Raw genomic sequence first — 56,237 nt, forward strand, 5'->3', positions numbered from 1 at the left:
CGAGATCGGCGCCCCAGTGGAGGATGCGCGGGATCGGCGCGGCGAGCTGGATGACGAGGGAGGCGCCTGCGGCGCGGAGTGCGACGACGGCGTCGACACGGGAAGTCATGGGATGAGACCCTCCGGTAGTTACTTGACATCGTCAATAAACCACGTCCGCGAAGCGGGCGCAAGCGCGCCGGCGAAATCGGTCGATGGGAAAATCGTCGTTGCGATTTGCCGGAGGTCGTGATTTTATTACGACGTAAAGTAATCCTGCCCCGGGAGGGCGAACATGAAGCTCAGTGCTGAGCACGCACCACCGACGGCGGTCGCCCCGACCGTCCGACGAACCTCGATACGCGCACGATTCCGCCGCAGCCTGCGCCGCTACTGGCAGCTCTACCTGCTGCTCCTCGTGCCCGTCGTCTGGTTCATCGTCTTCCGCTATGTGCCGATGGCCAACGCGGTCATCGCGTTCAAGAACTACAACCCGATCGACGGCGTGTGGGGGAGCCCCTGGGTGGGCTTCGACAACTTCGCGAACCTGTTCCGCAACCCGGTCTTCCCCCGGCTCGTCGGCAACACGTTCCTCCTCGCCGGCTACACGCTGATCGCGAGCTTCCCGCTGCCGATCATCCTCGCCCTCGCGCTGAACGAGGTGCGGCTGAAGTTCTTCAGCCGCACGGTGCAGCTGGTCACCTACGCGCCCTACTTCATCTCCACGGTGGTCGTGGTGTCGATGACCATCCTGCTGCTCTCGCCCCGGGTCGGGCTGCTGGGGCGGACCTTCAGCTTCTTCGGCGCCGGTCAGGTCGATCTCCTCGCCGACGCCGACTTCTTCCGCCACATCTACGTCGCGACCGACATCTGGACGACGACCGGATACTCCGCCGTCATCTATCTCGCCGCCCTCGCCTCGGTCGACACCTCGCTCTACGAGGCGGCGAAGATCGACGGCGCCTCCCGGCTGCAGAAGATCTGGAACGTCGACATCCCGGCGCTGCTGCCCACGGCATCCATCATCCTGATCCTCGGAGTGGGCAACATCATGGCGATCGGCTTCGAGAAGGCGTTCCTCCTGCAGAACGCGCTCAACCTCTCGACATCCGAGATCATCCCGACGTACGTGTACAAGACGGGCATCCTCAATGCGAACTTCAGCCTCGGGGCGACGATCGGACTCTTCAACGCCGTCATCAGTCTCGTGCTGCTGCTCGTGGTGAACACGGTGTCCAAGCGAGTGACGGGAAACGGGCTGTGGTGACCACGATCAACACCGAGGCGCTCCTCACCGAGGAGATCGTCGTCGCCGAGAACAGGAAGCGTCGCCCGAAGCGCGACCCGCTCTCGCGAGGCGTCAAGGTCAAGGAGACGAGAGCGGACCGCGTCTTCGTGGTCGCCGCGTACATCCTGCTGTCCGTGTTCCTGCTCGTGGTCCTGCTCCCGCTGCTGAACATCGTCGCCAGCTCGCTGTCGAGCCCGCAGGCCGTGTCCTCGGGTCGGGTGCTGTTCTGGCCCGTCGACTTCACCTTCCGCGGCTATGCGGAGGCCCTGGGCAACCCGGCCATCCTGCGCGGCTTCGGCAACTCCGTCTTCTACACGGTCGTCGGCACGCTCATCAGCGTGGTGGGCACGGTCGCCATCGCGTACCCGCTCTCCCGCGCCCAGCTGTTCGGCCGGAAGGTCATCACCGGCGGCGTCGTCTTCACGATGCTCTTCACCGGCGGCGTCATCCCGATGTACCTCGTCGTGCAGTCCCTCGGCCTGCTCGACACCCGCTGGTCGATGCTGCTTCCCAACGCCATCGGCGTCTGGCAGGTCATCATCGCGATCGTCTACTTCCGCTCCTCCGTCCCCGACGAGGTGTACGAGGCCGCACAGCTCGACGGGGCATCCGAGCTCCGCATCCTGTGGACGATCGTCGTGCCGCTCGCCAAACCCCTGCTCGCCGTGATCGCCCTCATGTACGCGATCATGCAGTGGAACTCGTACTTCGACGCCCTGCTCTACCTGCGCGACGCCGACCTGCAGCCGCTCCAACTCGTGCTGCGCGGCCTGCTGATCCTCAACGACGCCGGCGGCGGCGGTGACGTCGCCGAGCAACTGCGGCGGCGCGAGCTCGCCGACCTGCTGCGGTACTCGACCGTCGTCATCGCGACCATCCCGATGCTCGTCGCCTACCCCTTCGTCGCCAAGTACTTCAGCAAGGGCATCATGATCGGCGCCGTCAAGGGCTGACGCCGCCCCCTCGAACCCACCACACACACCCGCACCTGGAACCGGTCAAAGGAGATTCCGGAAATGACACACCGCATCACACGGGGCGCGATCGCCGCCGTCACCGTCGTCGCGACGGGACTGGCGCTCGCCGCCTGCACGTCGCCCAGCGACGACGACGGCGCCCTCGTCGCGTTCGGCCCGCAGGGAGACAACGGCTCGCTCGAGGACAACGAGTTCACCCAGCTGCTCGAGAAGAAGTTCGACATCGACTTCGACTGGCAGACCACGACCTACGACGGCAGCGTCGCGGGCGAGAAGCGCCAGGTCTCGCTCGCGAGCGGCGACTACCCCGACGCGTACTTCCTCGTGCCGTGGGTCGATGCGTTCTCCCGCAGCGAAGTGCTCAAGTACGGCCAGCAGGGCGTGCTCGTGCCGCTCGAGGACCTCATCGACGAGTACGCGCCGAACCTCAAGGAGCGCTTCGAGGAGAAGCCCGACTGGGAGCAGTCGGTCACCGCGCCCGACGGTCACATCTACGCGATCACCCAGTTCACCGAGTGCTTCCACTGCAGCTACCCCTCGAAGCTGTGGATGAACACCACCTGGCTCGACAAGCTCGGACTCGAGCAGCCGACGACCACGGAAGAGCTCCGCGAGGTGCTTCGGGCCTTCAAGAACGACGACCCGAACGGCAACGGCAAGGCCGACGAGATCGCGCTCAGCGCCTCGTCGGGTGAGCCCGTCATCAACTACTTCATGAACGCGTTCGCGTACGCGCCGTACGGCAGCCCGTCGAGCCCGCCGCCGATGGTGATGGACGGCGGCAAGGTCGAGCTCTCGGCGACCTCCGACGGCTGGCGTGCCGGACTGCAGTACATCGCCTCGCTCGCTGACGAGGGCTTGGTCGACACGGCATCCTTCACGCAGAACGGCGAGGCGCTGCGCGCTCTCGGCGACAACGCGGATGCCGAGATCCTCGGCGCCGCCGCCGTGCTGCACCCGTACGAGATCGTCACGGCGGACTCGCCCGACGGACGCGACACGCACTACGACGCCGTCGCGCCGGTGAAGGGTCCGGACGGCACGCAGTTCGCCACCTACCGGTCACAGGTCAGCCCGCTCGGCATGTTCGCCCTCACGAACAAGTCGACTGAGGAAGAGCGCATCAAGGCGATCAAGGTCATCGACTACCTGGTGACCGACGAGGGAGACCGCCTCGGCGCGATGGGACCCGAGGGCGAGGCCTGGGTCCCGGCGGAAGAGGGCGACGTCGCTCTGGACCCGGAGCTCGAGCCCACCTTCAAGCCGCTCACCTACGACGAGACGTCGAACGCGGCCTGGCGCTCGATGGGGCAGTACTGGGACTCGCTCGAGTACCGCAACTCGCAGGTCGTGCCGGAGGACATCTACTCTCCCGACGGCTACGAGCGGCGTCTTCTCGAGGCCACCCAGCTGTATGAGCCGTACGCGCCCGATGAGGACCTGCTGTTCCCCGACAACAAGCTGTGGCCCGACCCCGACACCTCAGCGGAGATCGCCGAGCTGCAGACGAACATCGCGACCTACATCACGCAGGCCCAGGCGGAGTTCGTGACCGGCCAGCGCGACATCGACGACGACGGGGCCTGGCAGTCGTACCTCGACGACCTGTCGGGGCTGGGCGTCGACCGCTATCTGGAACTTCAGCAGAAGCTGTACGACGCGCTCTGAGCGCGGAGGGGATGCGCGGGACGGGATCATCCGTCCCGCGCATCCTGCTGTGCGGGTTCGGTCCGCCGATGCGCGACGAGCCCGACCGTCGACGGGCGACGGGGTCAGCGCACGAGTGACTGGATGGCGGCGGCAGCGGCGCCGCGGGCCCAGTCCTCGAAGGTGTGCGGCCGCGTGACGATGCGGCAGCGCACGGCGGCGCCGAACGCGTGCGCCTCGAAGGCGTCGCGCAGCGTCTTCTCGAAGAGGTCGAAGTCCGACACGCCCTCGCCGCCGATGATGACCACCTCGGGGCCGGTGAGGTTCACCAGCGTGGCGATGGCGGTGCCGATCAGGCGTGCGGCCTCGCGGAAGGCGGCATCCGCCTCCGGCTCACCGGCGTGGGCGAGCGCGACGGCCTCGGCGATCGAGACGGGACGACCGAGCGCCGCGGAGACGGCCGCCTCGATCGCGGGCGTCGACGCGGCGGCCTCGACGCAGCCACGTCGGCCGCACGGGCATACGAGACCAGGGTCGGCGAGCGGCAGGTGTCCGATCTCGCCGGCGACGCCGAACGCGCCGCTGACCACTTCGCCGTTCAGATGCAGTCCGCTGCCGATGCCGCGACCGATCGTGACGATGGCGAAGGAAGCCGTGCCGAGGCCCACCCCGAACCAGTGCTCGCCGATCGTGAGAGCGTGCACGTCGTTCTCGAGGGTGACGGGCCAGGGCAGTCTCTGAGCGAGGAGGTCGGCGAAGGGCACGTCGGCCCAGCCCATGATGTTCGACTCCCGCACCATTCCGGTCGCGGTGTCGACGTCGCCGGACACCGAGACGCCGATACCGGCGATCGCGGAGACGCTGTCGCCCAGCTCGCGCTCGAGGGCGGCGACGACCTCGACGATGGCGTCGAGCACGGTATGGGGGTCGTCGTCGGGGAGCGCGCGACGCTCGCTCGCGAGGATCGTCGTGGCGAGGTCGGTGGCCACGGCGATGACCTCGTCGACGTTGACCTTCACGCCGATCATGACCATCGATTCGACCACGATCGACACGGGGCTCACCGGGCGCCCAGGGGTGCCGTCTCGATGCGAGGCCGGGGGAGAGTCGACGAGCCCGGCCGCGACCAGCGGCGCGACGGCCTTGGTCACGGCGGCCTGGGAGAGGCCCGTCTGCCGGGCGATGTCGATGCGGCTGATGGGGCTGCGCGTGAGGATCGTCTCGAAGACCCGCGAACCGGCATCGGACGCCGAGCGGATAAGAGTGGTGCGCGCGGCGGTGTCGTGATCCATCAGATCCTTCGGTTCGTGTCGGCTATCGTAGCGAATCCGCAGCGGCAGGCAGAGGAGCGCCGACGGCGAGGTGCTGAGCCGCGAAGTCGAGCGCGTTCTCCTCGTCGAGGTCGCCACCGGCCTCGTGGCCGTTGTACGGCCACAGCACCACGGTCTTCTCGCCCCCGTACGCGCTGAACGCGGGGAGGACCGTCTCGGGTGGGGCGATGCCGTCGAGCATCCCCGTGCTGAGCAGCGCCGGAGCGTTGGCGCGCTTGGCGTGATTGACGCCGTCGAAGTACCGCAGGGTGTCGAGCGCGGTCGCTGCGTCACCGCGCCGATCGGCGAGGTACTGCGTCAGCAGGGAGTACGGGTGCTCCCGACTGAGCGTGGCAGCACGGTCGAGCTCGCAGATGAAGGGCGCCTGAATGACGGCGACGGCGAGATCGGGAACCAGGCCGGCCATCGCCAGCGCGATCCCTCCGCCCTGACTCGCCCCGACGACGCCGACGCGCGCGGGGTCGACGAGGTCGAGGGAGCGCAGTGCCTCCACGGCGCGCACCGCATCCGCGTACACCCGGCGGTAGTAGTACTCCTGCGGAGACCGGAGACCCCGGGTGAGGAAGCCGCCGGCCGACGGTCCGCCGTCGGCGTGATCGTCGTCGGTGTCGCCGTGGCCCTGTCCTCGCGCGTCGACGACGAGGTGCGCGTAGCCCGCGGCCGCCCAGCGCAGGTCGCGCAGGGCATGGCCTCGGCCGTTGCCGTAGCCGAAGAACTGCACCATGCCCGGCAGTGGCCCGGCGGCGCCGTGCGGCACGCGCAGCCACGCGCGGATCGGTGTGCCGGCGAACCCCCGGAAGCGCACCTCGTACACGTCGATCTGCGTGAGCCGGGTCGGGTGCGGGGTCACGGTCACGTCGAGGGGCAGGCTTCGGGTCTCCGCGATCGTGTCGGCCCAGAAGGCGTCGAAGTCGTCGGGCTCGGTCTGCGTGGTCGGCGCGTCGAGCGTCGTGATCTCACCGTGCATGCGCGTCCTCCGTGCGCTCCATATCGGCCGCGGGGGCGAGCGGGACGGCGGTCGTCTCTCCCACCGGCACGGACAGCAGCATCGATCGATCGCCGATGCGCACCCGGGCCGTCCGGTGCTCGGTTCCGGCGTTGCGGAGGGCGGCCGCCGTGACGCGTCCGCCCGACCAGGCGAGGTCGAGCACGAGTCCGGAGCGGACGGCGATGCCCTGCACGTCACCGTCGGGCCAGGCCGCCGGCAGCGCGGGCAGCAGGTGCACCTCGCCCGCGTGGCTCTGCACGAGCATCTCGACGACGCCGGCGGGGAAGCCCAGGTTGCCGTCGATCTGGAAGGGCGGATGCGTGCTGAAGAGGTTCGGCAGCAGCCCGCCCCACTCGGAGCCGTCGACAGGGCCGTGCCGCGAGGAGTCCCCGTCGAACGGGGTCAGTGCCTCTTCGAGGAGGGATGCTGCGACGTCGCCCTGACCCGCACGTGCCCGCAGCGCGATCTTCCACGCCCATGACCATCCCATGGCGCCGGGTCCGCGGGCGTCGAGGAACCGCACGGCGGCATCGAACAGCTCCGGGGTCGCCTCGGGGGTGATGTCGTCGAGCGGATAGAGCCCGACGACGGGGGAGAGGTGGCGGTGCAGCGGCTCGTGCTCCCGCACCTCGGCACCCCATTCGAGCAGTCGCCCGTCGGTGCCGACAGAGAGAGGGGCGAGGCGGTCGAGCGCGTCGCGGATCTCGGCCTCCAGCGCGTCGTCCAGATCGAGATCGCCGATCGCGCGGAGGGCCCGTGCGAACAGGGCGCCGATGAGAGCGAGGTCGCAGGCGGCGGTGAGCCCGAGGGGCGTGGGCGCACCGTCTTCGCCGACATAGGAGTTCTCGGGGGACGTCGACGGCGCGGTACGCAGCATCCCGTCATCGCCCTCGACGAGCCAGTCGAGGCAGAACTCCGTCGCCCCGCGCAGAACCGGCCAGATCCGCGTCCGCAGCAGGTCGCGGTCGCCGCTGAATTCGTACGCGTCCCAGAGGTTGTGGGTGAGCCAGACGCCGCCCATCATCCAGATCGCCCAGCTCGCCGCTCCGCGGCCGTTGCCGACGGGGAGCGTCCATCCCCAGACATCGCTGTTGTGGTGCGCGACCCATCCGCGGGCGCCGTACAGGCGGCGGGCGACGTCTCCGCCCGTGTCCGCCAGGTGCTCGATGAGCGCGATCAGCGGTTCGAAGACGTCGCGGGCGTGCAGCACGGGCGCCGCCCAGTAGTTCATCTCGGTGTTGATGTTGATCGTGTAGTTCGACGACCACGCGGGGCGCAGCTCGGCGTTCCAGATGCCCTGGAGGTTCGCGGCCGGGTTGCCGGCGCGCGAGCTCGAGGCGAGCAGATACATGCCGTACTCGGCCGCGACGGTCGCGCGCAGCCGAGGGTCGTCGCCGCGCAGCACGTCGCGGTCCACGCTCCAGGTCCCCTCACGCCGACTGCCGATCGCGAATCGCGCCCTGGTCGCCCGCCGCCGATCGGCGACGTGCTCGGCGAGCAGGTCTGACGCGGCTCGGCGAACCGCGGCATCCGCTCGCCCCCTGGCGCGATCCCGGATCGCCTCGCGTGAGGCGGTCCGCCAGTCCCCGTCGGCGTCGGCCCACCACGACTCGGCGCGCGACGAAGTGGACAGGGCGATCAGCAGTCGACGGGCTCTGCGCACGGCGAGGCGCCCGGGGGCGCCGTCGATCTCGCCGTCGGAGTCGATGGCCGCGACCACCGCGGCGTAGGCGTCGTAGGCCTCGGAATCCGTGCTGTCGTCCGCGTAGCGGTGGCCCGGTTCGACGGAGACCTCGTGCAGCGGTGCGCCGTCCACCGGTATCTGCACATCGAGGGCGAGAGCGCCGGGCAGCTCGACAGCCTGTCCGCGCAGCGGCGTCGACAGCTCCAGGTCGACGTCGAACGCGTCGTCCGACGTCAACTCGATGAGCAGTGCCTGAGCGGGCGCCGACGCCCACGACCGCCGATGCACTTTCGCGTGCGGAGTGGACAGTGTCTCGAGCAGGCACGCCTCGTCGACGTCGAGCACTCGGGCGGGCGTGACGGGTTCCGCGCCGAGCACGTCGACGCGGAGGTCGGCGAGGGGGAGGAACTCCTGCGAGTACGGCCCCTCGAAGGCCATGAGGAGCTCCTCGGCCAGCCGGACGTCGCCGGCGTCGAGCGCGGCGCGCACCTCGGCCAGGCGCTCGGGTCCGGCCCCGCGAGCGATGACGTCGTCGAGCGCGCGAGCCGGCCCGTCCGGCGTGCCCGACCAGATCGTCGAGTCGTTGAGGCGGTAGAGGCCCGATCCTCCGTAGGCCATGGCGCCGATGCGCCCGTTGCCGAGGGGTGTCGCCTCGTCCCAGCGCGAGGCGGGGGCATCCCAGGTGAGGCGCAGGGTGTCGCTCATCGCACTCCGGTGTGGTCGATCGAATCGGGCAGCACCGTCAGCGTAGGGCGTATTAATTACCAGTGTCAAGTAATTGCGTGCGCCTCACCGGGGATCGGGTTCAGAAGCGCAGCAGCACCTTGCCCACGCGCCCGGCCGAGGTGCTCGCACGCACGGCGTCGGCGATGTCGGCGGCGTCGAAGACACCGGCGACCGGGAGGGTGAGGGTGCAGTCGGTCACGCGCTGGATGAGCTCGCCGAACAGAGCGCTGCGGGTCGCGGCATCCATGGTCTGGATGACCTTGCTGCCCCAGAAGCCCTTCACGGTCGCCTGCTTGAAGATCACGTCGGAGGAGGCGATCTCCATGACCGGCGACTGCATCGCGCCGAACGCGACGAGAGTGCCGCCCTCGCCGACGAGCGAGAGCACGTCACCGGCGGCCGAGCCGCCCACCGAGTCGATGCCGAACGCGATGCGGGCTCCGCCCGTGATGCGCTCGACCTCGTCGCGCCAGTCCTCGGCGTCGGTGGCCACGATCCGCTCGATCCCCTGCTCGCGCAGCTCCTCGACGCCGGCCGTGCGGCGGACGAGGCCGATCACATTCACGCCGCGCGCGGCGCCCAGCTGCGCCAGCATGCGTCCGATCGCGCCGTTCGCGGCGTTCTGCACGATCCAGTCGCCCTCCCGCGCGCCGAGGAACTGCAGCAGACTGATGGTGCTGAAGGGCATCGACACCAGCTGCGACGCGCTCTCGTCGCTCAGGGCCTCCGGCACGGGGATGAGTCCGGCGGCGTTCGCGACCACGTACTCCGCCCAGGCGCCGAACGTGCCGCCGGTCGCGACGCGCTGCCCGACGGTGAGGTGCTCCACGCCCTCGCCCAGTGCGTCGACGACGCCGAGTGCCTCGGTGCCGGATGCTGCGGGTAGGTCGGGCACGAACCCGTACGTGCCGCGCACGGTCCACAGGTCGTGGTTGTGGATCGGCGAGAGCACGATGCGGAGCCGCACCTGCCCCGGGCCGGGGTCGGGGATCGGTCGCTCCTCGACCGCGAGGACGTCTTCGGGCTCGCCGAAGGTCTGGTGGATGAGTGCGCGCATGGGTTTCTCCTCGTGGGGTGGGTGTGGAGCGGGCGACGGGGTCAGTCGTCCGACACGGTGATCGCGACGTCGATGTTGCCGCGGGTCGCGTTCGAATAGGGGCAGACCTGGTGGGCGGCGTCGGCGAGGGCCTGCGCCTGCTCGTGGGGGAGCCCGGGGATGACGACCTCCAGTTCGACCGCGAGGCCGAATCCGCCCTGGCCGTTCGATCCGATGTGCACGCGCGCGCCGACCGAGGAGTCCGTGATCGCGACCTTCTGGCTGCGGGCCACGGACTGCAGTGCGGAGTGGAAGCAGGCTGCGTAGCCGGCGGCGAACAGCTGCTCGGGGTTGGCGCCCGCGCCGCTGCCTCCCATCGCCTTCGGGATGGCGAGGTCGAGGGCGAGCGCGCCCTCCTGCGTCACGACGCGACCGTCGCGTCCTGCTCCGGTGGCGAGTGCCTCGGCGGTGTAGAGAGCGTCCATCGTGTGGACTCCTTCCTGTTGTGGGGTCTTGCGGGGGCTGACGGCCGTGGGCGTCAGCCGCGTGCCGCTGCGCGTGCGTCTTCGCGATCGTTCATGCCCTGGAGGAGGGCCGTGAGCTCGCGGAGCTCCCCGATGAGGCGCTGGCGGTGCTCCGCGTCCGCCATGCCGGCGAGCTCGGCGACCGTCGCGCGGGCGGGCGCGACCTCGGTGCGCAGGGCGAGTCCGGCGTCGGTGAGGCGAACGAGCACGACGCGCTCGTCGTTCGTGCTGCGGGCGCGAGTGACGTAGCCGGCCTGCTCGAGTCGACGGACGAGGGGCGACAGCGTGCCGGAGTCCAGCTGCATCGCCTCTCCCAGCGCGCCGATGCTCTGCTCGCCCTCATGCCAGAGGATCGCGAGCACGAGGTACTGCGGGTAGGTGAGACCCCACGGTGCCAGCAGTGCTCGATACGCCTGCGTCGTCGCGCGGGCGGCGGAGTAGAGCGAGAAGCACACCATCTCATCGGTCACGGCCATGGAACCACGGTACACAACCCAATTGTGCACAATCTATATTCGACGCCGACTCCCACCGGATTCACAACAGGATCAGCGGCGCACCCGCGCGCGCGTCTTCGCGACGCTGCTCAACGTGGCGCGCACCGGCGTGCCGAGATAGAGACCGAGCGAAGCACCGGATGCGAGCCCGATGCCGATCACGGCCGCGTCGATGAGCGATCCGCCCGCGCCCATCACCCCGGATGTCGTGCCGCCGGCGTGCACCATCTCCAGCAGCCCCTGGAACACCGCGACGCCGGGCACGAGCGGGACGATCGCCGCCGTGGTCACCGCGACCGACGGCACATGCAGGTTGTGGGCGATGAGCACGCCCACGAAGCTCGCCAGCAGTGCCCCGACCGCGCTCGCCGCGGCGGGGTGCACGTTGCCGGCGGTCGCGAGCGTGTAGCCCGCGATCGTGATCGCGCTGAGGAGCGCGCTCACGAGGATGATCCGCAGGCCGGCGCCGTTGAACACCGCCACAGCCACCGCGATGATGATCGCCCCCGCGAACACCGCCGGCAGAGGTCCGAAGGGGGCGGGGTCGTCCGGCAGGTCCATCGTGAAGCCGAGCAGGCCGCCCAGCTCGAGCCCGACGAGGATGCCGATCACCACGCCCAGCGTCTGCATGGTCAGGTCGAGGATGCGGCCGCCCGCAGTGAGCGCGAATCCGTCGATCGCATCCTGCGCCGCCCCCACCACGGTGAGGCCGGCGAGCATGAGCACGATGCCCGAGGCGACGATGATCGAGGGGCGGATGCCGACGAACGGCTCGATCCCCGCCGCACCCAGAGCCGACACGATCACCGCCACGACGGTCGTGACGAAGCCGCCGGCGATCTGGCTGAAGAACAGCGGGACGCGGATGCGGGCGAGTGCCGCCTGCGTGATCGCCGCGCACAGCGCGGCGATGAAGGTCAGACCGACGATGAGCGGCGATGCGCCGAGCAGGATGCTGACGCCCACGGCCAACATCGCCCGCGCGACGATCACGACCGCCTGCTGATAGCGGAACGGCAGCCGTCGGATGGCGCGGAACGTCGATCGCGCCGATTCCAGGTCGAGACCGTCGTCGATGTCGGCGACGAGCGCCTGCACTCGCTGCAGTTTCGCGTGGTCGGGAGCGGCGACCCGCACGACCCGGACCAGGGTCTCCGGCCAGACCTCGCCGCTCAGGTGGAACGACACGGTGATCGAGTTGTAGGTCACGTCGACCTGCACGCCCCGCAGCCCGTACGCCTCGCACACGCGGATGATCGCGAGCGTGACCTCATGCGCCGAAGCGCCGACCGCGAACATGGACTCGCCGATGCGGGTCGCGAGGTCGAGGACGCGCGGCACCGTGCGCTCGTCGATCACGGGCATGGCCTCCGTGTATGTCACGGACGACGGATCGGTGTGCAGGATCCGGCGCATCGAGGCCAGTAGTCGTCGGCGCGGGTTCGAGGACATGGTCTCCATTGTCGCGGCTGCCGCCGGAGAGTCCGCCTCGGCGCGGGCGCGTCGGGTCAGGCGGGCGTGTCGCCTCCCCGCGTCGTCTCCGTCGCGGTGGTCGCTTCGGCGGCCGCCGTGGTGTCGCGCGGGGCGAAGCCCGCCGAGCTCGGCCACCCCTCGGGCCCATCCGTCCCCGCCGCGTACTCCTGCAGCGGGACCTCGCCCGCTGCCCAGGCGTCACGGATCGGCTGCAGGATGCGCCAGCACTCCTCGGCCTCGTCGTCGCGGACCGACAGGGTCACGTCGCCGTCGAGCAGCTCGTCGAGGACCTCCTCGTACGACCGCTGCTGGCCCTGTCCGAGCTCGGCCACGAGATCCTCCTCGCGCAGATCGAACGGCTCGTCGCCGCTCGTCACGTGCACGCCCAGGGTCATGCGGTCGGGGCCGAGGGCGAAGGTGAGCCGGCCGCCGTCGCGCGGTGCGTTGCGGAGGCCCTCCGGCAGGTGCCGCACGGGCCGGAACGTGACCACGACCTCTGAGCGCTTCGCGGGCAGCGCCTTGCCCGAGCGCAGCACGAACGGCACGCCCGCCCAGCGTTCGTTCGCCACCTCGAAGACGACCTCGGCGAGGGTCTCGGTGCCGAGCGACGGGTCCACGCCCTCCTCGTCGGCGTACGACGGGATGTCGCGGTCGCCCACCCGCCCCGCGGTGTACCTGGCGCGGAACGAAGCGCTCGCCGGATCGTTGCGCCACACGTGCGTCGCACGCAGAGCGGCGGCCTTCGCGTCGCGCAGGTCTCGCTCGCCCAGCGTCGCCGGCGGCTCCATGGCCATGAGCCCGAGCACCTGCAGCAGATGGCTCTGGATCATGTCGATCATCGCGCCGGCGTGGTCGTAGTACCTGGCCCGGTTCTCGAGGGCGAGGCTCTCGTCGAAGCGGATGAGCACCGAGTCGATGTGCTCCGCCGACCACACCGGATCCCACATGCGGTTGGCGAGGCGCAGACCGAGCAGGTTCAGCAGCATCGAGCGGCCGAGGAAGTGATCGACGCGGAAGATGCGGTTCTCGGGGACGAGTGCGACGAGGGCCTCGTTCAGCGACCTGGCGCTCGCGGCATCGTCGCCGAACGGCTTCTCCATCGCGAGCACGGTGTCGTCGGGAAGCTCTGCGCCGTGCAGCGCGTCGATCGCTCTGCGCGTCACGGCCGGGGGCAGCGCGAAGTACAGCACCGTGCGGGGCGAGAGGGTCTTCACGAGGGCGCCGATCGCTGCCGGATCGGTGACATCGAGAGCGGTGTAGTCGCCTACGGTCACGGTGCCGTCGTCGACGGGCGAGCCCACGGCATCCTTCACCGTCGTCTGCCACCGGGCGGCGTCCCAGTCCTCGACCCCGGCACCGCGGACCGTCACGGTGCGACCGGGTTCCCGCGTGAGGAGGGATCCGAGGGAGGGGAGGAGCAGGCGCGAGGTGAGATCACCCGACGCGCCGAGGATGAGGAGGGTGCATGGCGAACCGGTCATGCCGACGAGGGTATGCATCCGCTGTGTCCCTGCGCCACCCCGTGGCCTCCCGGCCCGGAATCGTGACACACTACGGTCCGTGCCGGAACGGATCGAGGACTACGCCCTTCTCAGCAACTGTCGGACGACGGCCCTCGTCTCCAGCGGAGGGAGCATCGACTGGCTCTGCCTTCCGCGCCTCGACTCTGCCTCGGTGTTCGCCGCGCTGCTCGGCGACGAGACGCACGGGCGGTGGGAGCTGCGGCCGACGGACGCGGATGCCGTCAGCACCCGGCACTACGACGGCGACACGTTCGTCCTCGTGACGCGCTGGCAGAGCGGAGACGCTGTCGCCGAGGTACACGACTTCATGCCGGTCGGGCCCGATCCGGAGGCGGAGATCCTGCGCACCGATCTCGTGCGCCGTGTGGTCGGCATCGCGGGGGAGATGTCGTTCACACAGCACCTGACCCTGAGGTTCGACTACGCCAGGGCGATGCCGTGGCTGCGCCAGACCGGGACGCCGGAGGCTCCCTGTCTCGTCGCCATGGCGGGGCCGGACGCGGTGGCGGTGCGCGGAGCCGCGCTCGCATCGGTCGACCACGAGCACCGCGGCGAGGTCGCCGTGCGGGCGGGCGAGACGCGCGATCTGCACCTCACCTGGTTCCCCTCCTACCGCGAGGTGCCCGGCCCGCTCGACGTCGAGCGGGCGCACGCGGAGACCGTCGAGTGGTGGCGGGAGTGGGCGCAACAGATCACTCACGACGGCCCGCATCGCGACGAGGTCGTGCGGTCGCTGCTGATCCTCCGCGCGCTGTCGAACCACGAGACCGGCGGCATCGCGGCTGCGGCGACGATGGGACTCCCCGAGGAGATCGGCGGCGAGCGCAACTGGGACTACCGCTACGTGTGGTTGCGCGATGCGGCTCTCACGCTGGAGGCCCTCGTCGGGCACGGGTTCCTGCACCTGGCCGACGCCTGGCGCACCTGGCTGCTCCGCGCCGTCGCCGGCGACCCGGGCGACCTGCAGATCATGTACGGACCGGCGGGCGAGCGGGACATCACCGAGCGCGAGCTCGATCACCTTCCGGGGTTCGAGGGGTCGCGCCCCGTGCGTCTCGGCAACGGCGCATCCACTCAGTACCAGGCGGATGTCGTGGGCGAGGTGATCGTGACGCTGTCGGCGGCGCGCGCCGCGGGCGTTCCGGAATCGTCGTTCTCGTGGGCGCTCGAGCGGCAGCTGCTGCGGTTCGCCTCGGAGCAGATCGAGCGTCGGGACCAGGGGCTGTGGGAGATCAGGGGTGAGCCGCGCTTCTTCACCCACTCGCGCGTCATGATCTGGGCCGCGTTCGATCGGGCGGTCCGCGCGGTCGAGGAGGACGGGCTCGACGGCCCCGTCGAGCGCTGGCGCGAACTGCGCGACCGCATGCGCGACGAGATCGACGCCCGGGGCGTCGTGGACGGACACTTCGTGCAGCACTACGAGACCGACGAGGTCGACGCCTCGCTGCTGCTGCTCCCGCAGGTGGGCTTCTGCGCGCCGGACGACCCCCGCATGCGCGAGACCGTCGCGCGCATCGAGCAGACGCTGATGCACGACGGCCTCGTCCATCGCTACCGCACCACGACAGGGGTCGACGGGCTCTCCGGCACCGAGGGGGCGTTCCTCGCGTGCTCGTTCTGGCTCGTCGAGCAGTACGCGTGCACGGGGCGCATCGACGAGGCGGAGGCGCTCATGCAGCGCCTGTGCGGGCTCGCGAACGACGTCGGGATGCTGTCGGAGGAGTACGACGCGGCGGCAGGGCGCCAGCTGGGAAACACGCCCCAGGCGTTCTCTCACCTCGCGCTCGTGCGGGCGGCCGACGCCCTCGCCCGTCGCGCCCACCGCCCTCGCGGCTGAGCTCGACGGACGATTGCTCGGTCAGCGTCGGATCAGGCGTCGGAGGACGGAGAACGTCAGCGCTGCCGCCGCGATCCACGGGCCGACGACGAGGATCGGATCCATCCACGTGTGCCGGAGGTCGAGGCGTCCGCGGCCGAACCGGGAGCGCACCGGGTGATGCGCAGGCTCCGCGGTGACACCCGTCTGCGTCACCGGGTCGTCGGGATGCCGTGAGGCGAACGACCGGAGGTGCGCCGTGACGGCATCCACCCGGTCACCGAGAACCAGCAGCATCCATCGGGTGTTCTTCGTCTCGCTGAAGCGGTCGTACGCGACGCGACGGATGGCGCCGGCGAGTCCGTGCAGCGGTTGAGCCGTGCCGTAGACCGGTGGCAGCATGCCGTGCTCGATCGAGCGCTCGCGGCGAGGGTCGTCTCCCTGCCGTTCCGGGAAGGTCCAGTGCGCTCCCGTGTCGCCGATGTCCTCCCGCTCCTGCCAGGTGCGGCGGTGCTCGGGAGCGAGGTCGGCACCCCAGCCGGGGATGCGGGCGCGGAGCTCCTCCTCGGACGGGATGGCCAGGGGGCGGGATGCTTCGTAGGGCATGATCATTCCTCTCCGACGACGACGAGCGGTTTGATGCAGTCGTCGAGCTTGGACGAGAACACGTGATACGCCTCGGCGATGTGTTCGAGGGGGAAACGGTGCGTGAGGAGTTCGCTCGGTGAGACGAGGCCCTGCTGGATGTGGTCGAGCAGCCGTGGCCACTGACGCTTGACAGGGGCCTGGTTCGCGCGGACCGTGAGCCCCTTGTTCATGATGTCGCCGAGCCGCACGGCCGAGACCAGCGGACCGTAGGCGCCGATCACCGAGACCGTCCCGCCCTTGCGCACCGAGTCGATGGCCCAGTTCACGGCCACCGGCGAGCCGCCCTGCAGCTTGAGCTTGGCGCTCGTGACGTGCTGCAGCACATTGCCGTCGGACTCGGCGCCGACCGCGTCGATGACCACGTCCGCTCCGAGGTACCCGGTCGTCTTCTTGAGTGCGAGCACGATGTCGGCGACCTCCGAGAGGTGGATCGTCTCGGCGAACGCGAACGTGCGCGCCTTCTCCAGGCGGTAGTCGATGTGGTCGACCACGATCACGCGCCCCGCACCGAGGAACCACGCCGACCGGGCGGCCGCGAGACCGACGGGTCCGGCGCCGAACACGACGACCGTGTCCCCGGCGGCGATGTCGCCGAGCTGGGCACCGAAGTATCCTGTCGAGAACGCGTCGGTGAGCATGAGGGCGTCTTCCGAGCTGAGCCACTCGGGGATGACCGAGGGTCCGACGTCGGCGAACGGGACACGCACGAACTCGGCCTGACCGCCGTCGTATCCGCCGGTGGTGTGCGAGTAGCCGTAGATGCCGCCCACTGCCGTGGCGTTCGGGTTCACGTTGTGGCAGTTCGAGAAGAGGCCGCGGCTGCAGAAGAAGCACGAACCGCAGTAGATGTTGAACGGCACCATGACGCGATCGCCGCGCGTGAGCGTCTCGACCGACGGTCCCACCTCCTCGACGATCCCCACGATCTCGTGGCCGAAGGTGTGGCCGATGCGGGTGTCGGGCATCATGCCGTGGAACAGGTGGAGATCGGAACCGCACACCGCGGCACGCGTGACGCGGACGATCGCGTCGTTCGGATGCTGGATGCGCGGTTCCGGCTTCTCGTCGACGCGGATCTTGTACGGTCCGCGGTAGGTCATGGCTTTCATCGGTCTGCCTTTCTGCTGCGGGGGTCGGGGGCGGGGGTGCTGCGCGCCGCTCGGGACCCGAGCAGAGCGGCGACGGTGATGGTGGAGGCGGCGAGCAGGCGACGGCGAGCCCGCGGATGCAGCACGAACCAGGTGTAGATGCTCCAGCGCCGTCCGCGACGGGGGAGGGCGCCCGGGTCGTCCTGATGATCGGGCACGGAGAGGTTCCCCTGTCGCGGGGAGGACGCCTCGCGGGTGTGCATCATCCGCACTCCCCATCGTCCGAACACCGCATCGAGCAGGCCGGGGGTGACCGCCTGGGCCAGCGCGAGCATGCGCCCGCCTCCGCCCGCGTAGATCTCGTCGACGGGATGCTCGGCCGCGTAGGCGATGCACGCCGCGACCACTTCCGACCCGTAGAAGGGCGGCGGCCCTGCCGGGCGGTGGCGCAGATGCGAAGCGGCGCTGGCGTACAGCGGCGTGTCGATCACGGCGGGGCGCACGACCGTCACCGAGATCGGGTCCCGCTGGTCGATCAGTTCGCGCCGCAGCCCCTGCATCGCGCCGTCCACGGCACGCTTGCTCGCCGCATAGGCGCTGTGCAACGGCAGCGTCGTACGCCCCTCGACCGACGAGACGCTGATCAGCGTCCCTCCACCGGCCCGGCGGAGGGCCGGAAGCGCGGCCTGCGAGCCGTGGATCTGACCGAGGTAGTCGATCTTGATGATGCGGCGGAATTCGTCGGGGGTCGTCTCCTCGAAGCGGCCGTAGAGCAGCACTCCGGCGTTGTTGACCCAGGTGTCGATGCGTCCGAACCAGGCCTCGGCCTGATCGGCCGCCGCCTGGACGGCGGCGGCATCCGACACGTCGCACACGATGTGCCGGGCGGTTCCGCCGTCCGCGCTGATGAGGCCGACGGTTTCGGCGAGTCGCGCTTCGCCGCGGCCGATGACGACGACGGCGGCGCCCGCTTTCGCGACCCGGAGCGCGGTGGCGCGCCCGATCCCGCGGCCTCCACCGGTGATGACGACCACCTGCTGCGCGAGCGGACGTCGGGGGCGTCGGTCCGCATGCCTGCGGCGCTGACGCGGATGCGTTCCCATGGCGTCTCCTCTCTCTCGTCGCGAGACGCCAGTCCACGCTGTCGCGGAGCGCGCGCCGAGGGGGTTCACACATCGGCGGATGCCTGGGACAATCCCGGATCCTTGCGGGTCGTGCTGCTCGGCCCATCCGCGAAGGGGTCGAGGTCGACTCAGCGCAGCCCTCTCGGGCGATTCTCGCCCTGTCAACCCCCTGCGTGGTGCTGAGGCGCCGGGGGAGTGTGCAGTCATGAAGCACGTGACATACGCGGAGAAGTCTCACTTCCTGGGCGACGAGGCCGCTGACACGCTCATCGAATACGCCGCCGCGCTCGCGAACGCCGACATCGCCGACTCCGTGACGTTGACGGCGATCGACGAGCACGGCAACACCGTCGACGCGACGTTCCTCCTCACCCCGAGCGCTGCCCTGCTCGTGGAGACCTCATCGAGCGACATGGCTGAGCCGGACAACACCGCTGCTGTGGAGCAGATGCTGCAGCGCGTGTCAGCTCTGGTCGATCCGCCGAGCATTCGTCCCGAGGAGCACCCCGAACCGCGGAACGACGTTCACGACCTCACGATGCTGGGTTAGCCGCCCCGGCCTCGCGTGCGCGGATCAGCAGTCGTCGGACGCAGAGGAAAGCGAGAACCCCCGCCCGGGAGGGCGGGGGTTCTCGCGGTGTTCTGTGCCCCCGACAGGAGTCGAACCTGCGACCTACGGTACCGGAAACCGGCGCTCTATCCACTGAGCTACGGAGGCGTACCGAACGACGATATCACTGGTCGGCGGTGGGCTCCGACCCGGCCTCCGTCACGGGCGCGTCGCCGAGTTCCGCCAGCGCCGCGGCCACCTTCTCGGCGAGGTAGCGGTGCCCGTCGGTGGACGGATGCTTGCGCCCGACCTCGACGTCGATGACGGAGAGGTAGTTCTGGTCGGTGATCCAGTTCTGGGCGACGGGGGAGATGTACCACCAGCCACGGGCGGCGGCGAGGTTCGACAGGTCGGCGTCGATGCGCGCGGTGCCGGCGCCGACGGGCAGCTCGTGCGGAGCGGGGCCGAGGATCACGATGGTCGCCGCCGGGTACTTCGCCGCCATCGCGTCCCAGGCAGCGTTCACGGCATCCCGGTATCCGGCGGCGCCCTGCTCGCGGTCGTTGATCGACCCCTGCAGGATGACGAGGTCCGGGTCGAGTGCGGGATCGAGGGCGGCGATGCGCTCGCCGAAGGCCGGTCCGTCGATCCCGGGCTTGAGGTAGCCGCTCCCGCGCACGCCGTTGACGATCGTCTCGCCGTCGAGCAGGTCGGCGAGCACGTACGCGTACCCCTCGGTGGGGACGTTCGCGGCGGATCCGTAGGTCCAGGAGTCGCCGAAGACGAGCACGGTCGGGTGCTCGGGCAGCGCGAGCGGAGCGGGGGCGATCGCGACGACGTCGTCGCCCGCTGCGGCGGCGCCGACGGGCTCCGTCGAGGGGGTTCCCGTCCACGGCCGCCACACGCCGATCGCGACCGCCGCCACAGCCAGGATCACGGCGATGACGACCCCTGCGACAGGCAGGCGGCGACGGGCGGAGGCGGGTTGCATGGCATGACTGTAGATCACGTTCCCGCCAGCGCAAATTCGACGCCGCGACGCGCCGTAAACTGGGAGGTCTATGACTCCTGAAATGCTCGCCCAAGCCCTCCTCGCCGTCCTCGCTCCGATCGCCGAGGAACGACGCCCGGGCGAGCCGCTCCCGGTCTCCGCCGCCGACATCGTCTTCGAGCGCCCGCGCAACCGCGAGCACGGCGACTGGGCCTCCAACATCGCGATGCGCCTCGCCAAGCAGCTGGGGACGAACCCGCGCGAACTCGCGCAGCAGATCGCTGACGGACTGGGGCAGGTCGAAGGGGTCGACAGTGCCGAGGTCGCCGGTCCCGGCTTCATCAACATCCGCCTCGGTGCCGCCGCGGCCGGGGCGCTCGCAAAGGTCATCGTCGATGCCGGATCCGCGTACGGCACCAACGACTCGGCGGCGGGGCAGAGCATCAACATCGAGTTCGTCAGCGCGAACCCGACCGGCCCCCTGCACATCGGGCACACGCGGTGGGCCGCGCTCGGCGACGCGATCGCCCGCGTGCTGGAGGCCTCGGGTGCGAAGGTCGCCCGTGAGTACTACATCAACGACGCCGGCGTGCAGATGGAGCGCTTCGCGCACTCCGTGCTCGCTGCCGCGAAGGGCGAGCCGGCCCCGGAGGGCGGATACGCCGGGAGCTACATCGGCGACCTCGCCACGCGCGTGCTGGCGGCGCGCCCCGACCTGCTCGAGCTTCCCGACGACGAGCAGGTGCTCGTGACGCGGGAGCTCGCCTACGAGTTCCAGCTCGCCGAGCAGAAGGAGTCGCTCGCGAAGTTCAACGTCGAGTTCGACGTCTGGTTCTCCGAGCGCCGTCTGCACGCGAAGGACGCGAGCGGCGTCAGCCTCGTAGACCGGGCCGTCGACCGTCTGCGCGAGCAGGGGCACGTCTTCGATGAGGACGGCGCCGTCTGGGTGCGCACCACCGACTTCGGCGACGACAAGGATCGCGTGATCCGCCGCTCCAACGGCGAGTACACCTATTTCGCCGCCGACGCCGCCTATTACCTCGACAAGGGCGACCGGGGCTTCGAGTACAAGCTGTATCTTCTCGGCGCCGACCACCACGGCTACGTGCACCGTCTCAAGGCGATCGCCGGCGCGGCGGGGGAGGACCCCGAGAAGAACGTCGAGGTGCTCATCGGCCAGCTGGTCTCGATCGGGGGCGCCCGCCTCAGCAAGCGCGCCGGCAACATCATCGAGATGGACGACCTGCGCGAATGGCTCGGGACGAATGCCCTGCGCTATTCGCTCGAGCGCTCGCCCGCCGACTCGCCGCTGGCCCTCGACCCTGAGCTGCTGCAGAAGCGCAGTAACGACAACCCGGTGTTCTACGTGCAGTACGCGCATGCGCGCACCCACAACGTCGGTCGCAATGCGGCCGACTCGGGTGTCGACCGCTCGGAGTTCGCGCCGGAGACCCTCACGCACGAGACGGAGGCGGCGCTGCTCGGCGCCCTGCAGGAGTTCCCCCGCATCGTGGCGTTCGCCGCCGAGGTACGCGAACCGCACCGCGTCGCGCGCTACCTCGAGGAGCTCGCCGGCCTCTACCACCGCTGGTACGACAACTGCCGCGTGATCCCGCTCGGCGATGCGCCGATCGAGAGCGTGCACCGCACGCGTCTCTGGCTCAACGATGCGACCGGGCAGGTGCTCCGCAACGGTCTCCATCTGCTCGGGGTGTCGGCGCCAGAGCGTATGTGACGCCGCTGGGCGCCCGACCGATATACGGCAGGATGGCAGCATGAGCGACGACAACCGCACCCTGCCGTACCCGGACCCCGACGCGCAGCATCCGACGCTCGTGATCCCCGGCGGCACGGACGGGAGGGATGCGGTCGCCGCACCGCGCCGTCGGCGTCGCCGCTGGCCGTGGGTGCTGCTCATCGTCGTCGTGGTGCTCGCTCTGCTCGTCGTGGCGGCCGAGCTGCTGACCCGTGCCATCCTTCCGGGCGTGGTGCGCTCGATCGTCATCGAGCAGCTCGACCTCCCGGCCGACCAGCAGCTCGACGTCGAGGCCGAGGGCATCCTGCTCCCGCAGCTGATCGGCGGGCGTCTCGACACCCTGCACCTGTCGACCGACTCCGTCACGCTCGAGGGCATCACGGGCGCGGCAGACGTCACGGCATCCGGCGTCCCGCTGCGCGGCGGAGACCTCGCCGGAGCCGACGGGACGATCCGCATCGACGAGTCGCAGTTCACGGCGCTGATCGGCCGCACCGACCTGCCCGTCGACTCGGTGGCGTTCGATGCGCCGAACGCGACCGTGGCCGGCTCCGTCACCGTGCTCGGCGTCGCGATCCCGGTCTCGCTCACCGTGACGCCGGGAGTCGCCGAGGGGGATCTCGAGCTGACCCCCGTCGGCCTCTCGGTCGGCGGCCTGCAGGTCGATGCCGACCAGGTCGGCTCGTCCCTGGGCTCGCTGGGCGCCGACCTCACTCGCACGCAGCGCATCTGCATCGCCGATCAGCTCCCGGCGGGCATCACGCTCACCGGTCTCGAGATCGACGGCAGCGAAGCGGTCATCGATGTGGACGTCGATGGCGGCATCGCCACCGACCCGGCGCTGCTGGAGAAGGGCGTCTGCCCGCAGAACTGAGCGGCGACGGTCACCCGATCGGCCGGGCTAGCGGGCTTCGCGCTCGGCCTCCTGCGCGCTGCGCAGCTCGGCCGTGGCGATCGCCACGTCGACCTCGGCTCGCTGCACGCGGCGCTGCAGGAACGTCGTGGCGCCGAAGCGCGCGCGCACGCGGTCGTGCCGCTCCTCCTCCGAGGTCACGATGAAGGCGCTCGCGACGAGGATCACCTGCGTCGAGAGGTTCAGCCAGATGAGCAGCGCGAGCAGCGATGCGAACGACGCGAGCAGCGGGTTGCTCGTCGCGCCGCCCACGAACAGGCTGGAGAGCTCCTGCAGCACGACGAGGCCGATGCCGCCGATGATCGCACCCGTCCAGAGCGACTTCGCCGAGGCTTTCACTCCGGAGAGGATGCGGAAGACGCCGGCGATGAGCACCGTGTCGAGCGCGAAGACGATCAGCACGGAGGCGATCCTGATGCTCCAGGTCGCGGCGGCGGAGTCGTCGGCGATCCCGAGCAGTCCGCTGATCCACGAGATGCCGATGCGGCTGACGAACGTCACGGCGGCTGCCGCGGCGAAGAGGCCGCCGACGCCGATCGCGAGCAGCAGGTTGCGCAGCATCACCCAGATGAACAGCACGTCGTCGTGCGAGGTGCCCGCGATCACCCGGATCGCCGTGCGCAGGGATCCGACGGCGGCGAGTGCCGATCCCAGCAGGGCGACGGAGGAGATGATCCCCGCGACGGACAGCGAGATGGGTTCACGGAGGTCGGACGGGTCGATCACACCGCCCTCGCCGATGAGACCGGGCACGACCGACTGCACCGCATCGATGATGGCGCGCCAGGCGTCGGGGTTCCCCGCCAGCCACAGCGCTGCGATCGAGAATCCGAGCAGGACGGCCGCGAAGACGCTGAACAGGGCGCGGTAGGTCACGCTGTCGGCCAGCATCGGGCCCCGTCGCTCGGAGTACAGGAGGAACGACCGCACGGCGCGGCGCTGCAGCGCCCACCGGATCGCGGCCGTGCTCACGCGCTGGATGAACCCCGGTCGGGCGTCGTCTGAGGCGGAGGTCGCTGAACTCGTCACGCCTTCACCCTACGAGGCGCGGCGCGGGGCTCCCAAGGGGTTGACGCGGAGGGTCACCATGACGGATGCGGCATGGGCGGTGCCCTAGAATCGGGGTCAACTCGCCGTGCCCGCTCCGGCCCGAGACCCGCCCCACGATTGGTGATCCTTGCTTTCCCCTGCCGACTCGCCCGCTCCGGAATGGCTCGTCGTCCCTGACGACGTCAACGATCTCGCGACGGCGGTCTGGCCCGCATCCGCAGCGCGTGACGGCGACGGCGTCCTGAACCTCGCCGGCATCCCCGCGACCACCCTCGCCCAGACCTACGGCACCCCGCTGCTCGTGCTCGACGAGTACGAGGTGCGCGACCGCGCGCGTACGTTCCGCTCCGCGTTCGACAGGGCGGCGGCCGAGAACGGCACCACGGCACAGGTGTACTACGCAGGCAAGGCCTTCCTCTGCACCTCGGTGGCCCGCTGGGTGGTCGACGAGGGACTACGCATAGACGTCTGCACGGGGGGAGAGCTCGAGGTCGCTCTGGCGGCGGGGGTGGCCCCGGCCTCCCTCGGATTCCACGGCAACAACAAGTCGGTGGCTGAGCTGGAGCGCGCGGTCGAGGTCGGCATCGGCACGATCATCGTCGACAGCGCGATCGAGATCGAGCGGCTCGCGGCGATCGTCGCCCGCACGGGATCGACCCAGCGCGTGCTGGTCCGCGTCATCAGCGGCGTGCACGCCGAGACACACGAGTTCCTCGCGACGGCGCACGAGGATCAGAAGTTCGGGTTCCCCCTCGCCGAGGCCGAGGAGGCCGTCGCGCGCATCCGCGAGATCGAGGGTCTCGACTTCGCGGGGCTGCACTGCCACATCGGCTCGCAGATCTTCGGGGTCGCCGGATTCCGGGAATCCGCCTCGCGCGTGCTCGAACTCCACGCGTCGTTGCTCGAGGGCGGTCCGGTTCCGCTGCTCAACCTCGGCGGAGGCTTCGGCATCGCCTACACCCGTGTCGACGACCCGACGCCCATCGAGACCCTCGCCGCCGAGATCGTGGCAGCCGTGGCCGAGGGATGCGCCGCGCGCGGCATCCCCGTGCCCGCCCTGTCTTTCGAGCCGGGTCGCGCGATCGTCGGCACCGCCGGCGTCACCCTCTACGAGGTCGGCACCACGAAGGACGTCGAGCTCGGCTCCGGCGTCGTCCGGCGCTACCTCAGCGTCGACGGCGGGATGAGCGACAACGCGCGCCCCGCGCTCTACGGCGCGCAGTTCTCGGCGCGCCTGGCATCTCGTTCCGGCATCGGCGCCCCGCAGCTCAGCCGCGTGGTGGGCAAGCACTGCGAATCCGGCGACATCGTCGTCGACCACGAGTACCTGCCGGCAGACGTCGCACCGGGCGACCTCCTGGCCGTGCCGTCCACCGGTGCCTACTGCGCGTCGCTCGCGAGCAACTACAACCACGTGCCCCGGCCGCCGATCGTCGCCGTGCGCGACGGACGGTCGACGGTCATCGTGCGCGGCGAGACCGTCGCCGACCTCCTGTCCCGCGACGCCGGGATCCCCTCGGCGGACGCCGAGCGTCCGTGACCGGCCCCGCGCCGGACTTCACGCAGAGCATCACCGATCCACCCTCCGAAGGAGAAGCAATGACGACTGAGTACCGACGACTTCGGGTGGCGCTGCTGGGCGCCGGCGCGGTCGGCTCCCAGGTCGCCGCCCTTCTGCTGCGACACGGCGACGAGCTCGCCGACCGCGCGGGCGCCGCGCTCGAGCTGGCGGGCATCGCCGTGCGCGACGTCGACGCCCCGCGCGACGTCGAACTGCCGAAGGAGCTGTTCACGACCGACGCCGAGTCGCTGGTCGTCGGCGCCGACATCGTGATCGAGCTGATCGGCGGCATCGAGCCGGCGCGCACGAGCATCCTGCAGGCGATCGGATCCGGAGCAGACGTCGTCACGGCGAACAAGGCGCTGCTCGCGACGCATGGCCCCGAGCTCTTCGAGGCGGCCGACCGCGTCGGCGCCTCGGTCTACTACGAGGCCGCAGCGGCGGGCGCCATCCCGATCATCCGCCCGCTGCGCGATTCGCTCGCCGGCGACCGCGTCGTGCGCATCATGGGCATCGTCAACGGCACGACCAACTACATCCTCGACCGCATGGAGACCGAGGGCGCCGATTTCGCTGACGTCCTCGCCGACGCGCAGCGCCTCGGATACGCCGAGGCGGACCCGACGGCAGACGTGGAGGGCTACGACGCCGCGCAGAAGGCCGCGATCCTCGCGAGTCTCGCGTTCCACACCGCCGTCCCGCTCGACGCGGTGCACCGCGAGGGCATCACCTCGATCACCGCGTCGATGATCGAGGAGGCCCGCTCCGCCGGGTTCGTCATCAAGCTGCTCGCCGTGTGCGAGCGCCTCGAGGTCGAGGGCGCCGAGTCGATCTCGGTGCGCGTGTACCCGGCGCTCGTCCCGCAGTCGCACCCGCTCGCCTCGGTGCACGGCGCGAACAACGCCGTGTTCGTCGAGGCGGAGGCGGCCGGATCGCTCATGTTCTACGGCGCGGGCGCCGGCGGCGTGCAGACGGCCTCGGCCGTGCTCGGCGACGTCGTCTCCGCTGCCCGCCGCCACATCGCCGGCGGTGTCGGCGTGGGGGAGTCGACCCGCGCGAACCTCCCGATCGTCCCGATCGGCCACGTCACCACGCGCTACCAGATCACGCTCGAGGTCTCCGACGCGCCGGGCGTGCTCGCCACTGTCGCCGGGATCCTCAGCGACGGCGGCGTCTCCGTGGCCACGGTCGTGCAGACGGTCGAGGGAGAGGCCGAGCCCACGGCCCGCCTCGTCATCGGCACCCACCGCGCGACCGAGCAGGCGCTGAGCGCGACCGTCGACGCCCTCGCCGAGAGCGCCGTGGTCGAGCGCGTGGTGTCGGTGCTGCGCGTCGAGGGCGAGTGACGGTGGGCCTCGGTCGCACCGTCGAGGTGACGGTCCCCGCGACGAGCGCGAACCTCGGCCCGGGCTTCGACACCCTCGGTCTCGCTCTCAGCATCTACGACACCCTGCTGGTGACCGAGCTGCCGACGGGCGAGCTCGAGATCGAGGTATCGGGATCCGGAGCGGAGCACATCCCCCGCGACGCGTCGAATCTCATCGTGCGCACGATCGCCCACGTCTACGCCAACGTCCGTCGAGACATGCCCGGCCTCCGCATCGTCGCCGAGAACGGCGTACCGCACGGCCGAGGCCTCGGCTCGTCCGGAGCCGCCGTGACCGCGGGCATCCTCGCGGCCAAGGGCCTGCTCGAGGGCGACGTCGACCTCGAGGACGCCGACATGCTGCGCCTCGCGACCGAGATCGAGGGACACCCCGACAACGTCGCTCCCGCCCTGTTCGGCGGCCTCACGATCGCGTGGATGGGCGAGCGGGGACCCCAGCATAAGAAGCTGCTCGTGCACCGAGGCGTCTCGCCGCTCGTGCTCGTCCCGTCGTACACGATGTCGACGTCGAAGGCCCGGTCGCTGCAGCCGCCGCAGGTGTCGACGGCGGATGCCGTGTTCAACGTGTCGCGCTCGGCGCTGCTGATCGCGGCGCTCATGCAGAGTCCCGAGCTGCTGCTCGACGCCACGGCCGATCGCCTTCACCAGGACTATCGCGCCGAGGCGATGCCCGAGACGCAGCGGCTCGTGCGGGCGCTGCGCGCCGCGGGCTTCGCCGCCGTCGTGTCCGGTGCGGGGCCGAGCGTGCTCGTGCTCGCAGACGGCCCTGGCAGTCGTCAGGATGCCGCCGAACTCGCCGCGCGGACCACCGACACCCCGTGGGAGGCGCTGCTGCTCGCGGTCGACGTGCGTGGTGGTACAGTGGGGAACCGAGCGGAGGGCTCCACGTAGTTTCGTGAATCTGGCCCCATTGCAACTCTGCAAGACCCGCACGTGAACCCCTGATGCACTGATCTTCCCAGTACGCCGTCTCTCTCGAGAGGTCGTCGCTCCGGGAGCACAGTGCTGAGGTCGGCCGGCGCCGAGCGTCAGCCCGTGCGATCGCGCGCAGCACCCGTTGCGCGTGTACCGCTCATGTCTTCGAGACCAAAGAGGGAGCACTCGTGGAGAACTTCTCCGAGACCCAGAACGACCAGGCGGCCCCGGCCGCCGACGCCCCGGCGTCCGCCGCGGCATCCGACACCGCGGCCGAGGCGCCCGCGGCGCCTGCCCGCAAGCGCGCCCCGCGTCGGGCGACCACCGCCAGCGCGGCGGCGAAGGCCGAGAAGGCCGCCGAGAGCGTAGACGCGGCACCCGCCGCTGCGTCCGCCTCCGACGCTCCTGCCTCAGACGCCCCGGTCGCCGACGCGCCGGCCGCTGACGCTGACGCCCCGAAGGTGAAGGCTCCTCGCCGCAGCCGCGCGAAGAAGGCCGACGCCGAGTCTTCGGCGGAGCCGGCTGCGGAGGCCGGCGCCGAGCAGAAGTCCGGCGACGAGAAGCCCGCACGCGAGGCGAAGCCCGCCGGCGAGGAGAAGCCCGCCGGTGAGAACGCGGCCGAGTCCGCCGATTCCGCCGAGGAGCCGAAGAAGGGCCGCGGTCGCCGCATCGCCAAGAAGCCGGCCGCCGACACCGAGGCGGCCTCGGCCGACGAGAAGCCTGCGGAGTCCGCTCCGGCCGACGCTCAGCCGTCCGGCGACTCCGGCTCCGACAACGCCGAGGGCGGCGAAGAGCAGGGCGGCCGCAGCCGTAACCGCAACCGCAGCCGCAACCGCGGACGCGGCCAGAACGGCAACGGTCAGCAGGAGCAGCAGCAGAGCGCTCCGGCCGACGACGAGCAGGGCGGCAACGGCCGCAACCGCCAGCGCAACAAGCGCCGCGGCGGAGCGCCGACCGACGAGTTCGAGACCGAGATCGGCGAGGACGACGTCCTGATCCCGATCGCCGGCATCCTCGACGTGCTCGACAACTATGCCTTCGTGCGCACCACCGGCTACCTCGCCGGCCCGAGCGACGTCTACGTCTCGCTCGGCCAGGTGAAGAAGTACAACCTGCGCAAGGGCGACGCGATCGTCGGCTCCATCAAGCAGCCGCGCGAGGGCGAGCAGCAGGGCCGCCAGAAGTACAACGCCCTGGTCAAGGTCGACTCGATCAACGGCCTGTCGGTCGACGACGCCGCCACGCGCGTCGAGTTCGGCAAGCTCACCCCGCTGTACCCGCAGGAGCGTCTGCGCCTCGAGACGGCGCCCGAGAAGCTCACGCAGCGCATCATCGACCTCGTCGCGCCGATCGGAAAGGGCCAGCGCGGTCTCATCGTCGCGCCGCCGAAGGCCGGCAAGACGATCGTGCTGCAGCAGATCGCGAACGCGATCGCGCAGAACAACCCCGAGGTGCACCTCATGGTCGTGCTCGTCGACGAGCGGCCCGAAGAGGTCACCGACATGCAGCGCTCGGTCAAGGGCGAGGTCATCGCCTCGACCTTCGACCGCCCGGCCGAAGACCACACGACGGTCGCGGAGCTCGCGATCGAGCGCGCCAAGCGCCTCGTCGAGCTGGGCCGCGACGTCGTCGTGCTGCTCGACTCGATCACCCGCCTCGGCCGTGCCTACAACCTCGCCGCCCCGGCATCCGGTCGTGTGCTGACCGGCGGTGTCGACGCGTCGGCGCTGTACCCGCCCAAGCGCTTCTTCGGCGCTGCGCGCAACATCGAGAACGGCGGATCGCTCACGATCCTCGCCACGGCACTCGTCGAGACCGGATCCAAGATGGACGAGGTCATCTTCGAGGAGTTCAAGGGCACCGGCAACAGCGAGCTGCGCCTGTCGCGTCAGCTGGCCGACAAGCGGATCTTCCCTGCGGTCGACGTCAACGCGTCGAGCACCCGCCGCGAGGAGATGCTGCTCTCGGCCGACGAGGTCAAGATCACCTGGAAGCTGCGTCGCGCCCTCGCCGGCCTCGATCAGCAGCAGGCCCTCGAGGTCGTGCTCGGCAAGCTGAAGGAGACGCACTCGAACGTGGAGTTCCTCGTGCAGATGCAGAAGTCGATCCCGACGCTGCCCGCAGGCGGCCACGGGCACGACAACAACATCCGCTGAGCGGAACCGCCGTGTTCGAGTCCGTCCAGACTCTGATCGACGAGCACCGCCGGGTGCAGGAGGAGCTCTCCGACCCGGCGGTGCACGCCGACGCCGCACGCGCCAAGCGCGTGAACCGGCGCTACGCCGAGCTGTCGCGCATTGTCGCGGCGCATGAGGCGTGGGTCGCGGCATCCGACGATCTGGAGGCCGCGCGCGAGCTCGCGCGGGAGGACGAGGCGTTCGCCGACGAGGTCCCGGTGCTCGAGCAGGGGCTGCAGGCCGCGCAGGAGAGGCTGCGTCGTCTGCTGATCCCGCGCGATCCCGACGACGCCCGCGACGTGATCATGGAGATCAAGGCGGGGGAGGGCGGCGCAGAGTCGGCGCTGTTCGCCGCCGATCTGCTGCGCATGTACATGCAGTACGCCGCGTCGAAGGGGTGGAAGACCGAGCTCCTGGAGCGCAACGAGTCCGATCTCGGCGGCTACAAGGACGTGCAGGTCGCGATCAAGGGGTCGTCGTCCGACCCCGCGCAGGGCGTGTGGGCGCACCTCAAGTACGAGGGCGGCGTGCACCGCGTGCAGCGGGTGCCGGCGACCGAGTCGCAGGGCCGCATCCACACCTCGACCACCGGCGTGCTCGTCTTCCCAGAGGTCGACGAGCCCGACGAGATCGAGATCAACCAGAACGACCTCAAGATCGACGTGTTCCGGTCGTCGGGGCCGGGCGGCCAGTCGGTGAACACGACCGACTCCGCAGTGCGCATCACGCACGTGCCGACGGGGATCGTCGTCTCCATGCAGAACGAGAAGTCGCAGCTGCAGAACCGCGAGGCCGCCATGCGCGTGCTGCGCGCGCGCCTCCTCGCCAAGCAGCAGGAGGAGCTGGACGCCGCTGCCTCCGACGCGCGCAAGTCGCAGATCCGCGGCATGGACCGCTCGGAGCGCATCCGCACCTACAACTTCCCGGAGAACCGGATCGCCGACCACCGCACGGGATTCAAGGCGTACAACCTCGACCAGGTCATGGACGGCGCGCTCGAGCCGATCATCGAGAGCGCGATCCAGGCCGACGAAGAGGCCCGGCTCGCCGCGGTGGGCTCGGAGGGCTGACCTCGCGCGCATCGGACGCTAGGCTCGGGCCGTGATCGCGTTCCTGTTCCGTGCGGTGCTGTACCTGGCGTCCGCCGCCCTCGGGCTGATCGTCGCCGACCTCCTGCTCGACGGGTTCCGCATTCAGTGGGACCGCTGGTGGGGTTTCGTGCTGTGCATCGTCGTCTTCGCGATCGTGCAGAGCATCCTCGCCCCGATTGCGAGCCGGCTCGCCCACCGCCATGCGCCAGTTCTGGTCGGCGGCATGGGGATCATCTCGACGCTGGTCGCACTCGTCGTCGTCGTGCTGCTGCCTTCGGGTGGCCTCCGCATCGTCGACGCGTCCGGATGGCTCCTCGGCGCGCTGATCGTGTGGATCATCACCGCCCTGGGCAGCGTGCTTCTGCCCCGACTCTTCCTGAAGAAGCCGGACGAGGAGCGCCGCCGCCGCTGACTCGGCGCCGGTTCAGATCGAGTACTCGGGCGCAGTGAGCAGCGCCCGCGTGTCGTCTCCGACGGTGCGGCCTCGGGGCTTCGCCGGGACGCCGACGAGGATGCTGTCGGCCGGTGCATCGCGGGTGACGACGGCGTTCGCGCCCACCACCGAGTGCGCCCCGATCGTGATCGGGCCGAGGATCTTCGCCCCCGCTCCGACGGCGACGCCGTCGCCGAGAGTCGGATGCCGCTTGCCGGAGTCGCGCGTTCGGCCGCCGAGCGTGACGCCGTGGTACAGCATGACGTCGTCGCCGATCTCGGCCGTCTCGCCGATCACGACGCCCATGCCGTGGTCGATGAAGAACCGTCGGCCGATGCGTGCTCCGGGGTGGATCTCGATGCCCGTGAGCCAGCGGGAGACCTGAGAACCGGTGCGGGCCAGCAGCCGCAGGCGCCGGCGCCACAGCGCGTGCCAGACTCGGTGCGCCCAGATCGCGTGCAGTCCGGGGTAGAGCAGTGCGACCTCAACAGAGCTCCGCGCCGCGGGGTCGCGGAGACGCGCGGCGGCGACGTCCTCGCGCAGTCGACCGATGACGTTCATCGGGCGGATCAGGCCTCGCGCAGGTGTTCGTACAGAGCGGTCGACAGGTACCGCTCCCCGAACGACGGGATGATCACGACGATCGTCTTGCCGGCCGCCTCCGGCCGCTTCGCGATCTCGAGAGCGGCCCAGATCGCGGCGCCGCTCGACATGCCGACGAGGATGCCCTCGCCGGCAGCGGTCTCGCGGGCGACGCGGATGGCGTCCTCGAAGGTCACGTCGATGACCTCGTCGAGCACCTCGCGGTCGAGGATCGGCGGCACGAAGTTCGGGCCGATGCCCTGGATCTTGTGGGGTCCGGGGTGGCCCTCGGTGAGGATGGGGGAGTCCTTGGGCTCCACGGCGACGACCTTCACACCGGGGACGCGCTCCTTGAGCACCTGGCCGACGCCCGTGATCGTTCCGCCGGTGCCGATGCCTGCCACGAAGTAGTCGACGTTCCCGTCGGTGTCGCGCAGGATCTCCTCCGCCGTGGTCTTGCGGTGGATCGCCGGGTTCGCCTCGTTCGCGAACTGCTTGGCGAGCACGGCGCCGGGGGTCTTCGCCGCGATCGCCTCCGCCTCGGCGACCGCGTGGGTCATGCCCTTGGTGGGGTCCGTGAGCACCAGCTCTGCGCCGAACGCCTTCAGCAGCATGCGGCGCTCCTTCGACATGGAGGCGGGCATCGTGAGGATCACCTTGTAGCCGCGTGCGGCGCCGACCATCGCGAGAGCGATGCCGGTGTTGCCGCTCGTCGCCTCGACGATCGTGCCGCCGGGCTTCAGCTCGCCCGATGCCTCGGCGGCGTCGACGATCGCGATGCCGAGGCGGTCCTTGACGCTCGACGCCGGGTTGTAGAACTCGAGCTTCGCGAGCACCGTGGCGTCGAGGCCCTCGGTCACCCGGTTGAGGCGGACCAGCGGGGTGTTGCCGAACGCCGTGGTGATGTCGGAGTGGATGCCGGGCATGAGAGCGCCTTCCTGTGCGGGTGACTGGGCTCCAGCCTAGGCGAGCGACCGGTGCGGGGAGGCAATGTGACGGGTGCGGCGCTCTACGCTGGAGGGCATGCCCGACACCTCTCTCGCCGCTCTCGTGCGCGCCGCCGCGGCGCGCCTCGCCGCCGCGGGCGTCCCCGATCCGCTGGTCGACGCCGAGTTGCTGGCCGGGCATGTCCTCGGTCTCCGCCGCGGGGAGGTGCAGGCGACGATCATCCGGGGCGACGCCGTCGCGGACGCGGACGCCGCGTCGCTCGACGCTCTCGTGACGCGCCGCGAGGGTCGCGAGCCGCTGCAGCACATCACCGGCACCGCTCCCTTCCGCCATCTCGAACTGGCCGTCGGTCCCGGGGTCTTCGTGCCGCGTCCGGAGACCGAGACCGTGGTGCAGTTCGCGATCGACGCGTTGCTCGCGGCCCCCGAGCCCGAGCCGATCGGCATCGATCTCGGCACGGGGTCCGGCGCGATCGCCCTCGCCATGGCCACAGAGGTGCCGCACTCGCGGATCTTCGCGACGGAGCTCTCGCCGGAGGCCTTCCCCTGGGCCCAGCGCAACACGAGCGGGGCGGCGAATCTGACGCTCGTGAACGAGGACCTGGGCGAGGCGTTCCGCGACCTCGACGGCACGGCATCCGTCGTGATCTCGAATCCGCCGTACGTGCCGGACGCCGCGGTGCCGCGCGACCCCGAGGTGCGCCTGTTCGATCCGGCCATGGCGCTGTACGGCGGGGAGGACGGCCTCGACATCGTGCGCGTGCTCAGCATCCGCGCACTCGAGCTGCTGCGACCCGGCGGTCTGCTGGTGATCGAGCACGGCGAGCTGCAGGGGGAGGAGATCCGCAGCATCCTCACCCGCGACGGATGGCGCGCGGCGGCCACCCACCGCGACCTCACGCTGCGCGACCGGGCTACCACCGCCCTGCGGCCGTGACGGCGTCGTCACGGGTCGCCCAGGCGCCCGCCGTCTAGAATCGGAAGGTCATGTCCACCATCTTCGACTGCGGCGACGAGTCCGAGCTCCTCGCCGGCATGCGTCACGCGCGCCAGGCCATCGCCAGGGGCGAGCTCATCGTGATGCCCACCGACACCGTCTACGGCGTGGCCGCCGACGCCTTCTCACCCGCGGCCGTGCAGCGGCTCCTCGATGCGAAGGGGCGGGGGCGCAACCAGCCGCCGCCCGTGCTGATCGGCTCGAAGGACACCCTGGTCGCCCTCGCAGAGTCGGTGCCGGAACCGGTCCAGCGACTCGTCGACGAGTTCTGGCCGGGCGGTCTCACGATCGTCCTGCCCGCGCAGCCGTCCCTCGTCTGGGACCTCGGGGAGACGCAGGGAACGGTCGCCGTGCGGATGCCGGAGGGCCGTGTCGCCCTCGAACTGCTGGCCGAGACGGGGCCCCTCGCCGTGTCGAGCGCGAACCTCACCGGGCGCGATGCGGCGATCTCGGCGTACGACGCCGAGCGGATGCTGGGCGACAGCGTCGCGGTCTACCTCGCCGACGGCATCAGCCGCGAGGGCATCGCCTCGACGATCGTCGACGCCACCTCGCTCGTGCCGCGCGGCATGGAACAGGCGACGGGTCGCGCGCGAATCCTGCGTCAGGGCGCCGTCAGTCGGGAGCGGCTCGAAGAGGTGCTCGGCGATCTGCTCGAGCCCGCGCCGAGCGACGAAGCGGACGGGGATTCGTGAAGCAGTACCTCTTCACGGTCCTCATCACCGCCGCGATCACGTTCGCGTTCACGTGGGTGGTCCTGAGGGTGAGCCTGCGGTTCAAGCTGTACCCCGCGATCCGCGAGCGCGACGTGCACACGACGCCGAAGCCGCGACTCGGCGGAGTCGCGATCTTCCTCGGCATCGCCGCCGCCATGGGCATCTCGGCGTTCAACCCGTTCTTCGCGACGATCTGGATGCCGCCGCAGACCATGTGGTCGGTGCTCGCCGCCGCGCTCCTCATCGCGATCATCGGCGTCGTCGACGACCTCTGGGACCTGGACTGGATGATCAAGCTCGGCGCGCAGTTCCTCGCCGCCGGGATCATCACGGTGGGTGGCGGTCTGCAGATCCTGTCCCTGCCGTTCGGCGACCTGATCGTGTTCTCGAGCTGGCTCAGCATCACGATCACGATGTTCGCGATCGTGATCGTCATGAACGCCGTCAACTTCATCGACGGTCTGGATGGCCTCGTCGCGGGCGTCTGCCTCATCGCGAACGGCGTCTTCTTCGCGTATTCGTACATCCTCACGCGTGACACCGGAGCGTCGAGCTACTTCAATCTCGCATCGTTCCTCGCTGCGGTGCTGATCGGCGCGTGCATCGGGTTCCTGCCGTTCAACTGGAGTCCGGCGAAGATCTTCATGGGCGACTCAGGTGCGCTCGTGCTCGGTCTTCTCATGGCGACCTCGGCCGTCGCGGTCACGGGTCAGCTGGAACCATCGGCGCTCGACCTCGAACGACTGGGGCGTTCGCAGCTGCTCGGTGCGTTCATCCCGATCCTCCTGCCGCTGCTGGTGGTGCTGCTGCCGCTGCTCGACTTCGGCCTCGCCGTGCTCCGACGCATGAACGCAGGTAAGAGCCCGTTCTCACCCGACCGCAAGCACCTGCACCATCGGATGCTGGATCTCGGCCACCGCGACCGCGACGCGGTCCTCATCTTCTACGCGTGGACGGCGATCATCTCCTTCGCGGTCCTTCTGATGTACGTCGGCGCTCGCGAGGACTGGCCGGGACAGTACCTCCCCGGCGTCGCCTTCGGCGTGGTGGGCATCGCGGCCTGCCTCGTCATCACCCTCATGCCCTCCCGTCGCAAGAAGCCGGCGACAGCCCCCGAGCCCGACCCGACCTCCCTGGAGTCCTGATGAGCCCGAACCCCGTGTCCAGCAACCCGATCCTGCGCAGGACCCTCGTCTGGTCCGCGGTCGCGATGGTGGCGCTCGCTGTCGTCGCGGGCCTCGTCGGCCTCGTCGTCGGCGGGGGAGAGGGGCTCGTCAGCGGACTGCTCGGCGTCGTGCTCGCGATGCTGTTCCTCGGTATCACGGCCCTCAGCATCCTCATCGCCAACCGCTGGTTCGGCGACCCGCTCTACGTGCAGTTCTTCTTCGCGATCGTGCTCGGCGGATGGCTGCTCAAGCTGGGACTGTTCGTCGTGATCATGATCGTGCTGAGCGGTCAGCCGTGGATCCACCCGATGGTGTTCTTCCTGTCGATCGTCGCCGGCGTGATCGTCTCGCTGGGCATCGACGTCGTGGTCCTGACCCGCATGCGGCTTCCGAACGTCAGCGACGCGTCGCTCCCCACCGAGGCCCCCGCCGACCGGGCCCCCGGGGTCGAGCTGCCGACCGTGGTGCCCGAGGACCGTGCCCCCGGCCGTCACCACCTCGTGCGGGACGAGAGCGCCGAGGACGGGCCTGCAGAGGACTCCCCGCGGTCTTAGGGCACCCTTTATTCTGATAGTGTTGAGTCGTGCCCGCCGCTCGCCCGCGAGCGCTTGCGCAGAAGCACACCGACCATCGTCGCCCCGGTCCGATCCGGTGCCCCGAAGCTGGAGCCCGCGCTGTTTAATCTTGCTGCGACCCTGATGCCCCGACTTGCCTCCGACGGCGAGTTCCACGGACCTTCGATCGACGAGTTCTTCCCGGAGATCCTCTTCACCGTCGCCGGGATCCCCGTGCACCGGATCCACCTGGTGCAGCTGCTCTCGGTGATCGTCGTCGTCCTGCTGCTCGTCCTCGGCACGCGCCGCATGAAGGTGGTCCCCGGCCGCTTCCAGAGCGTCGTCGAGATGGGCCTCGACTTCGTCCGCGGCGGCATCGCGCACGACCTGCTCGGCCGCAAGGACGGCAACCGGTTCCTGCCGATCCTCACAACGATCTTCTTCATGACGCTGTTCATGAACATCACGGGCATCATCCCGTTCCTGAACATCGCGGGAACGAGTATCGCGGCGGTGCCGCTGACGCTCGCCCTCGTGAGCTACGTCACCTTCATCTACGCCGGTATCAAGAAGAGCCCCGGCGGCTTCTTCAAGAACGCGCTGTTCCCCTCGGGTGTGCCGTGGCCGGTCTACTTCATCGTGACCCCGATCGAGTTCCTCTCGACGTTCATCATCCGTCCGGTCACGCTGATGCTCCGACTCCTGATGAACATGGTCGTCGGTCACATGCTGCTGGTGCTGTGCTTCGCGGCCACCCAGTTCTTCTTCTTCACCGCTGGCGGCGGCTGGGCCGCTCTCGGTATCGGAACCCTCGCCTTCGGCGGCGCCTTCACCCTCTTCGAGATCCTGGTGGCCGTCCTGCAGGCATACGTCTTCACCGTCCTCACCGCGGTCTACATCCAGCTCGCGGTCGCAGAAGAGCACTGAGCGGGTCGGCAAAACTGCCTTCCCACCCAACGAAAGGAAAAACCCGTGGACGCTACTACGGTTCTCGCTGAAATCAACGGTCACATCGCGGCGGTCGGCTACGGCCTCGCAGCCATCGGCCCGGCCATCGGTGTGGGCATCGTCGTCGGCAAGACCATCGAGGGCGTCGCCCGTCAGCCCGAGCTGGCCGGTCGCCTGCAGGTCCTCATGTGGATCGGTATCGCCTTCACCGAGGCGCTTGCATTCGTCGGCATCGCCGTCGGATTCATCCCCTTCCCGTAATCCGAACCGACTTCTGAAGGAGACAGGATGCTGAACGCTCTTGTCACGAACCTCGCGGCTGAGGGTGAGGCGGCGCACAACCCGCTGATCCCCGCGTGGTACGACATCATCTGGTCGGGCCTGTGGTTCATCGTCATCCTCGTCGTGGTGTGGAAGGTCGCTCTTCCCCGCTTCACGGCGATGCTCGACAAGCGCTCCGCTGCGATCGAGGGCAACATCGCCAAGGCCGACGAGGCTCAGAAGCAGGCCGAGGCCGCGCTCGAGGAGTACACGCGTCAGCTCGCCGAGGCTCGCACCGAGGCCGGAGAGATCCGCGAGGCCGCCCGTGAGGACGGCAAGAAGATCGTCGCAGAGGCCAAAGAGACCGCGACGGCCGAGGCCGCTCGCCTCACCGCCGCAGCGCACTCGCAGATCGAGGCCGAGCGTCAGACCGCTCTCGTCTCGCTCCGCAGCGAGGTGGGCACGCTCGCGATCGACCTCGCCGGCGGCGTGGTCGGAGAGACCCTCTCCGACGATGCGCGCGCGACGGCCGTCGTCGACCGCTTCCTCGCCGACCTCGAAGCATCCGAGAAGGCGGCTCAGTAATGGGCAGCGCGACCACTCAGGCACTCGCGGCATCCACTCAGGCGCTTGCCGCAGCGACGGACGTCACCCTCGACACGGCGCAGGAGCTGTTCGCAGCCGCCCGCGCCGTGGCCGAGTCGTCCCAGCTGAGCGGCGCGCTCGCCGACCCCGCGGCCGCGGCCGTGGCGCGACAGAACGTCGTCGCAGCGGTGTTCGGCGGGTTCTCGCAGAACACGCAGAGCGTTCTCAAGGCGGCTGTCGCCGAGCGCTGGTCGTCGGCCTCCGAGCTGACGGACGGCATCGAGGAGCTCGCCATCCGCGCCGCGGCACTCGCCGACCCCGAGGCCGACATCGAGGGGGAGCTCTTCGGCTTCACCCGCGTGGTGGCGGCCAACCCGGAGCTCGAGCTCGCGCTCGGCAGCCGGCTCGGGGGAGAGGACGCCAAGGGCTCGCTGATCGATCGTCTGCTCGCAGGCGGAGCGACCAGCGCCTCCACCGCGCTGATCGTCTCGTCGCTGGTGCGTCAGCCTCGCGAGCGTCGCGTGCGCCAGCTGCTGTCCCGCGCTATGCGCATCGTGGCCAGCCAGGGCGACCGCGTCGTCGCCACGGTCTACACCGCGAAGTCGCTCACCGAGGCTCAGCGCACCCGGCTGAGCGACGCGCTTTCGCGTCGCTACGAAGGAACCGTGGCGCTCAACGAGGTCATCGACCCCGCCGTCGTCGGAGGCCTGCGCGTGCAGATCGCCGATGACGTCATCGACGGAAGCATCTCCGCCCGTCTCGCCGATCTTCGCCAGAAGCTCGCCGGCTAACACGACTTCGCGCGGGGAACCGCGCACCCAGATACAAAGGGAAGACAATGGCAGAACTATCGATCAGCCCCGACGTCATCCGTGACGCGCTGAAGGACTTCGCCGCGGCATACGAGCCCACCGGGGCTGCGGCGACCGAGGTCGGCACCGTCATCGACGCGGCCGACGGCATCGCCCACGTCGAGGGACTGCCCGGCGTCATGGCGAATGAGCTCGTGACCTTCGCGGACGGCACCAAGGGTCTCGCGCTGAACCTCGACGAGCACGAGATCGGCGTCGTCGTCCTCGGCGACTTCACCGGCATCGAGGCGGGTCAGGAAGTCACCCGCACGGGCGAGGTCCTCTCAGTCCCCGTCGGCGACGGCTACCTCGGCCGCGTGGTCGACCCGCTCGGCAACCCGATCGACGGCCTCGGCGCGATCGCGACGGAGGGCGTCCGCGAGCTCGAGCTCCAGGCCCCCGGCGTCATGCAGCGCAAGTCGGTGCACGAGCCGATGCAGACCGGCATCAAGGCCATCGACGCCATGATCCCCGTCGGCCGCGGTCAGCGTCAGCTGATCATCGGCGACCGCCAGACGGGCAAGACGGCCATCGCGATCGACACGATCATCAACCAGAAGGCCAACTGGGAGTCGGGCGACGTCAGCAAGCAGGTCCGCTGCATCTACGTCGCGATCGGCCAGAAGGGCTCGACCATCGCTTCGGTGAAGGGCGCGCTCGAAGAGGCCGGCGCTCTGGAGTACACCACGATCGTGGCCGCTCCGGCATCCGACCCCGCCGGCTTCAAGTACCTCGCCCCCTACACCGGCTCGGCCATCGGCCAGCACTGGATGTACGGCGGCAAGCACGTCCTGATCATCTTCGACGACCTGTCGAAGCAGGCCGAGGCCTACCGCGCCGTGTCGCTGCTCCTCCGTCGTCCGCCGGGCCGCGAGGCCTACCCGGGTGACGTCTTCTACCTGCACTCGCGTCTGCTCGAGCGGTGCGCGAAGCTGTCCGACGAGCTCGGTGCCGGATCGATGACGGGTCTCCCGATCATCGAGACGAAGGCCAACGACGTGTCGGCGTACATCCCGACCAACGTGATCTCGATCACCGACGGCCAGATCTTCCTGCAGTCCGACCTCTTCAACGCCAACCAGCGTCCCGCGGTCGACGTGGGTATCTCGGTCTCGCGAGTCGGCGGTGACGCGCAGGTCAAGTCGATCAAGAAGGTCTCCGGAACGCTGAAGCTGGAGCTGGCGCAGTACCGGTCGCTCGAGGCCTTCGCGATGTTCGCCTCCGACCTCGACGCCGCCTCCCGTCGTCAGCTCTCGCGCGGTGCACGTCTGACCGAGCTGCTCAAGCAGCCGCAGTACTCGCCGTACCCCGTCGAGGAGCAGGTCGTGTCGATCTGGGCCGGAACCAACGGCAAGCTCGACTCGATCGAGGTCGAGGACGTGCTGCGGTTCGAGCGCGAGCTCCTGGACTACCTGCGTCGTAACACCTCGGTGCTCGACACTCTGCGCGAGACCAACGTCCTCGACGACGCCACGGTCGCAGAGCTCGAGAAGCAGACGGATGCCTTCATCCTGGAGTTCCAGGGCGGCAAGGGCAACGCCATCGGCGCCCCGGGCCACGAGGAGCACGCTGCGGCCGAGGCCGAGGACGTCAACCAGGAGAAGATCGTCAAGGGTCGTCGCGCGTAATCGCGTGAGGAACTGATTCATGGGCGCTCAACTCAGGGTCTACAAGCAGAAGATCTCTTCTGCTCAGACGACCAAGAAGATCACGAAGGCGATGGAACTCATCGCGGCTTCGCGCATCCAGAAGGCGATGGCACGCGTCAAGGCGTCCAGCCCCTTCGCGCGGGCCGTGACGAGGGCTGTGTCGGCCGTCGCGACGCACTCGAACGTCGACCACCCGCTCACCCGTGAGCCCGAGAACATCCGCCGCTCCGCGGTCGTGATCTTCTCGTCGGACCGCGGTCTCGCCGGAGCCTTCAACTCGCAGATCCTCCGTGAGGGTCTCGAGGTGGCCTCGCTCCTGCGGGAGCAGGGCAAGGAACCGGTGTTCTACCTCATCGGCCGCAAGGCCGTCGGGTACTTCCAGTTCCGTCGCATCGAGGCGGCTGCGGAGTGGACGGGCGACACCGACACCCCGTCGTTCCACACGGCGGAGGAGATCTCGGCCACGCTGCTCGAGGCTTTCTCGCGCGGCGCGGACGAGGGCGGCGTCGACGAGATCCACCTCGTGTACAACCGCTTCGTCAGCATGATGACGCAGACGCCGGAGTCCGTGCGTCTGCTGCCGCTGGAGATCACGGAAGCCGACGACTCGGAAGCGGGCAGCACCGTTTACCCGCTGTACGAGTTCGAGCCGGATGCCGAGACCGTTCTCGACGCGATCCTGCCGGTGTACATCCAGAGCCGCGTCTTCAACGCGCTTCTGCAGTCGTCTGCCGCCAAGCAGGCCGCGACGCAGAAGGCGATGAAGTCGGCCAGCGACAACGCCGACAAGCTCATCACCGACTACACCCGTCTGCGCAACAACGCGCGCCAGGCGGAGATCACGCAGCAGATCGCGGAGATCGTCGGCGGCGCCGACGCACTCGCCTCGAGCTAAGACCATCAGGAAAGAGACGAAAATGACCACCACCGCCACGGCTGACCAGCCGGCGACCGCGGTCGTCGGGCGCGTCGCACGCGTCAACGGTCCGGTTGTCGACATCGAGTTCCCGCACGACTCGATCCCCGACATCTACAACGCCCTCAAGACAACGATCTCCATCGGCGACGAGTCGACCGAGATCACGCTCGAGGTCGCTCAGCACCTCGGCGACGACCTGGTTCGTGCCATCGCCCTGAAGCCGACCGACGGCATCGTCCGCGGCCAGGAGGTCCGCGACACGGGCGAGGCCATCTCGGTCCCCGTCGGTGACATCACCAAGGGCAAGGTCTTCAACGTGATCGGCGAGGTCCTCAACGGCGAGCCCGGTGAGACCATCGAGGTCACGGAGCGCTGGCCCATCCACCGCAAGGCGCCGAACTTCGACCAGCTCGAGTCGAAGACCACCATGTTCGAGACCGGCATCAAGTCGATCGACCTCCTCACGCCGTACGTGCAGGGTGGAAAGATCGGTCTGTTCGGTGGCGCCGGTGTCGGCAAGACCGTCCTCATCCAGGAGATGATCCAGCGCGTCGCGCAGGACCACGGTGGTGTGTCGGTGTTCGCCGGTGTCGGTGAGCGCACGCGTGAGGGCAACGACCTCATCCACGAGATGGAGGAGGCAGGCGTCTTCGACAAGACGGCCCTCGTCTTCGGCCAGATGGACGAGCCGCCGGGGACGCGTCTGCGCGTCGCCCTCTCGGCTCTGACGATGGCGGAGTACTTCCGCGACGTGCAGAAGCAGGACGTGCTGCTCTTCATCGACAACATCTTCCGCTTCACGCAGGCCGGTTCCGAGGTGTCGACCCTTCTGGGCCGCATGCCTTCTGCCGTGGGCTACCAGCCGAACCTCGCCGACGAGATGGGCCTCCTGCAGGAGCGCATCACCTCGACGCGCGGTCACTCGATCACCTCGCTGCAGGCGATCTACGTGCCGGCCGACGACTACACCGACCCGGCTCCGGCCACGACCTTCGCGCACCTCGACGCGACGACCGAGCTCTCCCGTGAGATCGCGTCGAAGGGTCTGTACCCGGCCATCGACCCGCTGACCTCGACGTCGCGCATCATGGACCCCCGCTACCTGGGCGAGGACCACTACCGCGTCGCCACCACGGTCAAGCAGATCCTCCAGAAGAACAAGGAGCTGCAGGAGATCATCGCCATCCTCGGTGTCGACGAGCTCTCCGAGGAAGACAAGATCGTCGTGTCGCGTGCACGTCGCATCCAGCAGTTCCTCTCGCAGAACACCTACATGGCGAAGAAGTTCACGGGTGTCGAGGGTTCGACCGTGCCGCTGAAGGACACGATCGAGTCGTTCGACGCGATCACGCGCGGCGACTTCGACCACGTGGCCGAGCAGGCCTTCTTCAACGTCGGTGGCATCTCCGACGTCGAGGAGCAGTGGGCGAAGATCCAGAAGGAGAACGGCTGACCATGGCGCTCCATGTCAGCCTCGTCTCCGCAGACGCGGAGGTCTGGACGGGGGAGGCGAGCCTCGTGGTCGCCAAGACCGTCGAGGGCGAGATCGGCTTCATGTCCGGCCACGAGCCGGTGCTGGCCATCCTCGCCGAGGGCCAGGTCCGGATCACCCAGACCGACGGGACGAAGGTGCTCGCGAACGCGCAGGACGGATTCCTCTCCATGGAGGGGAACGACCTGACGATCGTGGCCGGCAACGCCGCCCTCATCTCCTGATCAGCAACAACCATCGCGTCCGCCTCGGAACCGTCCTCGGTGCCGGGGCGGACGCGTCTGTGCCCGCGGAGGCGCCATGAAGATCCTGCTCCCGCCCTCGGAGACCAAGCGTCAGGGAGGCACCGGCGCGCCGCTCGACCTGGGAGGGCTCGCCCTTCCCGAGCTGCACGAGGAGCGTCGGGCGGTTGCCGATGCCCTCGTCCGCCTTGCGAGCGACCCCGACGAGGCCCAGCGCGTCCTGAAGCTCAGCGACAAGCAGGTGGGCGAGATCGCGCACAACCGCGAACTGCTCGCCGCTCCGACCATGCCGGCCGTCGACCGCTACACCGGGGTGCTCTACGACGCGCTCGACGCGACCTCCCTGCCGGCCGCATCCCGACGCTGGCTCGCGTCGCACGTGTGGATCCATTCGGCGCCGTTCGGTCCGGTCGGCGCCCTCGACGGCATCCCCGCCTATCGACTGGCGGCCGGGACGTCGCTTCCCGGCATCCCGCCGCTGCGACGGCACTGGGCGGAGGCGACCAGCGCGGCGATCGCGAGCGAGGAGCCGGTCTTCGTGCTCGACCTGCGCAGCGAGGCGTACGTCGCGCTGGGGCCGATTCCGGCCGACGTCGACTCGGCCTACGTGCGCGTCGTGACCGAGCACGGAAAGGCTCTCAATCACTTCAACAAGAAGTCGAAGGGGATGCTCGTGCGAACCCTCGCGGAGGATCGACCGCGGATTCGCTCGCTGCGCGCGCTCCGGGCGTGGGCGGAGTCGCGAGGGGTCGTGCTCCGGGAGGGATCGGATCAGGGGACCCTGGAGCTCGTCGTCGCGGAATGACGCCCGCTGACACGTGGGGATTTCTCCCCGCGTGTGTCGTTGCCCGCGATATCGGCGCACCGATATGGTGGGTGACGCGGCGCGGCCAGCGCCCCCATCAGTCCCATTTCGGAGGGGATCATGTACGACGACTACTATTACGGGCCAGGTGCCGCAGCCGTCTTCGGCATTCTTGCGCTCGTGGGCTTCCTCATCGCGATCGTGGGTTACGTCCTCGTCGCCTTCTTCCTGATGAAGATCTTCGACAAGGCAGGCGTGCAGGGCAAGTGGCGCGCGTGGGTGCCGGTGTACAACTACATGGTCTTCGCGAAGCTCGGAGACCTCTCGCCGTGGGTCGTGCTGATCGCGATCGGCCTCTCACTCATCCCTTACCTCAACTTCCTCACGGGTATCGCACTCGCCGTGGTGCTGGCACTCGCAGCCTGGCGGATCGGCCTCAAGCTGCAGAAGGACGCCGTCTGGGTGATCCTCTGGGTGCTCCTCGGCATCGTGTGGCTCGGAATCAACGCGTTCGACAAGTCGCGCTGGAACCCGAACATCGCTCCGGCGCCGTGGGCCGGCAACGGCTTCTTCGCCGACAAGACGGTCTGGGACGGTGTCCCCACCCAGCCGAGCGCGGTCGCGGGTCCCGGCTACGGCCAGCCCCAGCAGGGTTACGGTCAGCCCCAGCAGGGTTACGGTCAGCCCCAGCAGGGTTACGGTCAGCCCCAGCAGGGCTACGCTCCGCCGGCCCAGCCCGGCTACGCTCCGCCGCAGCAGCCGGGTTACACCCCGCCCGCGCAGCCCGGCTACGCCCCTCCCGCAGCGCCGTCGAACCCCGACGTGCCGCCGGCACCGCCGTCCGCTCCGCCTGCTGCACCGCAGGTGCCGCCGGCTCCGCCGACCGCTCCGCCGGCTGCGCCCCCGGCTCCGCCGACGAATCCCACGCAGCCCCCGGCCTGATCCGACGCCGTGGTGCACGAAGAGCCTCCGACCCCGTCGGAGGCTCTTCCGCGTCCCGAGGTGGCGTGATGGTCGGCGGGAGACGATAGCGTGGAGGCATGCTCGCGTTTCAGCGCCGTGTCGGTGCTTCCGGAAGACCCCGGGGTGCGCGTGTGAGCGTAGCGGCGTCCACTACGATGTGTGAGTACCCTGGGGCGGCCCGACCCAGAGGCATTTCGGAGGCGACGAGTGGCTGAGACGACGACGAAGACGCACAGCGTCACTGTTTCGCGGCATCCCTTCGTGGTGTCGTGGGCCGGCGTCACCGATGTCGGACGCCGCCGCGAGACGAATCAGGACGCTTTCTTCGCCGAGTACCCGCTCTTCATCGTCGCCGACGGCATGGGCGGACATGCGGGCGGAGAGATCGCGAGCCAGAGCACCATCAAGCGACTCGAGGCGATGGTGACCGCTGGTCCCGTCCAGCGCGACGAGATCGAGCGCGCCTTGGAGCTCGCGGTCGGTGACATCGCCGATCACCCCGAAGCCACTGACGAAGGGACAGGGACGACGCTGACCGGTGTCTTCCTCGAGCTCGACGATGAGCAGCCGCGCTGGGTCGCGCTGAACATCGGCGACTCGCGCGTCTACCTCCTTCGTGACGACCGTCTCATCCAGGTGACGACCGACCACTCGGTCGTGCAGGAGCTCATCGCCGCGGGCAAGATCAGCCCCGAGGAGGCTGAGGGGCACCCGTACAGCAACGTCATCACGCGAGCGGTGGGCGCGAGCGAGCTGACACCGCCCGACTACGTCACGGTGGACGTCCGCGCCGGCGATCGCTTCGTGATCTGCTCGGACGGCCTCACCAAGGAACTCACCGACTATGGCATCCAGCACTTCCTGCGGGAGAACGCCGACCCCGCAGCGGCCGTCGGTGCGATGCTCGACGCGGCCCTGGAGAACGGCGGACGCGACAACGTGACGCTCGTCATCGTCCAGGTCGACGACGACTCCTCCTCCACGGAATCGGACATCTCCGAATAGTCGCTCGCCCCCTGTGGACAGTGCCGGATCGGCATGTCACAGGGTGTCGACTGGGAGCATGGACTCCTTGCCCATCTCGTTGCCCGCTTCGCCGACGGCGCCTCCCAAGCAGCCGATCCCGTTCCTCGCCGCTCTGATCCCTGTGGCGGCCGGAATCGTGCTCTGGCTCGTCACCGGATCGGTGTACTCGCTGTGCTTCGCTGCGCTGGGGCCTCTCATGATCGGCGCCTCCCTGATCGAGGGTCGACGGTCGCGACGCAAGGCCACGGCGCAGGGCGCGGCCGTCTGGGAGAACGGGTGGCACCGGGCGGAGGAGGAGCTCGCTGAACGGCATGCCGATGAGCGCACGCGTCACTGGCATCGCGAGCCCGATGTCGCGGCGGCGGTGCTTTCCCCGCCGCTCCGTACATCGACGGCTCTCGACGCGTCCACGGCGGTCGTCGTCGGCGCCGGCAAGCGACCCAGCGAGCTCCGAGCCTCGGGAGACGACGGAGAACGGGCCAGGGAGTTCCGCCGTCGATGCGCCGTGGTCGATCGTGCACCTATTTCGGTGCCGCTCGGCGCCGGGCTGGCTGTGCGTGGCGACCGGATCTGCGCGGCTGCCATGGTTCGCGCGCTCGTCGTGCAGCTCTGCCTGCGCTTCGGGACCACTCAGCTGGCCGTGGTCGGCGAGGCGGTCACGAGAGTGGGACTCGGGTCCCTTCCGCAGGCGAATTCCCCGAGGCACGGCGCCTTCCGCCTCGGCATCATCAGCGCGGAAGACCGATGTCCGGATGCGGATGCCGTGGTGTGGCTGCTCGTTGCGGACGCGCCCGTGCCCGAGGGGGTGGCGGCCGTCGTGGACCTCGCCGGGTCGGGTTTGGCATCGTTGCGCACTCCGGACGGCGTCTCGGAGGTGGCACCGGAGTACCTCTCCGTCGAGCAGGCTGCCGTGATCGGAGGCACCCTCATCATCGACGATGCACCGCGAGAGGTGATTCCCGGGGCGGTGGCGTTCGCGGACCTCGTGCAAGTCCGTGCGGCTCACGGACTTCGCGCCGCCATAGGACGCGATAGCGGACGAGATGTGGTCGTCGACATCGTCGAGGACGGTCCGCACGCCGTCGTGACGGGAACGACCGGGTCGGGCAAGAGCGAGCTCCTCGTCACCTGGGTGACGGCGATCGCGGCGCTGCACGGTCCGGAGGACGTGGTGTTCGTGCTCGCCGACTTCAAGGGAGGCACGGCCTTCGATGCGCTGCGCACGCTGCCCCAGGTCGTCGCAGTCATCACCGACCTGAACGGAGCAGAAGCCGTCCGCGGCGTCACCAGTCTCACCGCAGAACTCCGTCGTCGCGAGGCTGTGCTCGCTCGCGCCGGAGCCCGAGACGTACGCGACGTGCAGATGCCGCGTCTCGTCATCGTGATCGACGAGTTCGCGGCTCTGCTGCAGGAGCACCCCGAGCTCGCCGCCGTCTTCACCGACATCGCTGCCCGGGGTCGTGCCCTCGGTATGCACCTCATCCTGGGCACGCAGCGCGCCACGGGGGTGGTCCGCGACGCGCTGGCGGCCAACTGCCCCCTGCGCGTGAGCCTGCGCGTCGGCGAGGCGTCGGACAGCCGCGCCGTGATCGGGACCGACGACGCGGCCCGCATCACCGGAGGGCTCGAGTCGCGCGGACTCGCGTTCGTGCGACGGCCGAGCGACGACGCACCGAGCGCTCTGCGCGTCGCGCTGACGTCGAGCGGCGACGTCGCGCACGTGGCGCGCGCGTGGCCGAAGGCGTCCCGTCCCGCCAGCCCCTGGCTCCCCGCGCTTCCGGCGATGATCCCTCTGGCCGAGCTCGACGCGGATGCACCGGCGGGTGCGATCGTCCTGGGCCGTGCAGATGATCCCGCTAGGCAGCGCCAGCCCCTCGAGCTGCTTCGTCCCGGGGAGGAGCGGGGGATAGCCGTGATCGGGCAGAGCGGCTCAGGGCGGACGACCGCGTTGCGCATGCTCGCCGCGCAACGAGACGACGCGTTCCGGATACCCGCCGATCCCGAGTCGGCGTGGGACGTCGTGGTCGGCCTCGTCGAACATCCGTCTCCGCGTCCGTCGTTGATCCTCTGCGACGACATCGACGCGCTGCTCGGCGCACTACCGGCCGAGTACGCGGCTGCATTCGTCCAGGCATGGGAGCGCCTGCTCCGCGGTGAGGCTGCGGCGACGGTCGTGATGAGTGCCTCACGATGGGGAGGCCCGGCGACCCGTCTCCTCGAGCTGCTGCCGCGCCGCGCGGTGCTCCAGTTGCCGAGTCGCGCCGAGCATGTGGCGGCGGGTGGCGATCCGTCGACATTCGCCCGCGATGCTCCGCCGGGGCGCGCGCATATCGACGGTCGCGAGGTGCAGCTCGCCTGGACTCCCGAACAGGCCCTCCCGGCGCCGTCACGACGGGCCGCTCGGGGCGCGCGCGCCTGGTCGCCGTCCCGGTCACTGACCGCGATCGTGACCGGCGGCGCGGCGTCGGTGGTCGACGCCCTCCGGCGGGCGCATCCCGACTGGACGGTCACGAGAGCCGACGACGGTCCTCTCACCACGACGCCGCGGGGCGAGTCCGTGCCAACGATCCTGGTCGACGAACCGGAGGTCTGGCAGCGCCACCGGATGCTCTGGCAACGGCTGCGCGAGGAGGGGGAAGTGCTCGTGCGGGCGGAGAACACGCCCGAGCTGCGTCATCTCGTCGGTGTGCGTGACCTGCCGCCCTACGCTCGGCTTCACGCCGGGCGGGTGTGGTCGGTCATCGGGGCGGAGCAACCGAGGCGGTTCGTTCTCGACGGTCTCGTCTCGTGACAGCGCTACGGGTGGACATGACCGGAGCGCTGGGGCCGGCTCTGCTGTCAGAGTCGGGCGGACACGCGGATCGCCCCGACTTCGACGCCTCCACCGAGGACGCTCAACGACAGTGCGGCGGTGAGTCTGGTCAGATCGTCGTCCGTCAGGGCCCCGGCGCGCTGCAGCAGGGTAGCCGCCACGAGCGTCGACGCGCGTGCCGAGCCGTCGAGCATCTTCAGAGCCACGGTGGTGTTGTCCGGCGCGACCATGACCATGACGCCTTCCGCGCCGCCCTTCGTGAAGACGCCGAGCGTCTCGATCGCGATCGTGTCGGGTCGTCCCGGGCCCTCGATCGTCCAGGGGTGCTCGCGCACCGCACGCACGAGCGAACCGGCGACGCGGTGCAGAGCGAAAGGCGAGCGGTCAGAAGCGCTGCCGATGCGGTGAATGGCGCGGGCCAGGCCCGTGAGCGTGAGCGCGTGCACGGGGGCACCGCATCCGTCGATGGAGGTGTGCGCGATCTTCTCGCCCGTGAGACGTTCGACCACCTCACGGATGTGCATCTGCAGCGGGTGCGACGGGTCGAGGTAGCCCTTCGTGGGCCACCCCGTGGCGACGCAGGCACGCAGCATGGCCGCGTGCTTGCCCGAACAGTTCATGCGGATGCGCGCCTGCTGGTCGTGCTCGCGCACCATCGCGTCACGCGTGGCCGTGTCCGTCGGCCAGGCGACGGGGCACTCCAGGTCGTCCTCGGTGAGCCCGCCCTCGGTGAGGATGTCGCGCACCACTGCCGCGTGCCGGTCTGTGCCGACGTGGCTCGCCGTCGACAGTGCGAGCTGCTCGCCCTCGAGGATGGCGCCCGCCGTGATGCACGCGACGGCCTGCAGCGGCTTGAGGCTCGATCGGGGGAGGATCAGCGCGTCTGCGTCGCCGTACCGGGCGATGGCCTCGCCGTCGGGGGAGAGCACGACCGCGGCGCCCGCATGGCGGGACTCGACGAATCCGCTGCGCTCGACGACGGCTAGTTCCACGGAATCCTGAACGGTGAGAGTCTCGGGCACCACTCAAGGATATCGTCGCCGCATCGCGCTCCGATCGCCGGTCGGAGCGCGATGTCGGACCCTGCTGGCAGACTGAGGCCATGGCAGATCGATCCGTGGCTCTCGGCGAGCACCGCTACGCCCTCACCTCCACGTGGACCGGGAACACCGGAACCGGCACCAGCGGATACCGCGACTACCGACGCGACGTCACCCTCGAGGTCGAGGGCAAGCCCGACATCCTCGCCTCATCGGACAAGCCGTTCCGCGGCGACACCTCGCGATGGAACCCGGAGGACCTCCTGCTCGCCTCTCTGTCCGAGTGCCATCTGCTGTCCTATCTGCACGCGTGCGTCACCGCGGGAGTCGTCGTGGTGTCGTATCGCGATACGGCATCGGGCCTCATGCGGGAGAACGGCGCGGGAGGCGGTGCATTCGTCGAGGTGATGCTGCGCCCCGAAGTCGTCGTGGCCGATGCGTCGATGATCGAGGCAGCTGAGCGGGCGCACGCTCAGGCCAACGAGTGGTGCTTCATCGCGAACTCGATGAACTTCCCCGTCCGGCACGAGGCCACGGTCACTGCGCAGGCGTGATGACGCCGGCGCGTCCTGACGAATCCGGAGAGCGTCAGCGGCGCTCGTGGGGGAGGACCTGCTTGATCTTCTCGATCGTGTTCTGCGCCGGGGCCTCGTTGTAGGCACCGGCGAGCTCCTGACCGGAGAGCGCGTGGATCGCGGCCATGATCTCGTCGGTCGCGAGGCGACGAGCGCGACCGCTCGAGGCAGGGCCGTGCGGCGAGAGGTCGAGCGGGGCGCCGAAGCGCACGGTGATCCGCTCCTTGACCGTGGGGAGCTTGGCGCCGACGGGCATGACCTTGTCCGTGCCGATCAACCCGACGGGGACGACCGGAGCACCGGTCTGCAGGGCGAGGAACGCGACGCCCGTCCGTCCCTTATAGAGGCGACCGTCCGTCGAGCGGGTGCCCTCGGGGTACAGGGCGACGGCGAGGCCGTCGTCGAGCAGTTGGCGCTGCAGATCGAGGGCATCGAGAGCAGCCTGTCCAGCGCCGCGGCGGACGGGGATCGCGCCGATCGACTCGAAGAAGGTCTTGCCGAGCCAGCCCTTCAGGCCCGTTCCCTCGAAGTAGCTGGATTTCGCGAGGAAGTGCACCGGGCGAGGCGCGGCGACGGGGATCGCGATGGAGTCGATGAACGACAGATGGTTGCTCGCGAAGATGACGGCACCCGTGCGCGGCACGTTCTCGCGGCCCTCGATGCGAGGACGGTAGACGACCCGGGCGAGCGGACTGATCAGGCTGCGGCCGAGAGCGTAAGTGAAACCTGCGTGGCGGGGTTGCTCCGACTCCGCTGGCGAGGAATCGGGCTCGACGGACTGCTCTGACGTCATCAGAGCAGGTTACCTCCGGATTCATGCCTTGCCGGGAATGAAGCTCCAGGCGCGCGCCTCCCAGCGCGGACAAAGGGCCATGGGGCATGATGAGGTGTCCCGCCCGCGATCTCGAGGTCTCACTGTGCGCAAGCGTCCGCTCATCGTCCTGTCCACCGTCGCCGCGGCGACCCTGCTTCTGGCAGGCTGCGCCGGCAACGCGGAACCCGACTCCACCGCCGACCCGACGTCCGCGCCCGACAGCTCGTGTCTCGCGGACCTCGCCTCGGGCGCCGGTTCGGACGCGGTCACGGTCGAGGGATCCGGCGCCGATGCGAAGGTCACCGTGCCCTCCGGCACCGAGTTCACCGAGGCTCAGCGCACCGTGATCTCCGAGGGAGACGGCGACGAGGTGCACCCGGGCGATCTCGTGTCGCTGCGCTACCAGCTCGTCGACGCCACGACCAACGAGGTGCTGAGCACCTCCGAGCGCGGCCCCGACGGCGTGCTCGGCGCTCTTCTCGCCGTGCAGCAGCCCCAGCAGATGGTCGACCCCACGCAGTCGACGGTCTTCACGGTCGCAGCGGAGTGCCTGCCGGTCGGGTCGAGCGTCGTGTTGACCCTCCCCGCAGCCCAGGAGGGCGCCAACGCGAGCGTGCTGTACGTCGAGACCATCGACGAGCTGCCGACGGTTGCCTCCGGCGCCGACCAGGAGCCCACCGACGGCTTCCCGACGGTCGAACTCGACGACGCCGGCGCTCCGACCATCACGATCCCCGACGGTGACGCGCCGACCGAGACCGAGGTCGCCGTGCTCAAGAAGGGCGACGGCGCGACCGTCGGCGAGGGCGACCTCGTCACCGTGCAGTACCGCGGAGTGAAGTGGTCGGACGGCAGCGAGTTCGACTCGAGCTGGAGCCGCGACGCGGAGCCTGCCCAGTTCCCGACGACCGGAGTCGTGACGGGCTTCAAGATGGCTCTCGAGGGCCAGACGGTCGGTTCCCAGGTCGTCGTGGCGATGCCCCCGAAGGACGGCTACGGCGCGTCCGAGGGCAACGCTCTGCAGAACGAGACGCTCGTCTTCGTCGTCGACATCCTCGCGACCACCCCGCTCGAGCAGGCTCCGTAACCCCGGGGCGGGCCGAGGCGGTGCCATAGGCTGGCTCCATGCGTCGCATCATCGTCCTCGGCTCCACCGGTTCCATCGGCACGCAGGCGCTCGACGTCATCCGGGCCAACCCCCGACGCTTCGAGCTCGTCGGTCTGGCCGCAGGCTCGAACGCGGAGTTGATGGCGGAGCAGGCGGCGAGCTTCCAGGTCGAAGACACTGCTCTCGGGGCGGCCGAAGCGGAGCAGCTCGTACGCGATGTCGACGCCGACGTGGTCCTCAACGCGATCACGGGCTCGATCGGGCTCGGATCGACTCTCGCGGCGCTTGAAGCCGGGCGCACGTTGGCGCTCGCGAACAAGGAGTCGCTGATCGTGGGTGGAGAGCTCGTGCTCGCCGCCGCCGAGCGCGACCAGATCGTCCCGGTCGACTCCGAGCACTCCGCGATCGCGCAGGCTCTCCGCAGCGGTACGCACGACGAGGTCCGACGGCTCGTCGTCACGGCATCCGGAGGCCCGTTCCGCGGCCGCTCTCGCGCGGAGATGACGGAGGTCACCCCGCAGGAAGCTCTCGCCCATCCCACGTGGGACATGGGCCGCATGGTGACGACGAACTCCGCCACGCTCGTGAACAAGGGTCTCGAGGTCATCGAGGCGCACCTGCTCTTCGACATCGCCTACGACGACATCGAGGTCGTCGTGCACCCGCAGTCGATCGTGCACTCCATGGTGGAGTTCGTCGACGGATCGACCATCGCCCAGGCGTCGCCGCCCGACATGCGGCTGCCGATCTCGCTCGGTCTCGACTGGCCGAACCGCGTCGGGGGCGTCGGCCGCCCGCTCGACTGGACGAAGGCAGCGTCGTGGACCTTCGAGCCGCTCGACGACGAAGCGTTCCCCTCGGTCGATCTCGCGAAGGCCGTCGGCCGCGCGGGCGCGACGTTCCCCGCCGTCTATAACGCGGCGAACGAGCAGGCCGTGACGGCGTTCCACGAGGGCCGTCTGACGTTCCTCGGCATCGTCGACACGATCTCGCGCGTCGTCGACGCCCACGAGCCCCCGTCGTCGCTCACGGTCGAGACGCTTGCCGAGGCGGAATCGTGGGCGCGCCGTACGGCCGACGCGCTGATCGCACGCGTCTGACCGTTCGGCGTCCAGACGAGGTCAGCCCTCGGCGGGGTACGGCACCGGCCACGCAGAATCCGGCACCGGCCAGCCGGCGGCCTTGAGGGCACGTCGCGCGAGTTCGCGGGCGGAGTACGGAGTGCGGACGCCGCGGATGTCACGGTAGTCCTGATGTCCCGGTCCTGCCCAGAGGATCGCGTCGCCCTCGCCGACCATCGCCACAGCCGCCTCGATGGCGCGCTCGGGCGGCGAGTACTCATGGATCTCCGCTTCGGGTCGCGCGGCCCGCGCGCCCGCGACGAGGGTGGCCCTGATCGAGTCGGGGTCCTCGAAGCGGGGGTGGTGATCGGTCACGACGAGGATGTCGCTGCCTTCGACGGCGGTACGGGCCATGTCGTAGCGCTTGCTCGCGTCCCGGTCGCCGTCGGCGCCGAAAAGCATCAGCACCTTACCCGGAGTGACACGACGCACGGCGGCGAGCGTCTTCTCGAACGCGTCGGGCGAGTGTCCGAAGTCGACGAACACGGCCGGACCCCGGTCGCCGGAGACGAGCTGGGTGCGTCCGGGAAGATGGGCCCGGATGCCGCCGTCGCGATCGAGAGCGGCGACGATGCGGTCCCAGGCGTACCCGCCCTCGAGCAGCATCGCGATCGCCAGGGCGGCGTTCGCCGCCATGTGCGGACCGATGACCGGCACCGTCGTCGTGAGGGTGCCCGCAGGGCCCGTCATCGTGAACGTCGTGCCGGAGGCGCGCTCATCGTCGACGGAGACGACCCAGTCGGCGCCCGATGACGACTCCGGGTCGGCGGCGATCGCCGGGGTTCCGACGGTGACGACGGGGATCTCCGCACGCTCGACGACCGTGGCTCCCGACGGGGAGTCGATGCAGACCACGCCGCGCACGGCGCGGTCGGGACGGAAGAGGGGCAGCTTCGCCTCGAAGTACTCCTCCATGTCTGCGTAGTCGTCGAGGTGGTCGTGGCTGAGGTTGGTGAACCCGGCGACGTCGAAGCGGATGCCGTCGACGCGGTGCCGTGAGAGGGCCTGCGCGCTGACCTCGACGGCGACGCCCTCCACATGCCGCTCGCGCATGAGCGCCAGGAGGGCGTGCATCTCGGATGCCTCCGGGGTCGTGAGGCGCGACACGATGACCTCGCCGGCGATGTGCCGCTCGGCGGTCGACGACAGACCCGTGACGACGCCGAGCTGGTCGAGGATGCCCTCCAGCAGGTGCGAGACGCTGGTCTTCCCGTTGGTTCCCGTGGTGCCGAACAGGAGGGGCAGCGGGTCGCCGGCACCGGTGCCGTAGACCCAGGCGCTGAGATCGCCGAGGATGCCGCGCGGGTCCGACACCACGAGCACCGGGAGCCCGGCGGATGCCGAGATCTCGGCGCCGACCGCGTCGGTGATGATCGCTACGGCGCCCTTCGCAGCGGCGGTCTCGGCGAACTCGGCGCCGTGACGGTTCACGCCTCGGATGGCGACGAAGGCTTCGCCGGGCCGCAGATCGGCGGTGGCCAGAGTGATCCCGGTCAGGGTCACACCGGTGGGGTCTCCGTGCACCGCCTCGGCGAAACGGGAGGCGAGTTCGGACAGCTCGCGCCGGGGCGGGGTCGCGGGGCGGAGCACGGGAGGCAGGCTCGGTTGTTGTTCAATCGACATGTCGCGTCCATGATCTCACGGCTCACCCGCCGACCCCGCGTGCGGCGCGGTGGGTGGACGCCCCGATGCGCCCCCTCGTGGATGCTCCGGAGGGGACGCACCGGACGGATCCGGCCCGGTGGCGGGTCAGGCCCTGCGGCGGTACGCCAGCACCGACACGACCAGTGCGGCGAGCCCGGCTACGAGCCCGGCCGACCCGAGGATGATGCCCGTCGGATCGGATGCCGCGGCGTCTCCGGCGTCGGCATCCGGCGCAGCATCGTCTTCGCCGGCCGCCGTGCCATGCCCGGCGTGCTCGCCGCTCGCGGCGCCCACGTGCACGACCGGCGCCGGTGCGTCGAGGCTGTGCGGATCCTCGCCGTCCTCGGCGAGCTGCGTCCACTCCGTGCTCCCGGTCTCGCAGGTCTGCACGACCGGGAAGGCGAGGGTCTCGGGGCTGTCCTCGTCGAGGCCGATCCCCATGCTCACAGCTCCGCGGAGCCCGTTGGGCACCGGCGTCACCGCGGTGTACGTGACGGCGCTCACGAGGCCGTCGTCCCCGCGTTCGACGTCGATGGTCCAGTCGCTGTCAGCGGTCGGAGCGACCGAGGCGAGGCCGTCGGGCATCGTGATGCGCAGCGACGTGGTCGGCGACTCCTCGCACCCGTGAGAGAACGCGAAGGTGAGCACGCCGTGGTCCCCCGCGGCGAGCTCGTCAGGGCTGACGGTGACGTGAGCGCTGGCCATGACAGGCACGGCGATCGCGAGGACGGCTCCGGCGGCGACACCGACCGCGAGGGTGCGGCGCGGAACGCGGGGACGGGTGATGGACGAGGAAGGCGTGAGGGAAGAACGCATGCTGATACTCCTGATTGCTCGGATGCGGGGCGCGACGGATGCGCGCCGACCCGCGGAAGAAGGCGCCTCGGCGAGAGCGAGACGAAGGGAGGTGGAGATCAGGCGTTCAGCGGTGGGCCGCGGCGGGAGAGGGGTCGCAGTACCGCATCGGTGGCGGCGAACGGCCGGACCACGATCGGACGCGCGGGTGCGCGGTGCGCTGCAGGGGCAGACACCACAGCGAGCCGCAGGCGAGCGAGCACCCAGGTCGCCACACGGCGCACGACGGATTCGCCGCGCCAGAGCAGCGCGGTGGTGAGCACCGCGGCGAGGACGTGCGCGGCGACCATCAGGGCATCGGGCGCGCTGACCGCCGCGACGGGACCCAATGACGCGAGATCGAGGTGATGCGCGTGCCCGAGCACGGCGGCGTCGGCGGTCGGCGCACCGAG

53 protein-coding genes and 1 tRNA gene (2 of these 54 only partly in view) are annotated in these 56,237 nt (G+C 69.8%); 32 read left to right on the forward strand and 22 right to left on the reverse strand.

Annotated elements, in window-relative coordinates; all coding sequences use genetic code 11:
- Positions 1-109, reverse strand: partial view of an alpha-galactosidase gene (locus RAC81_RS00755; protein ID WP_375080532.1) — the 5' end (the start) only. Its footprint begins 2,099 nt before the window's first position; the window shows 109 of its 2,208 coding nt (coding positions 1-109); the start codon lies at positions 107-109; its stop codon lies beyond the left edge, outside the window.
- A 165-nt stretch (positions 110-274) separates the two neighbouring features.
- On the opposite strand from RAC81_RS00755, the gene RAC81_RS00760 reads away from it, so the two are divergent.
- The 3 genes from RAC81_RS00760 to RAC81_RS00770 all read left to right on the forward strand — a co-directional run bounded on the left by RAC81_RS00760 (position 275) and on the right by RAC81_RS00770 (position 3,912).
- The gene (locus RAC81_RS00760) at positions 275-1,246 is read left to right on the forward strand and encodes an ABC transporter permease (RefSeq protein ID WP_375080533.1); all 972 of its coding nucleotides are present in this window, start codon (positions 275-277) and stop codon (positions 1,244-1,246) included.
- Complete coding sequence (locus tag RAC81_RS00765; protein WP_375080534.1) at positions 1,243-2,220, forward strand: carbohydrate ABC transporter permease; 978 nt, start codon at positions 1,243-1,245, stop codon at positions 2,218-2,220. The genes RAC81_RS00760 and RAC81_RS00765 overlap by 4 nt, the downstream gene beginning before the upstream one ends.
- Before the next feature lie 63 nt (positions 2,221-2,283).
- Positions 2,284-3,912, forward strand: a complete 1,629-nt coding sequence (locus RAC81_RS00770; protein WP_375080535.1) for an extracellular solute-binding protein — start codon at positions 2,284-2,286, stop codon at positions 3,910-3,912.
- A gap of 104 nt (positions 3,913-4,016) precedes the next feature.
- On the opposite strand, the gene RAC81_RS00775 is transcribed toward RAC81_RS00770, so the two are convergent.
- The 8 genes from RAC81_RS00775 to RAC81_RS00810 form a co-directional block, all read right to left on the reverse strand.
- Complete coding sequence (locus RAC81_RS00775) at positions 4,017-5,183, reverse strand: ROK family protein (RefSeq protein WP_375080536.1); 1,167 nt, start codon at positions 5,181-5,183, stop codon at positions 4,017-4,019.
- A 22-nt stretch (positions 5,184-5,205) separates the two neighbouring features.
- Positions 5,206-6,189 (reverse strand): acetylxylan esterase, encoded by a 984-nt coding sequence (locus tag RAC81_RS00780; protein WP_375080537.1) that lies wholly within the window; start codon positions 6,187-6,189, stop codon positions 5,206-5,208.
- Positions 6,179-8,599 carry a glycoside hydrolase N-terminal domain-containing protein gene (locus RAC81_RS00785; RefSeq protein ID WP_375080538.1) on the reverse strand — a complete coding sequence of 807 codons (2,421 nt, stop codon included), beginning with the start codon at positions 8,597-8,599 and terminating at the stop codon, positions 6,179-6,181. Before RAC81_RS00785 ends, RAC81_RS00780 begins: the two co-directional genes overlap by 11 nt.
- 100 nt (positions 8,600-8,699) lie before the next feature.
- Positions 8,700-9,677 (reverse strand): zinc-binding dehydrogenase, encoded by a 978-nt coding sequence (locus RAC81_RS00790; RefSeq protein WP_375080539.1) that lies wholly within the window; start codon positions 9,675-9,677, stop codon positions 8,700-8,702.
- Between the two features lie 41 nt (positions 9,678-9,718).
- Entirely contained in the window at positions 9,719-10,141 is a 423-nt protein-coding gene (locus RAC81_RS00795; RefSeq protein ID WP_341934859.1) for an organic hydroperoxide resistance protein, read from the reverse strand.
- Between the two features lie 53 nt (positions 10,142-10,194).
- Positions 10,195-10,656: a MarR family winged helix-turn-helix transcriptional regulator gene (locus RAC81_RS00800; protein ID WP_375080540.1), complete on the reverse strand. Its 462-nt coding sequence runs from the start codon at positions 10,654-10,656 to the stop codon at positions 10,195-10,197.
- A gap of 72 nt (positions 10,657-10,728) precedes the next feature.
- The gene (locus RAC81_RS00805) at positions 10,729-12,129 is read right to left on the reverse strand and encodes a threonine/serine exporter ThrE family protein (protein WP_375080541.1); all 1,401 of its coding nucleotides are present in this window, start codon (positions 12,127-12,129) and stop codon (positions 10,729-10,731) included.
- A gap of 56 nt (positions 12,130-12,185) precedes the next feature.
- Positions 12,186-13,631, reverse strand: a complete 1,446-nt coding sequence (locus RAC81_RS00810) for a glucose-6-phosphate dehydrogenase (protein WP_375080542.1) — start codon at positions 13,629-13,631, stop codon at positions 12,186-12,188.
- A gap of 79 nt (positions 13,632-13,710) precedes the next feature.
- Here RAC81_RS00810 and RAC81_RS00815 point away from each other — a divergent pair, with 79 nt between their 5' ends.
- Positions 13,711-15,510, forward strand: coding sequence for a glycoside hydrolase family 15 protein (locus RAC81_RS00815; RefSeq protein WP_375080543.1), 1,800 nt, complete (start codon positions 13,711-13,713; stop codon positions 15,508-15,510).
- Positions 15,511-15,531: 21 nt separating this feature from the next.
- Here the strand turns inward: RAC81_RS00815 and RAC81_RS00820 are convergent, their stop codons facing one another.
- From RAC81_RS00820 to RAC81_RS00830, 3 genes are read right to left on the reverse strand one after another with little or no spacing between them, the layout of a single operon-like run.
- Complete coding sequence (locus RAC81_RS00820; RefSeq protein WP_375080544.1) at positions 15,532-16,095, reverse strand: hypothetical protein; 564 nt, start codon at positions 16,093-16,095, stop codon at positions 15,532-15,534.
- 2 nt (positions 16,096-16,097) lie between these two features.
- Positions 16,098-17,246: a zinc-dependent alcohol dehydrogenase gene (locus tag RAC81_RS00825; protein ID WP_375080545.1), complete on the reverse strand. Its 1,149-nt coding sequence runs from the start codon at positions 17,244-17,246 to the stop codon at positions 16,098-16,100.
- Positions 17,243-18,328, reverse strand: a complete 1,086-nt coding sequence (locus RAC81_RS00830) for an SDR family oxidoreductase (protein WP_375080546.1) — start codon at positions 18,326-18,328, stop codon at positions 17,243-17,245. Before RAC81_RS00830 ends, RAC81_RS00825 begins: the two co-directional genes overlap by 4 nt.
- Before the next feature lie 226 nt (positions 18,329-18,554).
- Here RAC81_RS00830 and RAC81_RS00835 point away from each other — a divergent pair, with 226 nt between their 5' ends.
- Complete coding sequence (locus RAC81_RS00835) at positions 18,555-18,899, forward strand: hypothetical protein (protein WP_375080547.1); 345 nt, start codon at positions 18,555-18,557, stop codon at positions 18,897-18,899.
- 95 nt (positions 18,900-18,994) lie between these two features.
- Here the strand turns inward: RAC81_RS00835 and RAC81_RS00840 are convergent.
- Positions 18,995-19,067, reverse strand: a tRNA-Arg gene (locus tag RAC81_RS00840).
- A 16-nt stretch (positions 19,068-19,083) separates the two neighbouring features.
- Positions 19,084-19,890, reverse strand: a complete 807-nt coding sequence (locus RAC81_RS00845) for an SGNH/GDSL hydrolase family protein (RefSeq protein WP_375080548.1) — start codon at positions 19,888-19,890, stop codon at positions 19,084-19,086.
- 70 nt (positions 19,891-19,960) lie between these two features.
- Here RAC81_RS00845 and argS point away from each other — a divergent pair, with 70 nt between their 5' ends.
- Entirely contained in the window at positions 19,961-21,625 is a 1,665-nt protein-coding gene (gene argS, locus RAC81_RS00850) for an arginine--tRNA ligase (RefSeq protein WP_375080549.1), read from the forward strand.
- A 40-nt stretch (positions 21,626-21,665) separates the two neighbouring features.
- Positions 21,666-22,520, forward strand: coding sequence for a DUF2993 domain-containing protein (locus tag RAC81_RS00855; protein WP_375080550.1), 855 nt, complete (start codon positions 21,666-21,668; stop codon positions 22,518-22,520).
- 27 nt (positions 22,521-22,547) lie between these two features.
- On the opposite strand, the gene RAC81_RS00860 is transcribed toward RAC81_RS00855, so the two are convergent.
- The gene (locus RAC81_RS00860; protein WP_375080551.1) at positions 22,548-23,588 is read right to left on the reverse strand and encodes a YihY/virulence factor BrkB family protein; all 1,041 of its coding nucleotides are present in this window, start codon (positions 23,586-23,588) and stop codon (positions 22,548-22,550) included.
- Positions 23,589-23,736: 148 nt separating this feature from the next.
- Here RAC81_RS00860 and lysA point away from each other — a divergent pair, with 148 nt between their 5' ends.
- From lysA to RAC81_RS00890, 6 genes are all read left to right on the forward strand, one after another.
- Positions 23,737-25,149, forward strand: a complete 1,413-nt coding sequence (lysA, locus tag RAC81_RS00865; RefSeq protein WP_375080552.1) for a diaminopimelate decarboxylase — start codon at positions 23,737-23,739, stop codon at positions 25,147-25,149.
- A 59-nt stretch (positions 25,150-25,208) separates the two neighbouring features.
- The gene (locus tag RAC81_RS00870) at positions 25,209-26,516 is read left to right on the forward strand and encodes a homoserine dehydrogenase (RefSeq protein ID WP_375080553.1); all 1,308 of its coding nucleotides are present in this window, start codon (positions 25,209-25,211) and stop codon (positions 26,514-26,516) included.
- The gene (gene thrB / locus RAC81_RS00875) at positions 26,513-27,448 is read left to right on the forward strand and encodes a homoserine kinase (protein WP_375080554.1); all 936 of its coding nucleotides are present in this window, start codon (positions 26,513-26,515) and stop codon (positions 27,446-27,448) included. Before RAC81_RS00870 ends, thrB begins: the two co-directional genes overlap by 4 nt.
- Positions 27,449-27,660: 212 nt before the next feature.
- Positions 27,661-29,628, forward strand: a complete 1,968-nt coding sequence (gene rho, locus RAC81_RS00880) for a transcription termination factor Rho (protein ID WP_375080555.1) — start codon at positions 27,661-27,663, stop codon at positions 29,626-29,628.
- An 11-nt stretch (positions 29,629-29,639) separates the two neighbouring features.
- Positions 29,640-30,719 carry a peptide chain release factor 1 gene (prfA, locus tag RAC81_RS00885; protein ID WP_375080556.1) on the forward strand — a complete coding sequence of 360 codons (1,080 nt, stop codon included), beginning with the start codon at positions 29,640-29,642 and terminating at the stop codon, positions 30,717-30,719.
- Positions 30,720-30,750: 31 nt separating this feature from the next.
- Entirely contained in the window at positions 30,751-31,152 is a 402-nt protein-coding gene (locus tag RAC81_RS00890; RefSeq protein ID WP_375080557.1) for a hypothetical protein, read from the forward strand.
- Between the two features lie 12 nt (positions 31,153-31,164).
- On the opposite strand, the gene epsC is transcribed toward RAC81_RS00890, so the two are convergent.
- Both epsC and cysK read right to left on the reverse strand, forming a co-directional pair.
- A complete protein-coding gene (gene epsC / locus RAC81_RS00895; protein ID WP_375080558.1) occupies positions 31,165-31,734 on the reverse strand; it encodes a serine O-acetyltransferase EpsC in 570 nt (189 codons plus the stop codon).
- Between the two features lie 8 nt (positions 31,735-31,742).
- Positions 31,743-32,681 carry a cysteine synthase A gene (gene cysK / locus RAC81_RS00900; protein ID WP_375080559.1) on the reverse strand — a complete coding sequence of 313 codons (939 nt, stop codon included), beginning with the start codon at positions 32,679-32,681 and terminating at the stop codon, positions 31,743-31,745.
- 97 nt (positions 32,682-32,778) lie between these two features.
- On the opposite strand from cysK, the gene prmC reads away from it, so the two are divergent.
- The 16 genes from prmC to RAC81_RS00980 all read left to right on the forward strand — a co-directional run bounded on the left by prmC (position 32,779) and on the right by RAC81_RS00980 (position 48,667).
- A complete protein-coding gene (gene prmC, locus RAC81_RS00905; RefSeq protein WP_375080560.1) occupies positions 32,779-33,639 on the forward strand; it encodes a peptide chain release factor N(5)-glutamine methyltransferase in 861 nt (286 codons plus the stop codon).
- 50 nt (positions 33,640-33,689) lie between these two features.
- Positions 33,690-34,394, forward strand: a complete 705-nt coding sequence (locus RAC81_RS00910) for an L-threonylcarbamoyladenylate synthase (RefSeq protein WP_375080561.1) — start codon at positions 33,690-33,692, stop codon at positions 34,392-34,394.
- On the forward strand, positions 34,391-35,560 hold the full coding sequence (locus tag RAC81_RS00915; RefSeq protein WP_375080562.1) for a glycosyltransferase family 4 protein: 1,170 nt from the start codon (positions 34,391-34,393) through the stop codon (positions 35,558-35,560). Before RAC81_RS00910 ends, RAC81_RS00915 begins: the two co-directional genes overlap by 4 nt.
- Positions 35,560-36,135, forward strand: a complete 576-nt coding sequence (locus RAC81_RS00920; RefSeq protein ID WP_375080563.1) for a hypothetical protein — start codon at positions 35,560-35,562, stop codon at positions 36,133-36,135. The genes RAC81_RS00915 and RAC81_RS00920 overlap by 1 nt, the downstream gene beginning before the upstream one ends.
- A gap of 144 nt (positions 36,136-36,279) precedes the next feature.
- Entirely contained in the window at positions 36,280-37,062 is a 783-nt protein-coding gene (gene atpB, locus RAC81_RS00925) for a F0F1 ATP synthase subunit A (protein WP_096714670.1), read from the forward strand.
- 45 nt (positions 37,063-37,107) lie between these two features.
- Positions 37,108-37,344, forward strand: coding sequence for an ATP synthase F0 subunit C (atpE, locus tag RAC81_RS00930; RefSeq protein WP_067115091.1), 237 nt, complete (start codon positions 37,108-37,110; stop codon positions 37,342-37,344).
- Positions 37,345-37,371: 27 nt separating this feature from the next.
- Positions 37,372-37,929 (forward strand): F0F1 ATP synthase subunit B, encoded by a 558-nt coding sequence (locus tag RAC81_RS00935; protein ID WP_375080564.1) that lies wholly within the window; start codon positions 37,372-37,374, stop codon positions 37,927-37,929.
- Positions 37,929-38,720, forward strand: a complete 792-nt coding sequence (locus RAC81_RS00940) for a F0F1 ATP synthase subunit delta (protein ID WP_375080565.1) — start codon at positions 37,929-37,931, stop codon at positions 38,718-38,720. Before RAC81_RS00935 ends, RAC81_RS00940 begins: the two co-directional genes overlap by 1 nt.
- Positions 38,721-38,767: 47 nt before the next feature.
- The gene (gene atpA / locus RAC81_RS00945; RefSeq protein WP_375080566.1) at positions 38,768-40,408 is read left to right on the forward strand and encodes a F0F1 ATP synthase subunit alpha; all 1,641 of its coding nucleotides are present in this window, start codon (positions 38,768-38,770) and stop codon (positions 40,406-40,408) included.
- 19 nt (positions 40,409-40,427) lie between these two features.
- Positions 40,428-41,324, forward strand: a complete 897-nt coding sequence (locus RAC81_RS00950) for a F0F1 ATP synthase subunit gamma (protein WP_375080568.1) — start codon at positions 40,428-40,430, stop codon at positions 41,322-41,324.
- A gap of 22 nt (positions 41,325-41,346) precedes the next feature.
- The gene (atpD, locus tag RAC81_RS00955) at positions 41,347-42,801 is read left to right on the forward strand and encodes a F0F1 ATP synthase subunit beta (RefSeq protein ID WP_096714665.1); all 1,455 of its coding nucleotides are present in this window, start codon (positions 41,347-41,349) and stop codon (positions 42,799-42,801) included.
- A gap of 2 nt (positions 42,802-42,803) precedes the next feature.
- Positions 42,804-43,064 carry a F0F1 ATP synthase subunit epsilon gene (locus tag RAC81_RS00960; protein ID WP_375080570.1) on the forward strand — a complete coding sequence of 87 codons (261 nt, stop codon included), beginning with the start codon at positions 42,804-42,806 and terminating at the stop codon, positions 43,062-43,064.
- Positions 43,065-43,140: 76 nt separating this feature from the next.
- Entirely contained in the window at positions 43,141-43,887 is a 747-nt protein-coding gene (locus RAC81_RS00965) for a YaaA family protein (protein ID WP_375080571.1), read from the forward strand.
- A gap of 120 nt (positions 43,888-44,007) precedes the next feature.
- Positions 44,008-44,829: a large exoprotein gene (locus RAC81_RS00970; protein ID WP_375080573.1), complete on the forward strand. Its 822-nt coding sequence runs from the start codon at positions 44,008-44,010 to the stop codon at positions 44,827-44,829.
- 228 nt (positions 44,830-45,057) lie between these two features.
- Entirely contained in the window at positions 45,058-45,855 is a 798-nt protein-coding gene (locus RAC81_RS00975; protein WP_375080575.1) for a PP2C family protein-serine/threonine phosphatase, read from the forward strand.
- Between the two features lie 58 nt (positions 45,856-45,913).
- Positions 45,914-48,667, forward strand: coding sequence for an FtsK/SpoIIIE domain-containing protein (locus tag RAC81_RS00980; RefSeq protein WP_375080576.1), 2,754 nt, complete (start codon positions 45,914-45,916; stop codon positions 48,665-48,667).
- Positions 48,668-48,714: 47 nt separating this feature from the next.
- Here the strand turns inward: RAC81_RS00980 and RAC81_RS00985 are convergent, their stop codons facing one another.
- Positions 48,715-49,710: an asparaginase gene (locus tag RAC81_RS00985; RefSeq protein ID WP_375080577.1), complete on the reverse strand. Its 996-nt coding sequence runs from the start codon at positions 49,708-49,710 to the stop codon at positions 48,715-48,717.
- An 80-nt stretch (positions 49,711-49,790) separates the two neighbouring features.
- On the opposite strand from RAC81_RS00985, the gene RAC81_RS00990 reads away from it, so the two are divergent.
- Positions 49,791-50,282 carry an OsmC family protein gene (locus RAC81_RS00990; protein ID WP_375080578.1) on the forward strand — a complete coding sequence of 164 codons (492 nt, stop codon included), beginning with the start codon at positions 49,791-49,793 and terminating at the stop codon, positions 50,280-50,282.
- A gap of 34 nt (positions 50,283-50,316) precedes the next feature.
- Here the strand turns inward: RAC81_RS00990 and RAC81_RS00995 are convergent, their stop codons facing one another.
- The gene (locus RAC81_RS00995; RefSeq protein ID WP_375080579.1) at positions 50,317-51,096 is read right to left on the reverse strand and encodes a lysophospholipid acyltransferase family protein; all 780 of its coding nucleotides are present in this window, start codon (positions 51,094-51,096) and stop codon (positions 50,317-50,319) included.
- A 124-nt stretch (positions 51,097-51,220) separates the two neighbouring features.
- On the opposite strand from RAC81_RS00995, the gene RAC81_RS01000 reads away from it, so the two are divergent.
- The gene (locus RAC81_RS01000; protein ID WP_375080580.1) at positions 51,221-52,204 is read left to right on the forward strand and encodes an FKBP-type peptidyl-prolyl cis-trans isomerase; all 984 of its coding nucleotides are present in this window, start codon (positions 51,221-51,223) and stop codon (positions 52,202-52,204) included.
- Positions 52,205-52,242: 38 nt separating this feature from the next.
- Positions 52,243-53,325, forward strand: a complete 1,083-nt coding sequence (gene dxr, locus RAC81_RS01005; RefSeq protein ID WP_375080582.1) for a 1-deoxy-D-xylulose-5-phosphate reductoisomerase — start codon at positions 52,243-52,245, stop codon at positions 53,323-53,325.
- 21 nt (positions 53,326-53,346) lie between these two features.
- Here the strand turns inward: dxr and RAC81_RS01010 are convergent, their stop codons facing one another.
- The 3 genes from RAC81_RS01010 to RAC81_RS01020 all read right to left on the reverse strand — a co-directional run.
- Entirely contained in the window at positions 53,347-54,969 is a 1,623-nt protein-coding gene (locus RAC81_RS01010) for a Mur ligase family protein (RefSeq protein WP_375080583.1), read from the reverse strand.
- A gap of 126 nt (positions 54,970-55,095) precedes the next feature.
- Positions 55,096-55,806, reverse strand: coding sequence for a YcnI family protein (locus tag RAC81_RS01015; RefSeq protein WP_375080584.1), 711 nt, complete (start codon positions 55,804-55,806; stop codon positions 55,096-55,098).
- Between the two features lie 98 nt (positions 55,807-55,904).
- Positions 55,905-56,237: the 3' portion of a hypothetical protein gene (locus RAC81_RS01020; protein WP_375080585.1), read on the reverse strand. It continues 240 nt past the right edge of the window; 333 of the gene's 573 nt are visible here — the last part of the coding sequence; its start codon lies off the right edge, out of view; the stop codon is at positions 55,905-55,907.

This window comes from Microbacterium sp. CR_7, assembly GCF_041954755.1.
In the GTDB taxonomy this organism is placed as follows: domain Bacteria; phylum Actinomycetota; class Actinomycetes; order Actinomycetales; family Microbacteriaceae; genus Microbacterium.

What these genes read in the sequence shown, in the direction of transcription:
- RAC81_RS00910 (WP_375080561.1), top strand. Translation starts at nt 33,690, where the DNA reads ATGTCCACCATCTTCGACTGCGGCGACGAGTCCGAGCTCCTCGCCGGC.
- RAC81_RS00775 (WP_375080536.1), bottom strand. Translation starts at nt 5,183, where the DNA reads ATGGATCACGACACCGCCGCGCGCACCACTCTTATCCGCTCGGCGTCC.
- RAC81_RS00790 (WP_375080539.1), bottom strand. Translation starts at nt 9,677, where the DNA reads ATGCGCGCACTCATCCACCAGACCTTCGGCGAGCCCGAAGACGTCCTC.
- RAC81_RS00935 (WP_375080564.1), top strand. Translation starts at nt 37,372, where the DNA reads ATGCTGAACGCTCTTGTCACGAACCTCGCGGCTGAGGGTGAGGCGGCG.
- RAC81_RS00835 (WP_375080547.1), top strand. Translation starts at nt 18,555, where the DNA reads ATGAAGCACGTGACATACGCGGAGAAGTCTCACTTCCTGGGCGACGAG.
- RAC81_RS01010 (WP_375080583.1), bottom strand. Translation starts at nt 54,969, where the DNA reads ATGTCGATTGAACAACAACCGAGCCTGCCTCCCGTGCTCCGCCCCGCG.
- RAC81_RS01015 (WP_375080584.1), bottom strand. Translation starts at nt 55,806, where the DNA reads ATGCGTTCTTCCCTCACGCCTTCCTCGTCCATCACCCGTCCCCGCGTT.
- RAC81_RS00845 (WP_375080548.1), bottom strand. Translation starts at nt 19,890, where the DNA reads ATGCAACCCGCCTCCGCCCGTCGCCGCCTGCCTGTCGCAGGGGTCGTC.
- atpB (WP_096714670.1), top strand. Translation starts at nt 36,280, where the DNA reads ATGCCCCGACTTGCCTCCGACGGCGAGTTCCACGGACCTTCGATCGAC.
- RAC81_RS00870 (WP_375080553.1), top strand. Translation starts at nt 25,209, where the DNA reads ATGACGACTGAGTACCGACGACTTCGGGTGGCGCTGCTGGGCGCCGGC.
- RAC81_RS00940 (WP_375080565.1), top strand. Translation starts at nt 37,929, where the DNA reads ATGGGCAGCGCGACCACTCAGGCACTCGCGGCATCCACTCAGGCGCTT.
- cysK (WP_375080559.1), bottom strand. Translation starts at nt 32,681, where the DNA reads ATGCCCGGCATCCACTCCGACATCACCACGGCGTTCGGCAACACCCCG.
- RAC81_RS00990 (WP_375080578.1), top strand. Translation starts at nt 49,791, where the DNA reads ATGGCAGATCGATCCGTGGCTCTCGGCGAGCACCGCTACGCCCTCACC.
- RAC81_RS00760 (WP_375080533.1), top strand. Translation starts at nt 275, where the DNA reads ATGAAGCTCAGTGCTGAGCACGCACCACCGACGGCGGTCGCCCCGACC.
- RAC81_RS00820 (WP_375080544.1), bottom strand. Translation starts at nt 16,095, where the DNA reads ATGCCCTACGAAGCATCCCGCCCCCTGGCCATCCCGTCCGAGGAGGAG.
- RAC81_RS00825 (WP_375080545.1), bottom strand. Translation starts at nt 17,246, where the DNA reads ATGAAAGCCATGACCTACCGCGGACCGTACAAGATCCGCGTCGACGAG.
- RAC81_RS00805 (WP_375080541.1), bottom strand. Translation starts at nt 12,129, where the DNA reads ATGTCCTCGAACCCGCGCCGACGACTACTGGCCTCGATGCGCCGGATC.
- RAC81_RS00920 (WP_375080563.1), top strand. Translation starts at nt 35,560, where the DNA reads ATGAGCCCGAACCCCGTGTCCAGCAACCCGATCCTGCGCAGGACCCTC.
- RAC81_RS00830 (WP_375080546.1), bottom strand. Translation starts at nt 18,328, where the DNA reads ATGGGAACGCATCCGCGTCAGCGCCGCAGGCATGCGGACCGACGCCCC.
- RAC81_RS00960 (WP_375080570.1), top strand. Translation starts at nt 42,804, where the DNA reads ATGGCGCTCCATGTCAGCCTCGTCTCCGCAGACGCGGAGGTCTGGACG.
- RAC81_RS00950 (WP_375080568.1), top strand. Translation starts at nt 40,428, where the DNA reads ATGGGCGCTCAACTCAGGGTCTACAAGCAGAAGATCTCTTCTGCTCAG.
- RAC81_RS00970 (WP_375080573.1), top strand. Translation starts at nt 44,008, where the DNA reads ATGTACGACGACTACTATTACGGGCCAGGTGCCGCAGCCGTCTTCGGC.
- RAC81_RS00795 (WP_341934859.1), bottom strand. Translation starts at nt 10,141, where the DNA reads ATGGACGCTCTCTACACCGCCGAGGCACTCGCCACCGGAGCAGGACGC.
- atpA (WP_375080566.1), top strand. Translation starts at nt 38,768, where the DNA reads ATGGCAGAACTATCGATCAGCCCCGACGTCATCCGTGACGCGCTGAAG.
- RAC81_RS00780 (WP_375080537.1), bottom strand. Translation starts at nt 6,189, where the DNA reads ATGCACGGTGAGATCACGACGCTCGACGCGCCGACCACGCAGACCGAG.
- dxr (WP_375080582.1), top strand. Translation starts at nt 52,243, where the DNA reads ATGCGTCGCATCATCGTCCTCGGCTCCACCGGTTCCATCGGCACGCAG.
- argS (WP_375080549.1), top strand. Translation starts at nt 19,961, where the DNA reads ATGACTCCTGAAATGCTCGCCCAAGCCCTCCTCGCCGTCCTCGCTCCG.
- RAC81_RS00965 (WP_375080571.1), top strand. Translation starts at nt 43,141, where the DNA reads ATGAAGATCCTGCTCCCGCCCTCGGAGACCAAGCGTCAGGGAGGCACC.
- RAC81_RS00770 (WP_375080535.1), top strand. Translation starts at nt 2,284, where the DNA reads ATGACACACCGCATCACACGGGGCGCGATCGCCGCCGTCACCGTCGTC.
- RAC81_RS00810 (WP_375080542.1), bottom strand. Translation starts at nt 13,631, where the DNA reads ATGACCGGTTCGCCATGCACCCTCCTCATCCTCGGCGCGTCGGGTGAT.
- RAC81_RS00785 (WP_375080538.1), bottom strand. Translation starts at nt 8,599, where the DNA reads ATGAGCGACACCCTGCGCCTCACCTGGGATGCCCCCGCCTCGCGCTGG.
- RAC81_RS00980 (WP_375080576.1), top strand. Translation starts at nt 45,914, where the DNA reads ATGGACTCCTTGCCCATCTCGTTGCCCGCTTCGCCGACGGCGCCTCCC.
- RAC81_RS00855 (WP_375080550.1), top strand. Translation starts at nt 21,666, where the DNA reads ATGAGCGACGACAACCGCACCCTGCCGTACCCGGACCCCGACGCGCAG.
- RAC81_RS00800 (WP_375080540.1), bottom strand. Translation starts at nt 10,656, where the DNA reads ATGGCCGTGACCGATGAGATGGTGTGCTTCTCGCTCTACTCCGCCGCC.
- prmC (WP_375080560.1), top strand. Translation starts at nt 32,779, where the DNA reads ATGCCCGACACCTCTCTCGCCGCTCTCGTGCGCGCCGCCGCGGCGCGC.
- atpD (WP_096714665.1), top strand. Translation starts at nt 41,347, where the DNA reads ATGACCACCACCGCCACGGCTGACCAGCCGGCGACCGCGGTCGTCGGG.
- RAC81_RS00995 (WP_375080579.1), bottom strand. Translation starts at nt 51,096, where the DNA reads ATGACGTCAGAGCAGTCCGTCGAGCCCGATTCCTCGCCAGCGGAGTCG.
- epsC (WP_375080558.1), bottom strand. Translation starts at nt 31,734, where the DNA reads ATGAACGTCATCGGTCGACTGCGCGAGGACGTCGCCGCCGCGCGTCTC.